General features: G+C 72.8%; 48 protein-coding genes (1 of these 48 only partly in view). 22 read left to right on the plus strand and 26 right to left on the minus strand.

Features of this window, described 5'->3' with window-relative positions; translation table 11 throughout:
* Positions 1-1086: the 3' portion of a N,N-dimethylformamidase beta subunit family domain-containing protein gene (locus ACZ6YG_RS10390; protein WP_466017765.1), read on the plus strand. Its footprint begins 294 nt before the window's first position; only the last 1086 of its 1380 coding nucleotides appear in the window; the start codon falls outside the window, past its left edge; the stop codon is at positions 1084-1086.
* A 12-nt stretch (positions 1087-1098) separates the two neighbouring features.
* Here the strand turns inward: ACZ6YG_RS10390 and ACZ6YG_RS10395 are convergent, their stop codons facing one another.
* The gene (locus ACZ6YG_RS10395; RefSeq protein ID WP_397197972.1) at positions 1099-1506 is read right to left on the minus strand and encodes a PPOX class F420-dependent oxidoreductase; all 408 of its coding nucleotides are present in this window, start codon (positions 1504-1506) and stop codon (positions 1099-1101) included.
* Between the two features lie 52 nt (positions 1507-1558).
* Here ACZ6YG_RS10395 and ACZ6YG_RS10400 point away from each other — a divergent pair, with 52 nt between their 5' ends.
* On the plus strand, positions 1559-3997 hold the full coding sequence (locus ACZ6YG_RS10400; RefSeq protein WP_466017766.1) for a glycoside hydrolase family 95 protein: 2439 nt from the start codon (positions 1559-1561) through the stop codon (positions 3995-3997).
* Here ACZ6YG_RS10400 and ACZ6YG_RS10405 read toward each other — a convergent pair.
* Positions 3984-5150 (minus strand): cytochrome P450, encoded by a 1167-nt coding sequence (locus ACZ6YG_RS10405; RefSeq protein ID WP_466017810.1) that lies wholly within the window; start codon positions 5148-5150, stop codon positions 3984-3986. The two genes, ACZ6YG_RS10400 and ACZ6YG_RS10405, sit on opposite strands and share 14 nt — an antisense overlap.
* 103 nt (positions 5151-5253) lie before the next feature.
* Positions 5254-6300, minus strand: a complete 1047-nt coding sequence (locus ACZ6YG_RS10410; RefSeq protein ID WP_364228675.1) for an NAD(P)-dependent alcohol dehydrogenase — start codon at positions 6298-6300, stop codon at positions 5254-5256.
* A 313-nt stretch (positions 6301-6613) separates the two neighbouring features.
* Here ACZ6YG_RS10410 and ACZ6YG_RS10415 point away from each other — a divergent pair, with 313 nt between their 5' ends.
* On the plus strand, positions 6614-7606 hold the full coding sequence (locus ACZ6YG_RS10415; protein ID WP_466017767.1) for a LacI family DNA-binding transcriptional regulator: 993 nt from the start codon (positions 6614-6616) through the stop codon (positions 7604-7606).
* Here the strand turns inward: ACZ6YG_RS10415 and ACZ6YG_RS10420 are convergent, their stop codons facing one another.
* Entirely contained in the window at positions 7607-8599 is a 993-nt protein-coding gene (locus ACZ6YG_RS10420) for an SDR family NAD(P)-dependent oxidoreductase (protein ID WP_466017768.1), read from the minus strand.
* A gap of 64 nt (positions 8600-8663) precedes the next feature.
* On the opposite strand from ACZ6YG_RS10420, the gene ACZ6YG_RS10425 reads away from it, so the two are divergent.
* Positions 8664-9221, plus strand: coding sequence for a TetR/AcrR family transcriptional regulator (locus ACZ6YG_RS10425; RefSeq protein ID WP_466017769.1), 558 nt, complete (start codon positions 8664-8666; stop codon positions 9219-9221).
* 3 nt (positions 9222-9224) lie between these two features.
* Here ACZ6YG_RS10425 and ACZ6YG_RS10430 read toward each other — a convergent pair whose 3' ends face one another.
* Entirely contained in the window at positions 9225-9908 is a 684-nt protein-coding gene (locus tag ACZ6YG_RS10430; RefSeq protein WP_466017770.1) for an FAD-binding protein, read from the minus strand.
* A gap of 138 nt (positions 9909-10046) precedes the next feature.
* Between ACZ6YG_RS10430 and ACZ6YG_RS10435 the strand changes: the two genes are divergently transcribed.
* Positions 10047-11195 carry an SGNH/GDSL hydrolase family protein gene (locus ACZ6YG_RS10435; RefSeq protein ID WP_466017771.1) on the plus strand — a complete coding sequence of 383 codons (1149 nt, stop codon included), beginning with the start codon at positions 10047-10049 and terminating at the stop codon, positions 11193-11195.
* Positions 11196-11373: 178 nt separating this feature from the next.
* The gene (locus tag ACZ6YG_RS10440) at positions 11374-12642 is read left to right on the plus strand and encodes an aKG-HExxH-type peptide beta-hydroxylase (protein WP_466017772.1); all 1269 of its coding nucleotides are present in this window, start codon (positions 11374-11376) and stop codon (positions 12640-12642) included.
* 9 nt (positions 12643-12651) lie between these two features.
* Here the strand turns inward: ACZ6YG_RS10440 and fxsT are convergent, their stop codons facing one another.
* A complete protein-coding gene (gene fxsT / locus ACZ6YG_RS10445) occupies positions 12652-15156 on the minus strand; it encodes an FxSxx-COOH system tetratricopeptide repeat protein (RefSeq protein WP_148033203.1) in 2505 nt (834 codons plus the stop codon).
* Positions 15157-15291: 135 nt separating this feature from the next.
* Here fxsT and ACZ6YG_RS10450 point away from each other — a divergent pair, with 135 nt between their 5' ends.
* Positions 15292-15480 carry a hypothetical protein gene (locus tag ACZ6YG_RS10450; RefSeq protein ID WP_148033202.1) on the plus strand — a complete coding sequence of 63 codons (189 nt, stop codon included), beginning with the start codon at positions 15292-15294 and terminating at the stop codon, positions 15478-15480.
* 165 nt (positions 15481-15645) lie between these two features.
* Positions 15646-17259 (plus strand): nSTAND1 domain-containing NTPase, encoded by a 1614-nt coding sequence (locus tag ACZ6YG_RS10455; RefSeq protein WP_466017773.1) that lies wholly within the window; start codon positions 15646-15648, stop codon positions 17257-17259.
* A gap of 131 nt (positions 17260-17390) precedes the next feature.
* Here the strand turns inward: ACZ6YG_RS10455 and ACZ6YG_RS10460 are convergent, their stop codons facing one another.
* Both ACZ6YG_RS10460 and ACZ6YG_RS10465 read right to left on the minus strand, forming a co-directional pair.
* Positions 17391-18731 carry a pentapeptide repeat-containing protein gene (locus ACZ6YG_RS10460; RefSeq protein WP_466017774.1) on the minus strand — a complete coding sequence of 447 codons (1341 nt, stop codon included), beginning with the start codon at positions 18729-18731 and terminating at the stop codon, positions 17391-17393.
* A gap of 55 nt (positions 18732-18786) precedes the next feature.
* Positions 18787-19635 (minus strand): aldo/keto reductase, encoded by an 849-nt coding sequence (locus ACZ6YG_RS10465; protein WP_148033199.1) that lies wholly within the window; start codon positions 19633-19635, stop codon positions 18787-18789.
* Positions 19636-19762: 127 nt separating this feature from the next.
* On the opposite strand from ACZ6YG_RS10465, the gene ACZ6YG_RS10470 reads away from it, so the two are divergent.
* A complete protein-coding gene (locus ACZ6YG_RS10470) occupies positions 19763-20830 on the plus strand; it encodes a C45 family autoproteolytic acyltransferase/hydolase (RefSeq protein WP_466017775.1) in 1068 nt (355 codons plus the stop codon).
* 6 nt (positions 20831-20836) lie between these two features.
* On the opposite strand, the gene ACZ6YG_RS10475 is transcribed toward ACZ6YG_RS10470, so the two are convergent.
* Complete coding sequence (locus ACZ6YG_RS10475; protein ID WP_466017776.1) at positions 20837-22000, minus strand: acyl-CoA dehydrogenase family protein; 1164 nt, start codon at positions 21998-22000, stop codon at positions 20837-20839.
* A 121-nt stretch (positions 22001-22121) separates the two neighbouring features.
* On the opposite strand from ACZ6YG_RS10475, the gene ACZ6YG_RS10480 reads away from it, so the two are divergent.
* The 5 genes from ACZ6YG_RS10480 (at position 22122) to ACZ6YG_RS10500 (ending at position 29086) form a co-directional block, all read left to right on the plus strand.
* Positions 22122-23249, plus strand: coding sequence for a CaiB/BaiF CoA transferase family protein (locus ACZ6YG_RS10480; RefSeq protein ID WP_466017777.1), 1128 nt, complete (start codon positions 22122-22124; stop codon positions 23247-23249).
* On the plus strand, positions 23246-23905 hold the full coding sequence (locus ACZ6YG_RS10485) for a GntR family transcriptional regulator (protein ID WP_219545256.1): 660 nt from the start codon (positions 23246-23248) through the stop codon (positions 23903-23905). The genes ACZ6YG_RS10480 and ACZ6YG_RS10485 overlap by 4 nt, the downstream gene beginning before the upstream one ends.
* Before the next feature lie 79 nt (positions 23906-23984).
* Positions 23985-25592 (plus strand): serine/threonine-protein kinase, encoded by a 1608-nt coding sequence (locus ACZ6YG_RS10490; protein ID WP_466017778.1) that lies wholly within the window; start codon positions 23985-23987, stop codon positions 25590-25592.
* Positions 25593-25704: 112 nt separating this feature from the next.
* Positions 25705-26412 carry a thermonuclease family protein gene (locus tag ACZ6YG_RS10495; protein ID WP_466017779.1) on the plus strand — a complete coding sequence of 236 codons (708 nt, stop codon included), beginning with the start codon at positions 25705-25707 and terminating at the stop codon, positions 26410-26412.
* Between the two features lie 64 nt (positions 26413-26476).
* Positions 26477-29086 (plus strand): DUF7824 domain-containing protein, encoded by a 2610-nt coding sequence (locus tag ACZ6YG_RS10500; protein WP_466017780.1) that lies wholly within the window; start codon positions 26477-26479, stop codon positions 29084-29086.
* A gap of 154 nt (positions 29087-29240) precedes the next feature.
* On the opposite strand, the gene ACZ6YG_RS10505 is transcribed toward ACZ6YG_RS10500, so the two are convergent.
* From ACZ6YG_RS10505 to ACZ6YG_RS10535, 7 genes are all read right to left on the minus strand, one after another.
* Entirely contained in the window at positions 29241-30425 is a 1185-nt protein-coding gene (locus ACZ6YG_RS10505) for a PAS domain-containing sensor histidine kinase (RefSeq protein ID WP_466017781.1), read from the minus strand.
* Between the two features lie 64 nt (positions 30426-30489).
* Positions 30490-31692, minus strand: a complete 1203-nt coding sequence (locus ACZ6YG_RS10510) for a cytochrome P450 (protein WP_466017811.1) — start codon at positions 31690-31692, stop codon at positions 30490-30492.
* A gap of 47 nt (positions 31693-31739) precedes the next feature.
* A complete protein-coding gene (locus ACZ6YG_RS10515) occupies positions 31740-32444 on the minus strand; it encodes an ABC transporter ATP-binding protein (protein WP_466017782.1) in 705 nt (234 codons plus the stop codon).
* Positions 32441-33217 (minus strand): ABC transporter ATP-binding protein, encoded by a 777-nt coding sequence (locus ACZ6YG_RS10520; RefSeq protein ID WP_466017783.1) that lies wholly within the window; start codon positions 33215-33217, stop codon positions 32441-32443. The genes ACZ6YG_RS10515 and ACZ6YG_RS10520 overlap by 4 nt, the downstream gene beginning before the upstream one ends.
* On the minus strand, positions 33214-34206 hold the full coding sequence (locus ACZ6YG_RS10525) for a branched-chain amino acid ABC transporter permease (RefSeq protein WP_466017784.1): 993 nt from the start codon (positions 34204-34206) through the stop codon (positions 33214-33216). The genes ACZ6YG_RS10520 and ACZ6YG_RS10525 overlap by 4 nt, the downstream gene beginning before the upstream one ends.
* Positions 34203-35075: a branched-chain amino acid ABC transporter permease gene (locus tag ACZ6YG_RS10530; protein WP_466017785.1), complete on the minus strand. Its 873-nt coding sequence runs from the start codon at positions 35073-35075 to the stop codon at positions 34203-34205. Before ACZ6YG_RS10530 ends, ACZ6YG_RS10525 begins: the two co-directional genes overlap by 4 nt.
* Positions 35075-36262 (minus strand): ABC transporter substrate-binding protein, encoded by a 1188-nt coding sequence (locus ACZ6YG_RS10535; RefSeq protein WP_466017786.1) that lies wholly within the window; start codon positions 36260-36262, stop codon positions 35075-35077. The genes ACZ6YG_RS10530 and ACZ6YG_RS10535 overlap by 1 nt, the downstream gene beginning before the upstream one ends.
* Positions 36263-36477: 215 nt before the next feature.
* On the opposite strand from ACZ6YG_RS10535, the gene boxB reads away from it, so the two are divergent.
* Positions 36478-37956: a benzoyl-CoA 2,3-epoxidase subunit BoxB gene (boxB, locus tag ACZ6YG_RS10540; protein WP_466017787.1), complete on the plus strand. Its 1479-nt coding sequence runs from the start codon at positions 36478-36480 to the stop codon at positions 37954-37956.
* Position 37957: 1 nt separating this feature from the next.
* Here boxB and ACZ6YG_RS10545 read toward each other — a convergent pair whose 3' ends face one another.
* Positions 37958-38824, minus strand: a complete 867-nt coding sequence (locus ACZ6YG_RS10545) for a PaaX family transcriptional regulator (RefSeq protein ID WP_466017788.1) — start codon at positions 38822-38824, stop codon at positions 37958-37960.
* Between the two features lie 127 nt (positions 38825-38951).
* On the opposite strand from ACZ6YG_RS10545, the gene boxC reads away from it, so the two are divergent.
* Both boxC and ACZ6YG_RS10555 read left to right on the plus strand, forming a co-directional pair.
* Positions 38952-40625 carry a 2,3-epoxybenzoyl-CoA dihydrolase gene (gene boxC, locus ACZ6YG_RS10550; RefSeq protein ID WP_466017789.1) on the plus strand — a complete coding sequence of 558 codons (1674 nt, stop codon included), beginning with the start codon at positions 38952-38954 and terminating at the stop codon, positions 40623-40625.
* 18 nt (positions 40626-40643) lie between these two features.
* Entirely contained in the window at positions 40644-41486 is an 843-nt protein-coding gene (locus tag ACZ6YG_RS10555) for an amidohydrolase family protein (protein ID WP_466017790.1), read from the plus strand.
* On the opposite strand, the gene ACZ6YG_RS10560 is transcribed toward ACZ6YG_RS10555, so the two are convergent.
* The 4 genes from ACZ6YG_RS10560 to ACZ6YG_RS10575 form a co-directional block, all read right to left on the minus strand.
* Positions 41483-43027: a benzoate-CoA ligase family protein gene (locus tag ACZ6YG_RS10560; RefSeq protein WP_466017791.1), complete on the minus strand. Its 1545-nt coding sequence runs from the start codon at positions 43025-43027 to the stop codon at positions 41483-41485. The genes ACZ6YG_RS10555 and ACZ6YG_RS10560 overlap by 4 nt on opposite strands.
* 88 nt (positions 43028-43115) lie before the next feature.
* On the minus strand, positions 43116-43313 hold the full coding sequence (locus ACZ6YG_RS10565) for a ferredoxin (RefSeq protein WP_148033191.1): 198 nt from the start codon (positions 43311-43313) through the stop codon (positions 43116-43118).
* A 24-nt stretch (positions 43314-43337) separates the two neighbouring features.
* Positions 43338-44543 carry a cytochrome P450 gene (locus ACZ6YG_RS10570; protein WP_466017792.1) on the minus strand — a complete coding sequence of 402 codons (1206 nt, stop codon included), beginning with the start codon at positions 44541-44543 and terminating at the stop codon, positions 43338-43340.
* Between the two features lie 45 nt (positions 44544-44588).
* A complete protein-coding gene (locus tag ACZ6YG_RS10575; protein ID WP_466017793.1) occupies positions 44589-45851 on the minus strand; it encodes an NAD(P)/FAD-dependent oxidoreductase in 1263 nt (420 codons plus the stop codon).
* Between the two features lie 95 nt (positions 45852-45946).
* Here ACZ6YG_RS10575 and ACZ6YG_RS10580 point away from each other — a divergent pair, with 95 nt between their 5' ends.
* A complete protein-coding gene (locus ACZ6YG_RS10580; protein ID WP_466017794.1) occupies positions 45947-46606 on the plus strand; it encodes a TetR/AcrR family transcriptional regulator in 660 nt (219 codons plus the stop codon).
* On the opposite strand, the gene ACZ6YG_RS10585 is transcribed toward ACZ6YG_RS10580, so the two are convergent.
* From ACZ6YG_RS10585 to ACZ6YG_RS10600, 4 genes are all read right to left on the minus strand, one after another.
* On the minus strand, positions 46573-48651 hold the full coding sequence (locus ACZ6YG_RS10585; RefSeq protein WP_466017795.1) for an iron ABC transporter permease: 2079 nt from the start codon (positions 48649-48651) through the stop codon (positions 46573-46575). The genes ACZ6YG_RS10580 and ACZ6YG_RS10585 overlap by 34 nt on opposite strands.
* Entirely contained in the window at positions 48648-49625 is a 978-nt protein-coding gene (locus ACZ6YG_RS10590) for an ABC transporter substrate-binding protein (protein ID WP_466017796.1), read from the minus strand. The genes ACZ6YG_RS10585 and ACZ6YG_RS10590 overlap by 4 nt, the downstream gene beginning before the upstream one ends.
* An 11-nt stretch (positions 49626-49636) precedes the next feature.
* On the minus strand, positions 49637-50455 hold the full coding sequence (locus tag ACZ6YG_RS10595) for an ABC transporter ATP-binding protein (RefSeq protein WP_466017797.1): 819 nt from the start codon (positions 50453-50455) through the stop codon (positions 49637-49639).
* A gap of 109 nt (positions 50456-50564) precedes the next feature.
* Positions 50565-50999: a hypothetical protein gene (locus tag ACZ6YG_RS10600; protein WP_364228723.1), complete on the minus strand. Its 435-nt coding sequence runs from the start codon at positions 50997-50999 to the stop codon at positions 50565-50567.
* A 223-nt stretch (positions 51000-51222) separates the two neighbouring features.
* Here ACZ6YG_RS10600 and ACZ6YG_RS10605 point away from each other — a divergent pair, with 223 nt between their 5' ends.
* The 4 genes from ACZ6YG_RS10605 to ACZ6YG_RS10620 all read left to right on the plus strand — a co-directional run bounded on the left by ACZ6YG_RS10605 (position 51223) and on the right by ACZ6YG_RS10620 (position 54375).
* On the plus strand, positions 51223-52626 hold the full coding sequence (locus ACZ6YG_RS10605; RefSeq protein ID WP_466017798.1) for a S1 family peptidase: 1404 nt from the start codon (positions 51223-51225) through the stop codon (positions 52624-52626).
* A gap of 36 nt (positions 52627-52662) precedes the next feature.
* Positions 52663-53121: a hypothetical protein gene (locus ACZ6YG_RS10610; protein WP_466017799.1), complete on the plus strand. Its 459-nt coding sequence runs from the start codon at positions 52663-52665 to the stop codon at positions 53119-53121.
* A gap of 100 nt (positions 53122-53221) precedes the next feature.
* Positions 53222-53794 (plus strand): hypothetical protein, encoded by a 573-nt coding sequence (locus ACZ6YG_RS10615; RefSeq protein ID WP_466017800.1) that lies wholly within the window; start codon positions 53222-53224, stop codon positions 53792-53794.
* A gap of 47 nt (positions 53795-53841) precedes the next feature.
* Positions 53842-54375: an IS1096 element passenger TnpR family protein gene (locus ACZ6YG_RS10620; protein WP_466017801.1), complete on the plus strand. Its 534-nt coding sequence runs from the start codon at positions 53842-53844 to the stop codon at positions 54373-54375.
* Positions 54376-54396: 21 nt separating this feature from the next.
* Here the strand turns inward: ACZ6YG_RS10620 and ACZ6YG_RS10625 are convergent, their stop codons facing one another.
* On the minus strand, positions 54397-56106 hold the full coding sequence (locus ACZ6YG_RS10625) for a tetratricopeptide repeat protein (RefSeq protein WP_466017802.1): 1710 nt from the start codon (positions 56104-56106) through the stop codon (positions 54397-54399).
* Positions 56107-56453 lie beyond the last annotated feature (347 nt).

Consider the following 56453-nt stretch of genomic DNA (forward strand, 5'->3'; position numbering starts at 1 on the left):
GTCTGGCGTTCCACGCCGGTCGCCGGGACCCGGCAGCCGCCGCCGCGGACCGTCGAGGGCATGGTGACCGCCGCTCACTGGAAGCCCTCGCTCACCGTCGACACCACCGGCTGGGCCGAGGGCGCCTATTTGGTGCGGCTGGACGCCTCGACGGGCGGCCAGCGCTACGTGCCGATCACCGTGCGGTCGGCCTCGGCCGAGGGCCGGGTGGTGATCGTCAACGCCGTGACCACCTGGCAGGCGTACAACCTGTGGGGAGGACGCAGCCTCTACAGCGGCCCCGGCGGATTCGACGACCGGTCACGCAAGGTCACCTTCGATCGTCCCTACGACGGCTCGGGCGCCCGGCTCTTCCTCGACTTCGAGTGGAACGCCATCCGGCTGGCCGAGCAGAGCGGGGTGCCGCTGGCCTACCTGACCAGCCTCGACCTGCGGCCCGGCGCGCTGGGCGGCGCGCGGGCCGTGGTGTCGCTGGGACACGACGAGTACTGGTCGCCGACGATGCGGAAGGTCGTCACGCAGGCCCGTGACGCGGGCGCGAACCTGGCCTTCCTCGGGGCCAACGCCGTCTACTGGCGGATCGGGCTGCACGGCAGGACGGTCATGTGCGACAAGGAGACCCGGTGCCCGCTCTGGCGGGGGTCGGAGCCGGAGAGCGGGCTGGTCGGGCAGATGTACGACTGTTTCCCGGCCGAGGCGACCTACCGGGTGAGCAAGCCGGGCCACTGGATCTTCGAGGGGACCCGGGGCAGGAGCTTCCCCGGGCTGGCCGGCGTGGAGACCGACAAGGTGTCGCCAGGCTCACCGGACGACATCGAGGTGCTGGCCGAGTCGCCCGTCGACTGCGGCGGCCGGGCCACGGTGAGCCACACCACCTACTACGTCGCCCCCAGCGGCGCCGGGGTGTTCGCCTCCGGCACGATGCGCTGGGTGTGCGGCATGAAGGGCGCGGCCTGCGGCCACGGCGTGACCCGGGCGGCCTCCGCCTTCACCCGCCGCGCCACGCTCAACCTGCTGACCAGGTTCGCCAAGGGGCCGGCGGGGGACTGCTCGAACCCGTCGTCCGGGTGCTCCGGCCGGGCGTGAGACGCCGGGGCGTCACGCCGCGTTCCCCACCACCCGCTCCGGCGTGATGCGGATCGTCACGCGCACCTTTTCCGGGGGCAGCCGGAGGTACTCCTCGCCGGCTCCTTCGCCCTCGTACTCCTCCGCCAGCCGCACCGCCAGCCGCCTTCCCTCGTCCTCGGTGACCGTCGCGACCCCTCGGACCTCGACGTACCTGTCGGGGTCCGCAAGGTCGAACACGCTGAGGCTGACCCGTGGGTCCCGCTCCAGGTTCACCACCTTGCGCCTGCCGGCCTGGGAGGAGATGACCACGTCGTCGCCGTCGGTGCCGACCCAGACGACCGAGGTCTGCGGACTGCCATCGGGGTTGAGGGTGGCGAGAACGCCGAGGTTGGGGGCGCTGAGGATGCTCCGGGCAGCGTCGCTGAGAGAGATGCTCATGATCGGCAGCATAGAGGGCCATATCCGGTGAGATCGCGGGACAATGGCCGCCATGCCCGACGAACTGACGCTCTGGTACGAGGAGCCCGCCGTCGACTGGGAGACCCAGGCGCTGCCCATCGGCAACGGCCCGCTGGGCGCCATGGTCTTCGGTGGCGTGGCCACCGAGCGGATCCAGTTCAACGAGAAGACGCTGTGGACCGGGGGTCCCGGCCACGACGGCTACGACTTCGGCGACTGGAGGACGCCGCGTCCGGACGCCGTGGCGGAGGTCCGGCGGCGGATCGACCGGGAGGGCAGGGTGCCGGCCGAGGACGTGGCGGCCGTGCTGGGGCAGCCCAAGACCGGGTTCGGGGCGTACCAGACCTTCGGCGATCTCCACCTGGACTTCGGCGCGCCCGGCGGCGCCGGAGGTTACCGCCGTGAGCTCAGCCTCAGTGAGGCCGTGGCGCGGGTGCGCTACACCGCCGGGGGCGTCACGCACACCCGCGAGTACTTCGCCGCCAACCCCGGCAACGTGATCGCCGGGCGCATCGCCGCCGACCGGGGTGGCGCGGTCTCGTTCACGCTGCGCCACACCTCGCCCCGGGACGACAAGACCGTCACCGCCGAGGGCGGCCGGCTCACCGTCCGGGGACGGCTCGCGGACAACGGGCTGGTCTTCGAGGCCCAGGTCCAGGTCATCGTCGCGGGCGGCACCCGTACGGACACGGGGGAGACGATCACGGTCACCGGGGCCGACAGCGCGGTCTTCGTCCTGTCGGCGGGGACCGACTACGCCGACACCTACCCGCGCTACCGGGGCGAGGACCCGCACGCCCGGGTCACCGCCGCCGTGGACGCGGCCGCCGCGCTGGGCTACGACGCGCTCAGGGCCGCCCACGTGGCCGACCACCGCGCGCTGTTCGACCGGGTGCGGCTCGACCTCGGGCAGTCCGCGCCGGAGAGCGGTCCAGGAAAGGGTGAGACCGGCGGGTCCGCTGGTCTGGAACGGGGTGGTCCCGGAAGGGGGCCCGCTGGTCCGGTGCCCACTGACCGGTTGTTGCGGGGTTACACGGGCGGCGACGGTCCGGACGAGCGCGCGGTGGAGGCGCTGATGTTCGCCTACGGCCGCTATCTGCTGATCGCGTGCTCGCGGGAGAACGACATCCTCCCCGCGAACCTGCAGGGCGTGTGGAACGCGTCGACCAGCCCGCCCTGGTCGGGCGACTACCACGTCAACATCAACCTGCAGATGAACTACTGGCCCGCCGGACCGGCCAACCTGCACGAGACGGCCGTCCCGTACGACAGGTTCGTCCGGGCCCTGGTGGAGCCGGGGCGCAGGACGGCGAGGGAGATGTACGGCGCCCGAGGCTGGGTGGTGGGCAACGAGACGAACCCGTTCGGCTTCACCGGGGTGCACGACTGGCCGACCGCCTTCTGGTTCCCCGAGGCGGCGGCGTGGACGGCGCGGCACATCTACGACGGCTACCGGTTCACCGGGGACCTGGAGTATCTGCGGGAGACCGCCTATCCGGTGATCAAGGGGGCGGCCGAGTTCTGGCTGGACTTCCTGCACACCGACCCGCGCGACGGCCTGCTCGTCGTCTCGCCCAGCTACTCGCCCGAGCACGGCGACTTCTCCGCCGGGGCCGCGATGTCGCAGCAGATCGTACGGGAGGTGCTCGAAAGCGCGCTGGCCGCGGCGGCGGCGCTCGGCGTGGACGAGGAGTTCCGGGCGGCGGCGGAGGCGGCGCTCGGCAGGCTCGACCCGGGGATCCGGATCGGGTCCTGGGGGCAGCTGCAGGAGTGGAAGGAGGACCTGGACTCCAGGACCGACACCCACCGGCACGTCTCCCATCTGTACGCGCTGCACCCCGGCGACCGGATCGCGGCCGGCACGCCGGAGGCGGAGGCGGCGGCGGTGTCGCTGGAGGCGCGCGGCGACGGCGGCACCGGCTGGAGCAAGGCCTGGAAGATCAGCTTCTGGGCGCGGCTGCTGGACGGCGACCGTGCCCACCGGATGCTCGCCGAGCAGCTGAGGACCTCGACGCTGGACAACCTGTGGGACACCCATCCGCCGTTCCAGATCGACGGCAACTTCGGCGCGACCGCCGGCATCGCCGAGATGCTGGTGCAGAGCCACCGCGGCGAGGTGCACGTGCTGCCCGCGCTGCCCGCCGTGTGGAAGGACGGCTCGGTGTCGGGGCTGCGCGCCCGGGGCGACGTGACCGTGGACGTCTCGTGGCGTGACGGCGTCGCCGAGACCATCACCCTGCGCCCGGGCCGCACCGGCCCCCTCACCGTCAGGACATCCATCGCGAACCACTGCCACCTCCACGACGACGGAGAGGGAAAGGCCGCGCCGCGCCGGCTCCGCGACCACGGAGGTGGGGAGGCCGCGTCGCGCCGGCTCCGCGACGATCGGGGGATCGCGCCGCGCCGCGCCGGGGACACCCTCACCTGGGAGGGCGTCGCGGGGCGGAGTTATGTGATCAGCCGGTGGTGACGGTGAGGCCGCGGATCTCGTAGCCGCCGATCTCGTCCTTGAAGCCGACCCTGGGCGCCGTCGCCATCCGGATCCCCGGCAGCGCGAAGAGCCGGGTGAGGAACATGTCGGTCTCCAGGATGGCGATGCCCGCGCCGGGACACCGGTGCGGGCCGTCGCCGAAGGAGAGCACCGCCGGCCCGGCGCCCGCGTCGAGAGCCCGCCCTGGGCACGCGGACAGCGGCTCGGAGCCCACCGCCCGGGGGTCCGCGTTCACCTCGTCGACGAGCAGCTCGACCACCTCGCCCGCGGGAACGGTGACCTGCCCGGGGAGTTCGAGGTCCGCCGTGGTGCGCCGCCGCAGCCGCGCCACCGCGGGGTCGAGCCGCAGCAGCTCGTGCAGCACGGCCAGCCGCTCCGGCTCCTCGGCCTTCAGGTACCGGTCGAGCAGCGCCTCGTCGGTGAACAGCTGCCACGCGGCGACGCAGATGAACTCCCGCGTCGTCACCATCCCCGCCGCCGCGAACGTCAGGCACTCGCCGAGGATCTCGGCGTCGGTGCACCCTTCGGCGATCAGGTGGGAGATGAGGTCGTCGCGCGGCTCCCGGCGGCGCGGCCGGACCGCGGGGCGGACGTCGGCCAGGTAGATGCTGCCCCAGCTGTAGATCTGCCGTCCCATCCAGTAGATCCCGCTCAGGCTGGTGAAGCCGGGCCTGCCGAACTTCTCCGGGAAGAAGCGCTCCAGCCTGCGGCGGATGCCCGGCCTGCTCTCGGTGAGGCCGATGACCGCGCTGGCCACGCCGATCGCCATGCCGAAGCTCAGGTCGGACAGCTGCGCCGAGCCGTCCGTACGCAACCGGGCGAGCGCGCGGTCGGCCATGTCCGCGATCAGCTCGCGGTAGTGCTCGTCCACGCGGCGCGGCGTGAAGTAGCGCGCGGTCTGCCGCCGGTGCTCGCGATGTTCGGGGCCGTCGCGGTAGAGGACGGGCCGGCGGATCCCGGCGGGGGCCTTGTCCACCGTCTCGACGCCCAGCCCGGCCTGCACGGTGGTGTCGGCGCGCAGCACGGCCCGCGCCTCGGCGTATCCGCGCACCTGCCAGGTGCCGTCGGCGGCCCGGGTGACCGGGCAGGTCCCGGAGGCGTCGGTGCGCCTGATCTTGCGGGCGTCGTCCATCACCTGACTCGGCTCCTGTCTCGGCGTCTGAGCACACGGATATCACCGCACCGGGATCGTGAGCAAGGGTCATCTCACCCACGGCGGCGGCAGGCCGTGACGCTCAGGCGGGGGTGATGACGGCGCGGCCGGAGATCTCGCCGTTCTCCAGCCGGTGATACGCCTCGACGGCGCGCTCCAGCGGGAACGTGGTCACCTCCGCGGTGATCAGCCCGCGGGCCGCGAGGTCCAGCACCTCGATCAGCTCCGGCCTGGTGCCCCAGTACGTCGACTGCACCGACACCTCGTACGGCGGCGAGCCGAACGTCACCGGCAGCGCGCCCCCGGCGATGCCGACGATGGTCACATCACCGAGCATCCGCGCGACCGCGCCCGCCAGGGCCAGCGTCTCCTGCGCGCCCACGCAGTCGACGACCACGTCCGCGCCCCGGCCGCCGGTGGCCTCGCGGATCTCCGCCGCCGCCCGCTCACCCGGCGCGACCGCCTGGTCGGCGCCGTGCCGCAGCGCGCTGGCGCGGGCCTGCTCGCGGGTGTCGACGGCGATCACCCGGGCGGCCGTCGTCGCCTTGAGGATCTGCACCGCCATGTGGCCGAGGCCGCCGACCCCGATCACCACGGCCGTGCTGCCCGGCGGCAGCTTCGCCCACGACCGGCGCACCGCGTGGTACGGCGTCAGCGCGGCGTCGGTCAGCGGTGCCGCCGCCACCGGGTCGAGCCCGTCGGGCAGCGGCACCAGGAGCCGGGCGTCGGGCACGAGCAACAGGTCGGCCATGCCGCCGTCGAGCCCGAGCCCGCCGCCGCCCCCGGGCACCGGCGCGCCCGCCGGGTTCTCGCAGTAGTTCTCGACGCCGAGCCGGCAGCGGTCGCAGACCCCGCAGCCCCACGGCCCGTAGACGGCCACCGGCAGTCCCGGCTCCACGCCGGTGACGCCCGCGCCGACCGCGTGCACCCAGCCCGCGTTCTCGTGGCCGAGAGTGAAGGGCGGCTCCCAGGGCAGGCCGCCCGTGAAGTCGCGCATCAGGTGCAGGTCGGAGTGGCAGGCGCCGGCTCCGCCCACCTTGACCACCACCTGCCCCGGCCCCGGCACGGGATCGGGCACCTCCACCAGTTCGGGCTCGGACTTCCAGGCCGGCAACCGCAACGCGCGCATCCACGCCACCTCCCGGCCCTGTCGTACCCATGACAGAGCCGGGCATCTCACCCGTATGCCATCGAAAGCGTCAGCGGCGTTCGCTGTACGGGGCGATGGTGATCTTGTCGATGATCTTGGCGTGGCGGGAGCGCAGCGGGAGTAACCCGGCCCTCATGAGGGTCGGCACAGGGGTCCTTATTTGTGTGAGCGCTGACATCTCAAGTCGGGAATCGTTCGCCGGGCGACGGAAGTTTCGCGTAGATTACGTAGCCGCGCGCTGCGCGTCAATGGGTCGGCAGAGAATCGAACCGGTTCGATTATGGAGACGAGAATGGCGACGATCGGTGACGTGGCGGCCGCGGCCGGAGTCAGCCGCAGCACGGCCTCCTACGCCCTGTCCGGCAAGCGGTCCATCTCCGAAGGGGCGCGCAGGCGGGTGCTGGAGGCCGCCGAGGCGCTCGGCTACACGCCCAACGCCGGCGCCCGCGCGCTCGCCACCTCCCAGACGATGGTGCTCGGCCTGCTCGCCCGGTTCCACGCCGACGAGTTCGCGCCCGCGATGACGCAGTACATCCTCGGCGTCACCGACACCGCCCGCGACCTCGGCTACGACACCCTGCTGGTCACCGAGCCCGACGGGGCCGGGGCGCTGCGGCGGATCACCGACTCGCGGATGGTCGACGGCGTGGTGCTGCTGAACGTCGCGCACGACGACCCCCGGCTCCCGGTCCTGCGGGCCGCGCCGCAGCCCGGCGCGCTGGTCGGGCTGCCCGGCGACTGTTCCGGCGTGGACGTGTTCGACCTGGACTTCGAGCAGGCCGGGCGGGTCATGGTCGACCGTCTGCACGGCCTCGGGCACCGCGAGCTGATCCTGGTCTCGCAGCCGGAGCACGTGGTCGAGCGCGGCGGCGCCTACGTGTGGCGGCTGCGCGACGCCGCGCTGGAGCGGGCGCGCCGGCTCGGCGTCCGGCTGCACGCGGTGTACGGGGAGTCGCGCAGGCCCGCCGCGGAGCGGATGCTCGGCGCCCTGCTCGACGCCCGTCCCGGGGCGACCGGGCTGCTGCTCGACAACGAGGCGGCCGCCGCCGCGCTGCCCTCCGTCACGCGGGCGCGCGGGCTGGAGGGCCTGTCGGTCGTCGGGCGCTACTCCGCGGAGTTCGCCGAGACCTTCGCGCTGCCGTACGCGTACGTCGAGAGCGCGCCGGACCGGCTCGGCGAGATGGCGGTCCGGCAGCTGGTGCGCCGGATCGAATCCGCGCGGGCCCGGGCGGAGCCGTTCGTGGTGCGGCTCGTCCCCGCCGAGCTGACGTCGCCGGGCGCCTGATCAGCCGGCGGACCAGCCGCCGTCCACCGGCACGATCGCGCCGTTGACGAACGAGGCCGCGTCCGAGGCGAGGAAGAGCGCGGCGTCGGCCATCTGCTCCGGCCGGGCGAGCTGGTCGCCGAGCGCGAGCACGGGGCTCAGGCGGGCGGCGCCGGTCGGGTCGAAGGTGGCGCCGTCGGCGATGCCGGTCAGGGTGGCGCCGGGCAGGATGGCGTTGCAGCGGATGCCGTCCTTGGCGTACGCCCAGGCCACGCTGCGGGTCATGCCGACGACGCCGTGCTTGGACGCGGTGTAGGCGGCCCCCGCCGCGCCGCCGCGCACGCCGGCCTCCGACGCGGTGTTGACGATCGCGCCGCGGCCCGCGCGCAGCATGTGCGGCAGCACCGCGCGGGTCACCAGGAAGGTGCCGGTCAGGTTGACCCGCAGCACCCGGTCCCACAGCTCCGGTGAGATGTCGGCGGGCAGCGCCATGTCGTCGATGATCCCGGCGTTGTTGAAGAGCGCGTCGATCCGCCCGTACGCGCTGATCGCGCTCTCCACGAGCGCGGCGACCGCCCTCTCGTCACCAACATCGGCCGCCACCGCCACCGCGACCCCACCGCCGCCCCCGCCGTTCGCCCCGCCGACCGCTCCACCGTTCGGCCCGCCGACCGCTCCACCGTTCGGCCCGCCGACCGGCCCGCTGACCGCCCCGCCGTTCGGCTCGCCGACCCCGCCGTTCGGCCCGGCGACCGCCCCGCCGACCGCCTCGCCGTTCGCCCCGTTGTCGGGTGTCGCGTCCGGTGCGCCGGTCTTTCCGGACGACCGGTCGCCGGTATTCGAGGGGGTGCCGCTCGCGGCGTGGATCTCCGCGGCCGTCCGGGCGGCGCGGTCCTCGTCGATGTCGCAGACGACGACGCGGCCTCCGGCGGCGGCGAAGGCCAGGGCCATCGCCCTGCCGATTCCTGAGCCCGCGCCGGTGACGAGGGCGACGCGGTCGTCGAAGGTGGTCACAGGGGTCGTCCTCTCGCCGGGCGGGCAGACCGGACAATGTTGTCCGGTTGCTACGATAGCCGCCATGCCTGCCGAGCGTCGACCGAATCGCGGACCGAGCGCCGCGGCGGAGAACCGCGCGGCGCTCATCGCGGCGGCCCGCGAGGTCTTCGCCGGAGCCGGCTACGACGCGCCGCTGAGCATGGTCGCCCGCGCGGCCGGTGTCGGGCAGGGCAGCCTCTACCGCCACTTCCCCGACCGGGTCAGCCTCGCGCTGGCCGTGTTCGAAGACAGCGTGGCCGAGCTCGAGTCGCTCGCCGCCCGCCCCGGCGCCACGCTCGACGACCTGCTCGCCCTGATCACCGAGCAGGCCATCGCCTCCACCGCGTTCGTCGCCATGGTGACCATGCCGCCGCAGCCCGACGAGCGCATCCTGGAGCTGCGCGAGCGCGTCGCCGAGCTGCTCGCGGCCCGGCTCCCGGCGGCGCGGGAGGCCGGCCGGGTCCGCGACGGCGTGACGGCCGGCGACCTGATCCTGGTCGTCGGCATGCTCGCCCTGCTGCTCTCCAAGGTCCCGGCGCCGGAGCGGCCCGCGACGGCCGAGCGGATGTGGGCCCTGCTGCGCCGGGGCGTCGAGCCCTGAGCGTCACCGCGTGGCGGCGTGCCGCGACGCGAGATAGCCGAAGACGACGGCAGGCCCGATGGTCGAGCCGGGCCCCGGATACGTGCGCCCCATGACCGACGCCGTCGTGTTGCCCGCCGCGTACAGGCCCGTGACGACCGAGCCGTCCTCGCGCAGCACGCGCGCGTGCTCGTCGGTGAGCAGCCCGCCCTTGGTGCCCAGGTCGCCGGGATGCACCCGGACGGCCCGGAACGGCCCCTTCTCCAGCGGCCCCAGGTTCGGGTTCGGCCTGACCCGGGGGTCGCCGTAGTAGTTGTCGTAGACGGTCCGGCCGCGCCCGAAGTCCTCGTCCACGCCGGTGCGGGCGAAGCCGTTGAACCGCTCGACGGTCGCGAGCAGCCGCTCCGGCGCCACGTCGATCTTCCTGGCCAGCGTCTCCAGCGACGCGGCTTCGAAGAGGATGCCGGCCCGCGTCCACTCCATCTTGTGGCCGAGCAGGGAGGTGTTCAGGTAGCGCCGCGCGTGGCGGGCCTCGGTGATCAGCCACATCGGTCCAGGCATGTCGTGCCGGAGCATGTGGTGCCCGAGGTCGACGTACGACTCCGACTCGTTGGCGAAGCGGTCACCGCGCGCGTCCACCATGAGCCCGAAGGGCATGGACCGCTCGGCGACGAGGACGTCCACGAGGTAGTCCCACTGGTCGCTCATCCAGCTCTCCTCCGGATCCGCAATACCGGACAATACTGTCCGGTACGGGCCAGTCTGCGTGATCGCCGAGCGTGGAGTCAAACGCCTGCCGTAGGCTGAAAAATCATCATTCGGCGGGCGAAACTTTCGGGGGAGCGCGTGGGGCGCTGGGTGCACACGTGGACGTCGGCGCCGCAGCTCACCGAACCGGAGAACTTGCCGCCCGCCCCGTACGCCGGGCGCGGCCCGGTCATGGCCCGCAGCACCCTGCGGCAGACCGTGCGGGTGTCGATCGGCGGCGAGCGGCTGCGGCTGCGGTTCTCCAACGCGTTCGGCGGGACGCCGCTGCCCCTCACCCGGGTCACGGTCGCGCTGCCCGCGGGCGGGCGGGCAGGGGAGAGCGCGGTCGTGCCGGAGACGATCCGGGCGGTGACGTTCCACGGCCGGCCCTCGGCGGTGGTGCCCGCCGGGGCGCAGGTGGTGTCCGACCCGGTGGACCTCCCCCTGGTCGCGGGCGCGGTGCTGACGGTGAGCCTCCACCTCGCCGACGGCCGGGCGCCGGAGGACGTCACCTCGCATCCCGGCTCCCGTACCACCTCCCACCTGGCCGGAGGCGACCAGACCGGGAGCGCGGACCTGGCCGGCGCGACGCCGGTGGAGCACTGGTACTTCCTGAGCGGCGTCGAGGCGGAGGCGCCGGCGCCGCTGCTCGCCCTCCTCGGCGACTCGCTCACCGACGGCAGAGGGTCGACGACCGACCACAACGACCGCTGGCCCGACCAGCTCTTCGACCGGCTGGGCGGCTTCGCGATCGCCAACCAGGCAGCCGGGGGCAACCGGGTGCTCAACGACGGACTCGGCCCGAGCGCGCTGGCCCGGCTGGACCGCGACGTGCTCGCGCTGGGCGGGGTCAGGTGGCTGATCGTGTTCGAGGGGGTCAACGACCTCGGGACCGCCGACGTCGACGCCCAGGAGAGCGTCGCCGCCGACCTGGTCGCCGCCTACGAGCAGATCGCCGTGCGCGCGCACGCGCACGACATCCTCGTGTACGGCGCCACGCTCACGCCTCTGGGCGGCCATCCCTACGACGATTCGCGGGGCCGCCGCGAGGCCGCCAGGCAGGCGGTCAACGCGTGGATCCGCACCGGTGACGTGTTCGACGCGGTGATCGACTTCGACCGGGCGGTGCGCGACCCGGCCCACCCGCGCAGGCTGCTCCGGGCCTGCGACGCCGGCGACCACCTGCACCTCTCCCCGGCGGGCTACCGGACCCTGGCCCACGCCGTGCCCGCGAGCCTGCTGGCCTGAGACCCGGATCCGCGCGCTTTTCCCGCCACAGTCGTGACTGTTGAGATCATTGTTAGGCGTGGTTCCGATTTCCGACGGCCGCCTCATGAATGGCGCTCTTTCCCATGGCATAGTTGTCCACGGACAGTTTCCGGGGCGATCCTTTTTCCACGCGCACGATCGAACGGGGCAGATATTCGTGAATCGTCTCGTGATTCCGCACCACATGTTCGAGTCCCTCGCCGCCGGTCACGGGGGTGCCGCGGCCGGCCGGTTTCTGGCCGACGCGGCCCGCGACCGCAATCTCGTGCTCGTCAAGGCAGCGGCCGGCGCCGAGGCGACCGGCGGCGCTTTCGAAGCGCTGGCCCGCATGCACGAGACGGCTCCCCGGCAGGTCGATCGCCTGCTGCGTTACCCCGCCGTCGGCGCGTGGGCGCTGGCCGCATCACGCGCCTTACGCGACCGCGACCACATTCCGCAGCCCAGCCGGCCGGCCGTTCTGGCGGCCGTCGCGGCGCTCCGGGCGCGGGTGCCCTTCGAGACCCGCGTGACCGCGCGCTCGGGCGAGCTCATGTTCCCCTCGCTGGGCCGCGCCTCGATCGGCGGCGCGGATTGCTCGATCGAGATCACCCCGGAGGGCGGCGCGATCACCTCCGCCCGGTCCCGGGTCGAGATCCCCGCCGACCCCGCCCGCGACGGCGGGGGATGGCTCGGGCTGCGGCGCCTCACCGCGCGCCACCCGCTGGGCGACCTCCATCTCGTGCTGGACGACCTCGACCCCTACCGGTTTCCGCGGGAGGGCCGGCTGGCCGGGCGGCTCACCGCGGCCGAGGTCGCCGCCTGGCGCGAGGTGCTCCAGGAGGCCTGGGAGATCCTGCGGGCGGGCCACGCGCGGTCCGCCGACGAGATCGGCACGATGATCTCGGTCATGGCGCCGATCGCGGGAGGGGGATGGCCGGCCAGCGGCACGTCGCGCACGACCTTCGGCTGCGTCGCGCTGGCCCGTCCGTCGAGCGCGCCCAACCTGGCCGCGACACTGGTGCACGAGGTGCAGCACGCCAAGCTCACCATGCTTCTCCATCTGGTCGACCTGATCGCGGTGGATCCCGGCGCGCGCTACTACGCGCCGTGGCGCCACGACCCGCGGCCGATCAGCGGTCTGCTGCACGGCACGTACGCCCATCTCGGCGTCGCGGGCTTCTGGCGGCGGCAGCGGCAGGTGGACGACAGCCTCACCGCGCACGCCGAGTTCGCCCGCTGGCGCGCGGCCGCCGCCTCGACCGCGCGGGTGATCTACGACAGCTCGGCGCTGACCCCGGTCGGGCGCCGGTTCATGGAAGGCATGATGGCGACCCTCCGCGCCTTCGATGACGAGGAGGTGCCCGCCCGCGCCGCCGAGCTCGCGCGCCAGGCCGCCGACCGGCACCGGCGGGACTTCGGCCGGGCCGGCGGCGAGGCGCGGGTCTGACCCCGTTCGCTAGATCGGCGGCGGGTCGAAGTCGAAGTCGAGCCGTCCGCCGTTCACGACCGCCTGGTGCGCGGGGTGCCCGTCGCCCAGCCGTCGCCGGATCCCCTCCAGCGCCTCGGCGCGCATGGCTCGCGCGTCGTCGGCCCTGCCCAGGTCCGACAGGTCGAGCGCGAGGTTGGCCATGCAGCCCAGCGTCATCGGGTGGTCCGGGCCGAGCAACCGCCGCAGTTCGTCGAGCGCCCGCTCTCCGGTGTCCACGGCCCGGTCCAGCTTGCCCAGCGCCGCGCGGTCGCCGGCCAGGCCGAGCACGGCGGTCAGCGTGTAGTGGTGGGTGGGGCCGAGCAGCTCGCTCAGCCGGGTGACGATGAACTCGTGCAGGTCGTGGGCCTTGGCATGCTCGCCCGCCAGCCGCATCAGCAGCGCCAGGTTGCCCCGGCAGCCGTGGGCGTAGGGATGGTCGGTGCCGTAGACGTGCGCGTAGGCCAGCGTGGTCAGCTCGGCGATCGGCATGGCCTCGTCGATCCGCCGGGCCTCACGGTAGGCGTTGACGAGGGCCATCTCGGCGGCGAGCTTGTCGGGATGGCGGTCGCCCATGAGACGCCGGTAGCGATGGACCAGATCCTCGGCGTAGTGCAGGACCTCGGGACTGCCCGACTCCGCCTTGCGCATGGCCACGGCGAGGTCGCTGGCGGCCCGCAGCGTCGTCGGGTGGTCGGCGCCCAGGGTGCTCACGCCCACCGCGTAGACGTCCTCGCCGAGCTCGCGCGCCTCGGCGTAGTCGCCGCGGAGCCTGATGACGCGTACGAGGTTGTTCATGACGATCTGGGCGGTCGGGTGGTTGGGCGTGCCGTAGAGGTCGCGCAGCGCGCCGTAGACATGCTTGAGCAGGCGCTCGGCCTCTTCGTACTGGCTGGTGAGCGTCAGGTCGAGGGCCAGGCTGGTGTGCATCCTGAGGGTGCGTTCGTTGTCGTCGCCGAACACGTCGCGGTGGCGCTGCGCGGCGGAGGTGGCGAGCGCGAACGACTCCGAGAAGCGCCCCATGGCGCGCAGGTCCGTGCAGTGGTTGTTGGTCAGCCGCAGCGTCTCCTCGTCGTCGGCGCCGAGGGCGGTCTCGGCGTCCTGGAGCGCCTGCGAGCCCACCCTGAAGGCCTCTTCGTACTCGCCCACGAAGCGGAGCGAGACACTCAGGTGCCGCTTCATCGTGCACAGGTCGCGCGCGTCGGACGAGGGGTCGGCCTCCCACGCCTCCAGGCACGCCTTGGCCAGGGAGAGCGCTCCGGGGGCGTTTCCCGACTGGTAGAGGTAGCGGACCATGTCGTGCATCGGCCGCCGGACGGCCGGATCGGCGGACCGGGCGATCTCCGACGGCTCCAGGTGGGGCATCAGCCGCGCGAAGGTCGGCCAGGTGGCGGTGTCGTCAGGCGGGCCGGGCACCGCCGCCGCCAGGAGCCGCTGGACGTTCAGCCTGAACCGGTCGCGCTCGCTCTCGCTGACGTCCTCCCTGAGCAGCGCCTGCACGAGGCGGTGCACCAGCAGGGTCTGGTTCTCCCTGTCGATCTGCACGAGCGCGTAGCGGCCCAGCGCACCCACGCCCCTGCTGAACCTGAGCGGGTCGTCGAGAATGCCGGACAGCGGGGGTTCGACGGTGCCGCGGCTGGTGCTGAAGACGTCTCGCGGGATCGGGTCGGAGCCGAAGAAGGCCAGCAGGTGGAGCAACTCCACCGCGTCCGGCTGCTCCTCGCGCAGGGTGGTCACCGACAGGGCCCACGTCGCCGTCAGCGGGACGTCGTACTCCATCGGCCTGCCCTCGGCGAGCAGCTTGCCGGTCTGGTCGCGCAGCAGCGTCAGGTATTCGCGCACCGGCATGCCCGTCTCGGACTGCATGGCGCCCGCCTGGTCGAGCGCGAGCGGCAGGTCGCCGAGCGCCTCGGCCAGCGCGTCCGCCTCGGTGCCGCCGATGCCGGGCACGCGCCGGTCGAGGAACCGCCGGCTCTCCTCGCGGGAGAACACGTCGACGGTGAGGGTGCTGACGACGCCGTCCCAGGCGAAGTTGCGCGAGGTGATCAGGATGCCCCCGGGCCCGTCGGGGACGTACTGCATGATCGACTCCGGCGCGTGGGCGTTGTCGAAGATGAGCAGCCACCGGTCGTAGGGCTCGCCCCTGCGCAGCGCCTCGACGACCGCCTCGGCCGACTCGGCGACGCCGATCTCGTTGGCCTTGGGCAGGTCGAGGTGGGGCGCGAGCCGGGCGATCGAGGAGGCGATCAGCATCGGCTGGTCGGACGGCACCCACCAGACGAGGTCATAGTCCGATTTATACCTATGCGCATATTCTGCGGCGATTTGCGTCTTCCCTACTCCACCGAGCCCGTGGAGCGCGGTCGGCAGCACCGCCGTGACGCTGCCGCTGACGCCCTGGCGTAGCCGCTCAAGAAGATCCTCGCGGCCGGTGAAGTCCTTGTTGCGGGGAGGAATCCGGCCCCACACCTGAGGTCTGCGCCGCATCTCGGTCATGACCGCTCCATAAAACTCAGCACACGGCCATCGTAGACATGAAAGCCAAGGTTTTTGAGCAGGGAAGAGAGTAGCCACGGCTGCGGTCGTCGGTGATGATGTTCGACGGGTCGAACGGAAGGGGAAAGGGCCGCGATGGCGCAATTTTCGCGCGACGTCGAGACCGAAATCATCGATCTGACCGATGCCAGTTTGTCCAATACCGATGCACTTGACCCTTCTTGTCTCAATCAGATGGTGGCGCGCATCCTCGCGGCGGACGCCGATCCCGCGGAGCCCCTCTTCGGAGGCGACCCTCCCCGGCCTGGGGATGAGTCACCGTGAGACGCGGAAGACGGCGGGCGCGCCTCGCGGGCGAGGCGATCACCTGGATGTGCGCGCCATGCCGATGGGGTCCTCTATCGTTGCTGCAGTGTCCCTCCTCGCAAGGCGCTGACCATGGCCGCGAATAGCGTCACGGCATTTAGCGAACTATGTCCGTTTCCTGGCATGCGTCCTTACCGGCCGGCCGAAGAGTTGCTGTTCACGGGGCGCGACCAGGAGTCGGCGCGCGTCTCCGAACTGTGGCGCAGCAGAAACTTGACAATTCTGTACGGACCAGCAGGTATAGGAAAAACTTCACTTCTCCATGGTGGAGTTATGCCCTATTTGTGGAGACTCGGGGCGAATGTCCTGCCGGTGGGTCGAGTTTTGGGTGGGCCGATTTTCCCGGAGGCCGCGGTCCCGTCGCCCAACTCGCTCGTGCGCACCCTGCTGCGCACCTGGGTGCCCGAAACCTCCCTGCCGCCGACCGGAATCCGGCGCATCCTGCGCCTCGCCGAACGCGGGCCGAAGCCCCTGCTCGTCGCCGTCGACCAGATCGAGGACATGTACCTCGGCGACCACGACGACGAGCGGCGCGAGCTCCTCGCCGCGCTGGCCTCCGCCCGCAACGTGCACCTGCTGCTGTGCGTCCGCGACGACCGGCTCGACGCGCTGCTCGACGAGGCCGGCGACGGCTTCCCCGACGTCGCCCTGTTCGGGCTCGGCGGGCTGACGCCCCGTGCGGCGGCCGAGGCGATCGGGCAGCCCGTGCGGGAGGCCACCGGCCGCGCCGTGCCCCCCGCCGTGGCCGAGGCTCTGGTGGAAGAGCTTCTGACCGTACGGATCGTCGACGACTCCGGGACCCAGCGCGCACGGGAGCGCGCCCCGGCCGTCAATCCGCTGCATCTGCAGGCCGTGTGCCGGTGGATGTGGCGGACATGGCCGGAAGGTGAGAGTTCGCTGTCCGGCGACTGGCCGGTCAGCGTGGACGAGGCACTCCGGGACGCGCTGTGGACGGCCATCGGCGAGGTGGCGGCGGCCTTCGAGCGCGACCCGGTCCGCCTGTGCTCCTGGGCCGCCACGCGGTTCGTGGCGCCCGACGGCGAGGCGCAGGTCCAGCCGCAGGGCCCGGCCGAGACGGCCGGGCTGCCGAACGCGGTGCTCAGGGCGCTGAGCGGCCGCGGCGTCCTGCGGGTGCTGCGGGCCGGCGACGGGCCGGCCTACCAGGTGGCCGACCGGCGCCTGCTCGAACCCCTCGGGCAACTGGCCCATCGGGCCGGCTCGCTCGCCCCTCCGGTCACCCGGCCCGCCGACCGGCTGCGGGCCGCCGCCGACGCCCTGGCGGACGGCGACCCGGCCAGGGCCGAGAGGCAGGCACGCCTGGCCGCCTCCGCGGCGGCCCATGACATCCGCGTGCAGATCGACGCGCACACCGTCCTGGGCAACCTCGCCTTTGCCCGCCGCGACCTGGAGCAGGCCCAGGAGGCCTACCGGCGGGTGCTCGTCCTGCTGGAGACCCAGCAGGACGAGGCGGCCGTGGGGGTGATGCTCGCGGCCATCGGCCGGCTCTCGCTCGCGCGCGGCGACGTCGCGGCGGCTCAGGGGCTGCTGCGTGCCGCCGCCGGGCGGCTGCCGGCGGACCCGTTCATCAGGATCGAGCTGGCGCGGGCGCTGGCGGAGGCCGGCCAGCGGGCCGCGGCCGTCGCCATCCTGCGCTCGGTGATGACCGCGGCCGAGGACGACGAGGCACGCATCCTGCACGGCCGCCTCATGGCCGAGATGAGCGGCCGCCCGGCCTGAAGCGGCGTCAGGCGAGGCGGCGTCAGGCGAGGCGGCGTCAGGCGAGGTGGGGTCAGGCAAGGCGGGGCGAGGCCGCGAGGCCGCGTCAGGCGAGGCGGCGTCAGGCGAGGCGACGGTCAGGCGAGGCGGCGTCAGGCGAGGCGGCGGATCAGCCTGCCGTCCGCCTCGCGCCGCCAGCCGGACGGCAGCCGCGCTCCGTCTGCCGCCAGGGCGCCGGTGAGATCCAGCCCGACGAGCTTCACCACGGTCAGGTCCACCCCGTCCAGCCGGGCGCCGGCGAGCCGGGCTCCCGACAGGTTGGCGTCGGTGAGCCGGCACCCGGTCAGGTCCGCCCGGCACAGGGAGGCGTCGCTGGCGACGGCGTCACTGAGCACGGCCCCCGACATGACGGCCCCGTCGGCGCGGGCCCCGGGCAGCGCCGCCCGCGCCAGCACGGCGCCCGTCAGATCGGCGTCCTCCATGACCGCGCCGCTGAGGTCGGCCCCAGAGAAATCGGCGCCGGTCAGGTCGGCCCCCGACAGATCCGCGGCCGCCAGGCACGCCCCGCGGGCGACGGCCTGCGCGCAGCGGGCCCGGCGCAGGCGAGCGCCGCCCAGGTCGGCGTCCACGAGCTCGGCGTGCGGCAGCCCGGCATCGGTGAGGTCGGCCGTACGCAGCGACGCGCGCGCCAGCTTCGCCCCGTCGAGGCGCGCTCCGCCGAGCCTGGCCCCGCCCAGGTCGGCTCCGGCCAGGTCCGCGCACGCCAGATCGGCTCGCCGGAGGTCGGCTCCGGTGAGGGTGACGCCGGTCAGATCGGCCCCCGCCAGGTTCGCGTCCGCGAGGTCCAGGCGGTCGAGCCGCGCGCCGGACAGCTTCACAGGCCCTCTGTCGGCGTCGGCCTTCCTGCGCACCAGCACCGTCACCGCCGCCTGCAGGTCCTGGGGCGGCTCGCCGGAACACGCCTGTGAGGCGCGCCGGACGAAGGCCGCCAGCGCCTCCATGACGGCCGGGTGGTCGCGGGCGGAGTCCTGGGCGATGCGCTCCAGTGAGTGGATGCCACCGAGGCGGATGTCGACGGCGTCGCTGCCGAGCTGGTCGATCGCGCGCATGAACCGATCGGTCATCTGCGCGCTCTCGCTCTGTTCGAGCGTCCGCCTGGTGGTCTCCGTCTGCTCCCGGGCCTGCAGGGTGGCCAGTTCCAGGGTGCGCCGGTTGAGCTCGCTCTGCTGCCGGGCCAGGGTGAAGTTGCGGGCGGTGTAGACGAAGCCGCCGACGGCCAGGAGGCCGAGCACGACCTGGATGATCCGGCCCCTGGCCGCGTCTCTGGCCAGGCGTAACTCCTTGGCCCGGTCCGCCTCCGCGACACCCTGCACGTCATGCTCGGCGATCATGTCGGTGAGCGGCCAGAACAGGAACACCGAAACGGCGATGACGGCCGAGCACCCGAGCACGATCGCGATGCCACCCCATACGGCGCGCTTGCGATAGTCCACGATCTGTACGGTAGATGCTCGCCCCCGCGCAGCGCGGGAACAGGACGCCGCGGGTTCAGCCCAGGCGGGCCAGTTCCTCCGCGGTCAGCTCCAGCGTCGCGGCGGCGGCGGAGTCGCGGATGGACTCCGGACGGCTCGCGCCGGGGATCGGGATGACGACCGGGCTGCGGGCCAGTTCCCAGGCGAGGCAGACCCGCTGCGGGGAGACGCCGCGTGCCTCTCCGATCTCCGCGAAGGCGTCGCGCAGCTCGCCGGTGCGGCCGATGCCGCCGAGCGGCGACCAGGGCAGGAAGGCGAGGCCGAGCTCGGCGCACACGTCGATCTCCGGCTCGCTGGAGCGGAAGCGCGGCGAGTACTGATTCTGCACGCTCGCCAGGCGGTCGCCCAGGATGGCGTGGGCGAGCCTGATCTGCTCCGGGTTCGCGTTCGAGATCCCGGCCAGCTCGATCTTGCCGGCGTCGTGCAGGTCCTTCAGCGCGCCGATCGTGTCCTCGTACGGGACCTTCGGGTCGGGCCGGTGGTGCTGGTAGAGCCCGATGCTCTCCACGCCCAGGGCCTTCAGCGACCGGTCGCAGGCCCGCTTGAGGTACTCGGGGCGGCCGTCGACGTCCCAGCCGCCGCCGGGCGTGCGCACGTGGCCGCCCTTGGTCGCCACCAGCACGTCGCCGGCGTCGCCGGACCACAGCGACAGGGCGCGGGCGACCAGCCGCTCGTTGTGGCCGGGATCGTCGTGCGAGGGCGTGTAGGCGTCGGCTGTGTCGATCAGCGTCAGCCCGGCGTCCAGCGCGGCGAGCAGCGTGCGGACCGACTGGTCCTCGTCGGGCATGTGCCCGGCCACCGACATGGGCATCGCGCCGAGCCCGATGGCGCTCACCCGGCGGTTTCCGATGGTACGTGTCTGCATGGGACCAGCTTGTCGCCTGGAGCGCGCTCCAGGTCAACCGGGGGGTGGCCCCGGGTGGTGGCCTTCCGTGCGCGGGTGCGTACGGTACAGACATGTGCAAGCCGATCCAGGGCGCGACAGACCGGTCATGACCTTTCCCTCCTTCACCTCCACCGAGACCGAGCCGCGCGCCCGTGGCGCGGAGCTCGGCGCCCGCCTGCGCGGCGCCGTCGCCGCCAACCTCGCCGGCTACAACGCCCTGTTCGCGGCCGCCGGAGCCACCGACGAGCAGGTGCGCGCCTGGGGCGAGCGGGCGCTGGAGCGCGCCGCCGGCTGGGCGCCCCACCTGGCCGACGAGATCGGCGGCGTCGCGGCCGGCGCGGGGCTGGAGCCGTGGCAGGTCGCCGTGGTCAACGCCCGCACCGAGATCCTGGCCGCGCTCGACGTGGCCGGCCGGGGGGAGTGCTCGACCTCGGTCGTGCTGCCCGGCGACGGCCTGCCCCCGCGCACGGTGCAGACCTGGGACTGGCTCGGCCACCTGCGCGACGCGCCCGTGCTGTGGGCGTACGAGGCCCGCCCCGGGCACGGCGTGCGCACGTTCACCGAGGCGGGGGCGCTGGCCAAGATCGGGGTGAACACGGCGGGCCTGGGCGTCCACTTCAACATCCTGCGCCACGGCGCCGACGGGGCCGATCCCGGCGTGCCCGTCCACCTGATCGCCCGCCGCATCCTGGACGAGGCCGCCACCGTCGAGGAGGCCGCCGACCTCGCCCGCTCCGCCACGGTCTCGGCCTCGACCGTCATCACGGCCGTGACCGCGGGCGGGGCCGGGGCGATCGAGATCTCCCCGGCGGGCGTGGCCGTGGTGCCGCCCGGCCCCGGCGGGGTGCTGCTGCACTGCAACCACTTCCTCGACCCCGCGCTGGCGGAGGGGGAACGGCTAGGCGCCGAGGAGCCCGGCACGTACGCCCGTCTGCGTCATCTGCGCGACCACGCCGCGGAGCTGGGCGGCGAGGACGTCACCGGGCGGGCGCTGGCCATGATGAGCCACGCGCCCGGCGGGGCGCCCGTGTGCGCCCACCCGGACCCGGCGCTGCCGCTCGGCGAGCGGTGGGAGACGCTCGCGACCATCGGGCTGGACGTGACCGCCGGGCGGCTGCTGGTGCACCAGGGCGGGCCCTGCCAGGTCACCGGGACGACCTGGCAGGTCTTCTGACGGTTGTCAGGCGAACGCGGCGATCCCGGTGAGCGCCTTGCCCAGCACCAGCGTGTGGATCTCCGAGGTGCCCTCGTAGGTCAGCACCGACTCCAGGTTCACCGAGTGCCTGATCACCGGGTACTCCAGGGTGACGCCGCTCGCGCCGAGCAGCGTGCGGCACTTCCTGGCGATGTCGATGGCCTCGCGGACGTTGTTCAGCTTGCCGGCGCTCACCTGCTCGGGGGTCAGCGTGCCGGCCTCCTTCAGCCGCCCGAGATGCACCGCGAGGAGCAGGCCCTTGCCCAGCTCCAGGGCCATGTCGGCGAGCTTCTCCTGGGTGAGCTGGAACGACGAGAGTGGCCTGGCGAACACCTCGCGCTCGGCGGCGTACGCGATCGCCGTCTCCAGGCAGTCGAGCGCCGCGCCCATCGAGCCGAAGATGATCCCGAAGCGCGCCTCGTTCAGGCAGCCGAGCGGCCCGCGCAACCCCCTGGCCTCGGGGAGCATCGCGTCGGCGGGCAGCCGGACGCCGTCGAGCACCAGCTCGCTGGTCACGCTGGCGCGCAGCGAGATCTTGTGCTTGACGTCGTTGACCGTGAAGCCGGGCGTGCCCGCCGGGACCAGGAAGCCGCGGATGCCGTCGTCCGTCTGGGCCCAGACGACCGCCACGTCGGCGACCGATCCGTTGGTGATCCACAGCTTGGTGCCGTTCAGCACCCAGTCGCCGCCGTCGCGCTTGGCGTTGGTGCGCATCCGCGCCGGGTCGGAGCCGAAGTCCGGCTCGGTGAGGCCGAAGCAGCCGATGAGCTCGCCGGCCGCCATGCCGGGCAGCCACCGCTGCTTCTGCTCCTCGCTGCCGTACTTCCAGATCGCGTACATGGCCAGCGAGCCCTGCACCGACACCAGGCTGCGCAGCCCGGAGTCGGCGCCCTCCAGCTCCAGACAGGCCAGCCCGTACGAGACCGCGCCCATGCCCGCGCAGCCGTAGCCGTCGAGGTGCATGCCGAGGACGCCGGTCCCGCCGAGCGTGCGGGCCAGCTCCCTGACGGGCAGCTCCCCGGCCTCGAACCAGTCCGCGACGTGCGGCCGGATCTCCCGGTCGCACACGCGCCTGACCGTGTTCCTGATCTCGCGCTCCTCCTCGGTCAGCAGCGTGTCGAGGGCGAACAGGGCGGTGGGGGAGATCATCCTTCGAGCCTCCGTATTTTGGATCCAATATTGAAAATCCAATATGCCACAGTTAGGGTGCTTTGCCTATGGACGTTCTGAATCTCACCCGGACGGTGACGGTCTACCTGGGAGCGCCGGCGTGACCGCGCTGGACGGGCTGCTCGTCGCCGACTTCAGCCGGGTGCTGGCCGGGCCGTACGCCACCATGCTGCTCGCCGACCTCGGGGCCGAGGTGGTCAAGGTTGAACGGCCCGGCGCGGGCGACGACACCCGCCACTGGGGCCCGCCCTACGCCCCCGGCGGCGAGGCCACGTACTATCTCGCGGTCAACCGCAACAAGCGGTCGATCGCGCTCGACCTGCGCGACGAGGCGGACCTGGAGGTCGCGCGGGCGCTGGCGGCCCGCGCCGACGTGGTCGTGGACAACTTCAAGCCGGGCACCATGGAGCGGCTCGGCCTCGGCCACGAGGCGCTGCGGGCGCTCAACCCCGGCCTGGTCTCCTGCTCGGTCACCGGGTTCGGGTCGGGCGAGGGGGCCGCGCTGCCCGGCTACGACCTGATCGCGCAGGCCGTCGGCGGGCTGATGAGCGTCACCGGCGAGCCCGGCGGCGAGGGCACGAAGGCGGGCGTGGCCGTGGTCGACGTGATCACCGGCCTGCACGCCGCGCTCGGCATCCTCGCGGCCCTGCGCCACCGCGACCGCACCGGCGAGGGCCAGCACGTCGAGGTCTCGCTGCTGTCCTCGGTGCTGTCGGCGCTGGCCAACCACTCCTCCGCGTACGCCGCCGCCGGGGTCGTGCCGCGGGCCATGGGCAACCGGCATCCGAGCGTCGTCCCGTACGAGGTGTTCCAGGCCGCCGACCGGCCGATCGTCATCGCGGCCGGGAACGACCGGCAGTTCGTGGCGCTCTGTGAGGTGCTGGAGCGGCCCGACCTCGCCGGGGACGCCGGATACGCCACCAACGCCGGCCGGGTCGCCGCCCGCGACCGGCTCGTGGACGAGCTGAACAAGGCGCTCGCGGCGCGCACCGCCGACGAGTGGTTCGAGCTGCTGACCGCCACCGGGGTGCCGTGCGGGCCGATCAACGACCTGGCCGCCGCGTTCGCCCTCGCTGGCGAACTCGGCCTGGAGCCCAAGGTGGAGATCGACGGCGTGGGCCAGGTCGCCAACCCCATCCGCCTCGGCGTCACCCCGCCCGCCTACCGCCTGCCGCCCCCTGCGCTCGGACAGGACGGGGATTGGGTTCGTGGGATATTGGAGGGATGAGTGCGGATGAGGCGCGGCGCAGGCCGCCGACGGCCCAGCAGTTCGTGCTGGGCGAGCTGCGCCGTGCCATCACCACCGGCCGCCTGCGCCCCGGCGCCCCGATCAGGCAGGACGCGCTGGCCGAGGAGCTCCAGGTCAGCCGCGTCCCGCTGCGCGAGGCGCTGAAGACGCTCCAGGGCGAGGGCCTGGTCCGCTACGAGGCCCACCGGGGCTACTCGGTCGAGACGCTCTCGCTCGACGACCTGCGCGAGGTCTACCGCATCCGCGAGCTGCTGGAGGAGGAGGCCGTGCGCCGCGCGGTGGCCCGGCTCGCCGACGCCGACCTCGACCGGCTGCGGGCCGCGCAGGACGACGTCGAGCGGGCCGCCGACGCGGGCGACGTGCTCGCCATGGCCACCGCCAACCGGCTCTTCCACATGACGTTGTTCGACTGCGCGGGCATGCCCCGGCTGTCCCGCCTGATCAGGACGTTGTGGGACACCACCGACGCCTACCGGTCGATGTACTACGGCGGCCCGGCCAACCGCGAGCGGGTCGTCAAGGAGCACCGCGCCACCCTCGACGCGCTCCGCCGCCGCGACGCCGACGAGGCCGTGGCCACCCTGACGGTCCACCGCGCGCACGCGGTCGCCGAGCTGGAGTCCCTGCTGTCCTGACCTGCGAAGGGACGCGCGCGCACCGTTCTTCGCTTACTGTGCATCTCGGACAGCTCGACACGGAGGATGACGTCGGTCAATGAGCACGCAGGCGCAGGAGCAACTCGGCCCGTACCGGGTGATCGAGAAGATCGGCGAGGGCGGCATGGGCGTCGTGCACCTCGGCCTCGACGGGGCGGGCCACAAGGTCGCGATCAAGGTGCTGCACCCGCACGTGGCCGCCGATCTCAAGGCCCGCGACCGGCTCTTCCGCGAGGTCGACGCGATGCGGCGGGTGCGCAGCCGGTACGTCGCCGAGGTGGTCGGCGCGGAGCTCACGAGCGGGCAGCCGTTCGTGGTGACCCGGTTCGTCCCCGGCCGCACGCTGGAGGAGACCGTGCTGACCCAGGGGCCGCTGGAGGCCCGCGAGGTCATCAGGCTCGCCCTCGGGCTGTGCCGGGCGCTGGTCGACATCCACGCGGCCGGCGTGATCCACCGCGACCTCAAGCCCTCCAACGTCATGCTGTCCGGCGGCGAGCCGCTGGTCATCGACTTCGGCATCGCGCACCTGGTGGACGCGGTCAGGCTGACGCGGACGGGCATGTTCGTCGGCACGCCCGGCTACCTGGCCCCGGAGATCATCCGCGGCACGCAGATCACCCAGGCGGCCGACGTGCACGCGCTGGCCTCGACGGTGTTCTTCGCCGCCACGGGGCTGCCGCCGTTCGGGACGGGGACGTTCGAGGCGGTCTGCTACAACACGATGGAAGGGCGGGCGCAGCTCGACCGGGCCCCGGCCTGGCTGCGCGGCTGGCTGAGCCGGGCGCTGGAGATCGACCCGGTGGCCCGGCCCCGCGCGGGGGAGCTGCTGCGGATGGCCGAGGCGCTCGATCCGTCGGGCGGCACGGACCGCACCCGAGTCATGGACCCCGCCTCCGCGCCGGGCCACTCCTCTGCGGCCTCGGCGGTCCCCGCCTCCACTGCCAGGCTCGCCTCTTCGTCGGGCCCCGTCTCCTCGTCCGGCCCTGCCTCCTCGTCTGGGCCTGCCTCCTCGTCTGGGCCCCTCTCCTCGTCCGGCCCCGCCGCCCGGGCGGGCATCGGTCCGTACGGGAAGACCGTGTCCGATCTGCTGCCGCCTGTCGAGTACGCGGCGAGCGCGCCGGAGGAGAGCGGCCCGCGCAAATGGCCGCGTCTCCGGTCCGCGGAGCGCCGCCCATCCCCGCCGCCGTCCCCGTCTCAGCCTTTCGAGCTCCGGAGGTTCCTGGCCGGCAGCGACTTCGTCGGCGTGCTCATCCTCGTGACGCTGGTGTCGATGACCGTCATCATGCCGGTCGCCGTGGGCCTGGCGATGGCGGCGCTCGCGCTGGCGCTGCGCGCCGGCGACCACTTCCTCGACGAGCACCGGCAGCCGCTGGTCAGGGCCGCGCTCGTGGCGCTCGGCCACACGCTCCTGGCGCTGGCGTTCGGCATGGCCGCCGCGGTCTTCCTGCACTGGGCCGGCCCGCTGAGCGCCGGCCACGTGGACTCCCTGGCCGCGGGCGCGTTCACGCTGGGCCTGTTCGTGCTGCCGGGCGCGGGCGCGGTGCGGCGGGCCGCCTCGCGGATCCTCGCCCGTCTGCTGCCCGGTCACCGCGCGACCGTGATGTCGGCGGCCGTGATGGGACCGATCGCGCTGATCTCGCTCATCGCCCTCGTGATCCCGGGGTAGCCACCGCTGACCGGCCAGGTCAATATGAGTCAAGCGCGCATTTCTGTACACCCTCCGCTTTCCATATGCGTCTATATCCCGTTCAGTCCTGCTGTTCACGGGAGACGCATCGATGCACATCCGTTCCCTCGCCGGGGCCGTCACCGCCGTGGCCGCGATCCTGTCCGTGGGCGCCGCCGCACCGGCGGCCGCCGCCGACCGGCCGTCAGGCCTGCCCAAGGGCGCCATCGCCACGAAGGTGGTCAAGATCGTCGACGGGGACACGATCGACGTCATGCGCAAGGGGAAGAAGATCCGGGTCCGGCTCCTGGAGGTCGACACCCCCGAACGGGGCCAGTGCTGGTTCCAGACGGCGACCGACCGGACCGCCGCGCTGCTGCCGCTCGGAAAGACCGCCTACCTCGTACGCGACAAGGACCCGAAGGACCGGTACGGCCGCTGGCTCTACTACGTGTGGAACGCCAAGGGCGTGCACGTCAACCGCAACCTGGTCCGCTACGGCTACGGCAAGGCGGTGCTGTACAAGCCGAACGACCGCTACATCAAAATCATGCGCGCCGAGCAGCGCAAGGCCCAGAAGCAGCGGCTGCGCATCTGGTCGGGCAAGTGCGACAAGGGCGCCGCGCCCACGTCCACGCCGGCCCCGAAGGCCACCAAGACCCCGAAGCCGACGAAGACCCCGAAGCCCGGCACCGACCCGCGCTTCCGCACCTGCGGCGACGCGAACGCCGCCGGCTACGGCCCGTACCAGCGGGGCCGCGACCCCGAGTACGCCTGGTACCAGGACCGCGACGGCGACGGCCTCGTCTGCGAGCGCTGACCCCGCGGGCGAGCCGACCCGGGGCCACCGGGTTCTGTCGGAGACGATCTCTACGGTGTGCGGCATGACGACACACCTCCCCGGCGACGGGGCGTGGCCCCGCGTGCGCAGGGCCATCACCACCGGCGACCCCGCCCTGGTCGCGGACGCCGTGCTGTCCCTCGACGAGGCCGGGCGCCGCGAGGTGGCCGACGGGCTGCCCGGCCACATCGGCGTCGCCAGGAAGGCGGTGACCGAACGCGACCGGCGCCGGGGCGTGTGGACCGACGGCGAGGAATGGATCGAGCCCATGCGGGTCGCCGGCGCGGGCGTGCTCGGCGGTGCGGCGGCCGTCGCGACCTGGCTCTACCGCCGCGACTTCACCCGCTGGCGGCGCCCGCTCGACTCCGGGCCGCTGCTGCGGGTGATCGCCGCACGGCCGCCGCGCTGGCAGGCCGATCTCGCCGCGCGGCTGGCTCTGCGGCTGCGCGGCAGCCGCGCCCAGGCTCGCGACGACAGCGTGCCGCTGGCCCTGGAGCTGCTGCGCCGCTCCGGCGCCGTGCCGCCCCACCACGACCCCCTCACGGTCGCCTGGGTGTCCCAGCCGCCGGACCTGGAGCACGACCCGCTGGCCGGCCACCTCGTGCCCCGGTTGTTCGAGGCCGAGGGCGTGGGCCGGGCGCTGCGCGAGGACAACGTCGACCCGCCCTCCTGGGATTCCAGCCGCCGCACCTGGCTCGGCGCGCTGCGCGACGCGGTCGCGGCCGGCCGGCTCGACCCGGAGCCGCTGGTCGACGGCTGCTTGAGCCGGTTCCTGCGCGGCGCTGACGCCACCGACCTGCGATTCTTCGCCCGTCTGCACGAGATGTTGGCCCCCGCGCCGAGCGAGCGGCGCGTCCCCGACTACCTGCGGCTGCTGCCCGCCTCGCCGGGCGCGGTGGCGGAGCTGGCGCTGCGGCAGCTCCGCGGCGTCGGCGGGCTGAGCGGCGCGGATCTCGGCGAGGCGGTGGCGGCGCTGCTGTTCCGCCCCGAGGGCAAGTTCGTGCGCGCCGGGTTGACCCTGCTCGACCGGGCCGCCCGAGATGCGGCCGGCGACCTCGACGACCTCGCCCCCGCGCTCGCCTCGGCGTTCCTGTGCGAGTCGTACGAGGTGCGCGAGCGGGCGGTGCGCCTGGCCGTCAAGCACGCGGCGCGGTTCACGCCCGCCGCGGCCGAGGCCGTGCGCGAGGCCGCGGGCGTGCTGCCCGCTGAGCTGGCGGCGCGGCTGCCGGAGGCGTACGGCGCGGTGGCGGCCGAGCCGGAGCCGGCCGACGACTTCGAGCCCGTGCCGCTGCCGCCGTTCGAGTCGCCGGCCCGTGAGCCGTTCCCGCCGCCGCTCGGCGACCTGACCGCCGCCTACGACAAGGTCGGCGACGGCATCGTCTTCGAACGGTGGCTCGACGGCTTCGTCCGAGACCCGTCCAAGCGGCCCCGCCCCGGCCGGGGCCGGATCTACGAGCGGCCCCACTGGTGCCACTTGTCCGAGTGGACCGAGGCGCTGCTGCGCGAGGCCGCCGACCCCGGGGCGGAACCCCCGGCGCGCCCTCGCGCCGGCCACGCCGGTGAGTGCGACACGGACACCGGCTCCGACCGGCTGCCGGCCCCGGGTCACGTCTCGGCACCCCACTACGCCATGCTGATGCGCTGCGCCGAGATCCACGCGGCGCTGAAGGCCGGCACGTTGCCGCCGTACCTGCTGGCCACCCCCACCCTGACCTCCGGCCACCTCGACCCCGCCGAGCTGGTGGCCCGTGTCGAAGGGTACGAACGGGCCGGTGCCGAGGCCCTTCCCGCCGACCTGGGGCAGGCGCTCCTGCGGCTGCCGCGCGAGGTGGACCCGGAGGTGATCGACCGCGCCGGGAAGCTCACCTCGGAAGCGGGCGCGACGCTGGCGCGCCGGCTGGCCGCCCGCCCGGAGCCGGAGCTGCGCGTGGACTGGTCCCACGCCAACGGTGACTACACGCACGACCGGCAGCAGGGTGAGCACAGCCCGCGGCTGCGCCCGCGCATCCGGGTCGAGCCGACCGGGCTGGCCCTGGTCGACACGCTGCTGTCCGATCCGCGCCCCTGGACGTTCGAGGACCACGGCCGCTACATGGAGTCCTGGCGGCTGACGCTGCCCTCGGACCGGGAGGCGGTGGCCATGCACCTTCTGCCGCACCTGCTCAACATCTGGGAGCGGCCCGGCTACTTCCACCGCTACGTGGCCGCGCTGTTCTCCCAGGACGGGCCGGTGGGTGAGGCGACCGCGCTGCTGATCGCCGCCCAGGTGGCCGAGCGTGGCCGGGACCTGCTGCTGAGCGCCGCCGCCGCCGGGCTCCTGCCCGCCGTGGAGTGCGGCCGGCAGCTCGGGCTGTGCCTGCGCAGGGACGTGGCCAGAATGAGCGACGTGCGCGCGATCCTGGAGGAGTGCGCCGAACGGGGCGCCCACCGGGAGGTGTGGCAGATCATGACCGGGCTGCTGGCGGTCTATCTGCCGGGGCCGGACGAGCGGCCGCACGCCTCACACACCCAGGCGCTCTCGTTCGCGATCGACGCCGCCCGCCGGGCGGGGGCGCGCGGCCCGCTCCCCGCCGCCGAGGAGGCGGCGGCGCGCAAGGGGGCGAGCCGCTTCGTACGGACCGCCCGCGCCCTGCACGCCCAACTCGGCGGATGATCGGCTCAGCCCCGGGCCTGTGCCAGCGGGAGGCGAGGTGACCTGATCGGCTCACTCCTGGGTCTAGGCCAGGAGGAGGTTGAGCACCAGGGCAGTGATCTGATCGGCTCAGCCCCGGGCCTGGGCCGGGGGGAGGCGAGGTGATCTGATCGGCTCAGCTCTGGGCCTGGGCCAGGGGGAGGCGTAGCACCAGGCGGGCGCCGCCGGGGTGGTCGGCGACGTAGAGGTCGCCGCCGTAGGCCTGGGCGATCTCGCGGCCGATCGCCAGGCCGAAGCCGGACCCGCGCGGGTCCTTCGCGCGCGCGTCGGCGCGGCGGTACATGCGGTGGAACACCTTCTCGCGATCCGCCGGCGGGATGCCGGGACCGTCGTCGATGACCTCCAGGAAGGCGGACGGCGGGTCGGCGGTCACGACGATCTCGATCTTGCTCGTGGTGTGCCGCTCGGCATTGGCGACCAGGTTGGACAGGACTCTGGCCAGCCGGACCCGCGAGGCCCGGACCACCACGCCCGGGTCGAGCCGGGTGATCACCTCGCCGCTCGGCGGGTGCTCCTCCAGCTCCTGCACGACCAGCCGGCCCAGGTCGACGCGGTCGGTCGCGGGCGGCGTCGCCGTGTAGAGGCGGGCCAGGGCCAGCAGGTCGCCGACGATGGCGTCGAGCCGCTCGACGTCCCGGTGCAGTTTGCGCAGGGTCGGGTGCATGCCGGCGTCCGACTCGGTGAGCGCGACCTCCAGCTCGGTCATCAGCCCGGTGATCGGGTTGCGCAGGTCGTGGGTGGCGTCGAACAGGAACCGCTGCTGGTGCTCGATGGCCTCGTGCAGCGCCGACACGGTCTGCTGCTCCTGCCGGTACGCCTGTTTCAGCCGGGAGCTGAGCTCCACCAGGTCGCGGGCGCGGCGGTGGATGTGCGGCTCCAGCTCGTCGCCGTCGTCGCGGGCGTCCGGCGCGGCCCTCAGCAGGGGCGTGATGTCCTCGGCCCAGCACATGATCCAGCTCAGCCGCCTGTCCCGGTCGAAGACCGGCACGTGCACCAGGTTCCAGTGGTGCTCCTCCAGCTCGCCCCGCCGCTCGGCCTCGACGTCGTGCCGGACCAGGGGGATGACGTCCACTTCTCCCGTGCTCGTCACCTGCTCCAGCGAGGTGCGCAGGGCTTCCACGAACCCCGGAGGGCTGGCGAACGCGGTCAGGATGGACCGCCCGACGACCTCCTCCCGGGTGCGGCGGGTCGCCCTCAGGCAGGCGTCGTTGACGGCCACGATGACCAGATCCGGCGTCACCACCGTGCACGGCGTCGGAATCGCGTCGAACACCGCCGCGTAGTCGAGCTTGGCCCCCATCGCACATCCCCCTCGACCCCTCCTACCCCGAAAAGGCCGTTGAGGTGCGAAAACAGGGCAACCATCACCAGTGGACCGGCACCCGCTCCAGCCCGCCGACGATCAGGCCCTCGCGGCGCTCCAGCTCCCCGGGCGGCACGGCCAGCGCCAGCGACGGCAGCCGCTCCAGCAGCACCTTGAGCACGGTCTGCAGCTCGACGCGGGCCAGCGCCTGGCCCAGGCAGGAGTGCGGGCCGACGCCGAAGGTGACGTGCGCGTTCGGCGCGCGGTCCAGCCGCATCTCGCCGGCCTGTTCGAAGCGCCGCTCGTCGCGGTTGGCCGCGGCCAGGCTGCACACCACGGTGGTGCCCTTCGGCAGGGTCTCGCCCGCGACCTCGACCTCCTCGCTGAGGTAGCGCGGCATCCCGAAGCCCGGGTTGGCGTCGAAGCGCAGGACCTCCTCCACGGCCGGCGGGATCAGCGACGGGTCGGCCAGCAGCGCCTCCCAGCGGGAGCGGTCGGCCAGCAGCATCGACGCCATCTTGCCGATCATGTTGGCGGTGGTCTCGTGCCCGGCGACGAGCAGGCCCTTGGCCGTGCTCAGCATGAGCCGCTCGGTCAGGCGGCCGTCCAGCCCTTCGACCATCGCGAGCAGCTCGCTGATCAGGTCGTCGCCCGGCCCCGCCCGCTTGGCCTCGACGAGCGCGACGAGATAGGCGTCGAACTCGGCCTGGGCGGCGTCGATCTCGGCGGCGCCGTACCGGGTCATGCTGAGCAAGGTGTCGGACCAGTACGAGAACCGGTCGCGGTCGGTGTCGGGCACGCCGAGCAGGTCGCAGATCGCCCAGACCGGCAGCGGGAACCCGACGCCCGAGACGAGGTCGGCCGGCTGCCCCCGCGCGGCCATCTCCTCGACCAGGTGCCCGGCCATGGCCTCGATCCTGGGCCGCATCGCGGTCACCCGCCTGGCGGTGAACGCCCGGCCGACGAGCTGCCGCCAGGCCCGGTGCTCGTCACCGGTCATGGAGCGGCCGAGCGAGCCGAACACGCCGCCGGACTCCTGGGCGGTGGCCCGGGCGGCGTCGGGGGCGTCGAGCTGCCGGGTGAAGCGCGGGTCGGACAGGACCTGCCTGACGTCGTCGTACCGGGTCAGCAGCAGCGCCCGGTCACCGCTCGCCAGCCTGATGGGCGCCACCGGGCAGCTCCGCCGCAGCTCGGCCCACTCCGGCGGCGGCTCCAGCGCGCTGGGATTGCGGAACGGGTAGGCGGGTGGCTCATTCACGTCGATCTCCCTCGGACGACGACTCACCACCCAGGGTCTACCCCGAACACGGGTCAGCCGACGCCCAGCAGGGCGTGCGCGCGGGCGCGGTCCGTGCGGAAGTCCTGGGTCGAGCCGCGGTGCACGATGCGGCCCTTCCGCATCACCGCCACCTCGTCCGCCAGCCGGAAGGCCAGGTGCAGGTCCTGTTCGACGAGCACCACGGCGATGCCCTCGGCGCGCAGCCCGTCGAGCAGCCCGGCCACGTGGTCCACGACCGCCGGGGCGAGCCCGTCGGACGGCTCGTCCAGGAGCAGCAGCCGCGGGTCGCGCAGCAGCGCCCGGCCGATGGCCAGCATCTGCTGCTCGCCGCCGGACAGCTGGTCGCCCCGGTGGTGGCGGCGCTCGGCGAGCTGCGGCATCAGCTCGTAGACGCGCTCGGGCGTCCAGCCGCCCCGGTCGCGGCCCGCCGCGATGCGCAGGTTCTCCGCCACCGTGAGCGGCGCGAAGACGCGCCGGCCCTGCGGGACGATCGCGATGCCGCACCGGGCGACGGTGTGCGCGGGCGCCCCGGCGAGCTCGCGGCCGCCGAGCCGGACGCTGCCCGAGTACGGCTTGAGCAGACCCATGACGGCGTGCACGAAGGTGGTCTTGCCCGCCCCGTTGCGGCCGAGCAGCGCCACCACGCCGCCCGCGGGCACGGCCAGGTCGACGCCGTCGAGCACGGTGGTGCCCGCGTAGCCCGCGCGCAGCTCTCGTACGGTGAGCACGTCGGTCACAGCGGGCCTCCGGTGAAGAGCTCGTCGGTCCTGGCCGTGCCGAGATAGGCGCGGCGCACCTCCTCGTCGGCGCGGATCTCCTCAGGCGTGCCGGAGGCCAGCACCCGCCCCAGATGCAGTACGGTCACGCGGCGGGCCAGCCGGAACACCACGTCCAGGTCGTGCTCGACGATGAGCAGGGCCAGGCTGTCCGGCAGCCGCTCCACCAGGTCGGCGAAGCGCGCCGTCTCAGCGGCGGACATGCCCGCGGTGGGCTCGTCGAACATGACCAGGGAGGGCCGCGCGGCGAGCACCATCGCGACCTCCAGCTGCCTGCGCTCGCCGTGCGACAGCGCCGAGGCCCGCTCGCCGGCCCGCCCGGCCAGCCCGACCGACTCCAGGTGGTCGCGCGCCTCGGCCTCGGTGCGGCGGAAGCGCCGCGCCGCCCGGTCGAACCGGTGCGCGACCCCGTGCACGCGCTGCACGGCGAGGGCGACGTTGTCGAGCACGGAACAGTCCAGGAAGAGGCTGGAATGCTGGTACGTGCGGAGCAGGCCGCGCCTGGCCCGCTCGGACTCGGGCAGGGCGGTGACGTCCCGGCCGTCGAAGAGCACGCTGCCGCCGGTGGCCTTCAGCGTCCCCGCGACGGTGGCGAACAGGGTGGACTTGCCGGCGCCGTTCGGGCCGATCAGGGCGTGCCGCTCGCCCGGCGGCACCGCCAGGTCGACGCCGTCGACGGCGGTGAGCGAGCCGTAGGAGCGGGTGAGCCCGCGCAGTTCGAGCAGGGCGGTCACGAGGGCCTGTCCTTTCTCAGCCGGAACCCGGCGACGCCGCGAGGCAGCAGGAAGACCACGGCGACGAACACCAGGCCGAGCACGAGCGGGCCGTGCCCGCCGATGGAGGCGGACAGGTTGTCGCGGACGAACAGCACCAGGGCCGCGCCCAGGCACGGCCCCCACAGGCTGCCCGCCCCGCCGATCACGACGCTGAGCAGGGCCAGCGCGGCGACCTCGAACCCCAGGTCGCCGGGGGAGACGAAGCGGGCCTGCGCCGCCCACAGCGCGCCGCCCGTTCCCGCGACCGCCCCGGCCAGGCAGAACACCCCGTACCTGGCGAGCGCGGGACGGTAGCCCAGCGCCCGCATCCTGGCCTCGTTGTCGCGGATGCCGCGCAACGTCCTGCCGTAGGGGGAGCGGGCGACCAGCGCCACCACCGCGAACACGCTGACCGCGGCCGCCAGCACCCACCAGTAGACGAACCCGGCGGCGAGCAGGGGAGGGCCGCCGAGCAGGCTGACCGGCGGCATCCCGGCCAGGCCGTTGCTGGCGCCGATCAGCGTCCAGGTGCCCGCCACCTGGTGCATCGTCTCGCCGATGGCGAGCGTGAGCATCAGGAAGACGATGCCCCGGGCGCGGACCGCGACCCATCCGGTGAGGGCGGCGGCGACGAGGCCCGCCACCAGCCCGGCGAGCGCCTGCACCAGCGCGTCGGAGGTGACGTGGATGCCGACGAGCACGGCGGTGTAGGCGCCCACGCCGAAGTAGGCCGCCTGGCCCAGCGTGGGCAGGCCGGTGACGCCGGTCAGCAGGTCGACGCTGAGCACCAGCACCGCGAAGGCCAGCATCCGCGTCATCGTCGTCACCGGGTAGGCGCCCAGCACCAGCGGCGTCGCCACCAGCAGCGCGAGCACCGCCACGGCCGTCGCGGCCTTCCCGGCCCCGGACCGGGCCGCGCCGCCGGGTGCGCCGGTCGCCGGCCGCGTCCTGCCCATGGTCCCGGTCATGCCCGCACCGCCGTACGGGCCGGAAGCAGGCCGGCCGGGCGCAGCAGGAGCACCAGGGCCATCGCGGCGAAGACCAGGAACGAGGCGTACTCCGGCAGCAGCGACGTGCCCAGCGCCTGCACCTGCCCGATCAGGACGGCCCCGAGCAGCGCGCCCCGCACCGAGCCGAGGCCGCCGATCACCACGACCACCAGGGCGAGCAGCAGCACCTTCTCGTCCAGTCCCGGCTGCGCGCCGAGGATCGGCCCGGCCAGCACGCCGCCGACGGCGGCCAGCGCGGCGCCCGCGGCGAAGACCCCGACCAGCACCCGCCCGGTGTTGATGCCGAGCGCCGACACCATGCCCCGGTCGGCGACGGTCGCCCGGATCACCACCCCGAACGAGCTCCGCTCGATGAGCGCGTAGACCGCCACCGCCAGCACCACCCCGAACCCGATGACCAGCAGCCGGTACAGCGGATAAGTCTCGCCGAACACGGACACGCTCCCGGCGACGGGCGCGGGCGCGGCGATGGAGTGCACGTCGTTGCCGAACACGATCGAGAGCGTCTCGGCGACCACGAGCGAGACGCCGAGCGTGAGCAGCGCCTGGTCGAGGTGGCGCGGCGTGGCCCGGGTGAGGCTCGCGAGCACGCCGCCGAGCAGGGCCCCGGCCACGGCGGCGGCCAGCACCGCCAGCACGAACGCCGCCAGGCCCGCCCCGTCGGCGGCGAACGCCACCGCGAGGTAGGCGCCGACCAGGTAGACGGCGCCGTGGGCGAGGTTGAGCACGTCCATCATGCCGAACACCAGGGACAGCCCCAGCGCGATGGCGAACAGCAACGAGCCCATCGCGAGCCCGTTGAGCACGCTCACCACGTAGGCGACCATCAGCTCAGCTCGCTGACGACCGCGTTCACCATGCCGTCCCCGCCGGACCTGACCTCACGCAGGTAGTACTTCTGCTCGGCGTCGTGATCGGCGCCGAAGCGCCACGTCCCCCGCGGGCTGTCGATCTCACCGACCGCGCCGAACGCTTTGACCAGCTCCTCGCCGCCGCCCGGCGCGCTCGCCAGCGCCTTGTCGAGCACCGCCGCGGCGTCGTACGCCTGCACGGTGTAGACCGTCGGCGGCTCGTCGTACGCCTTGGTGTAGGCGTCCACGTACTCCTTGTTTCGCGGGGTGTCCAGCTCGGTGGAGTAGTGCAGCGACGTCTTCACCCCCGACGCGGCCTCGCCCTGCGCGTCGAGCACCCCGCCCTCGGTGAGGAACCCGGTGCCGTAGAGCGGCATGTCGCCGGCCAGCCCGAACTGCTTGTACTGCTTGACGAAGCTCACGGCCTCGGCGCCGGCGTAGAAGCTGTAGACGGCCTTGGCGCCGGTGCCGCGGATCGCCGACAGGAAGGGCTGGAAGTCCTGGGTCGTGCCGAACGGGGTGTACTCCTCGCCGGCGACCTTGCCGCCCGCCGCCTCGAACGTCTCGCGGAACCCGGCGACCATCTCCTTGCCTGCGGCGTAGTCGGCGGCGATGAGGTAGACGGGCCCGTCCACCTCCTCGGCCACGGCGGCGCCGAGCGCGGCCGCGACCTTGCCGTTGGAGAAGCTGGTCCGCCACACGTAATCGGAGCCGCGCGCGCCGGTGATGTCGTCGGCGCCGGCGTTGGCGATCAGCAGCGGCTTCTCGGACTCGTGGAAGAAGTCGCGCAGGCCGAGCGCGGTGGCGGAGTTGACGACCCCGACCACGGCGGTGACCTGGTCCTGCGTCACCAACTTCTGCGCGGCGGGCACCCCCGTCTGCGGGCTCTCGCCCTCGTCGGCGCTCACCAGCTCGACCGTGCGCCCGCCGAGCTTGCCCCCGTGCTGGTCGAGGTAGAGCTGGAAGCCGTTGCGCATGTCCTCCCCGAGCGGCGCGTAGACACCCGAGAGCGGCACCAGTAACCCGATCTTCACCGGCCCGTCCGCCTGCTCGCCGCCCGACTGGTCGAGGCTCGATCCCGCGCAACCCGACAGCATAAGGACGCCTGCGGCGAAGGCCATGCTTGTTCGTGACCTGCGGAGGACGACGGAGAGAACACCCATGGGGCCTCCTGGGGGATGTACGGCGGCGCCTCGTTCTTACAGTGGGCTCAGAATCTACAGACCGTTGTTGTGGCGTCAATAGCTTGTAATGAATCGAGACCTGAGGTGCCGGATCCGACGGAACCCCGCCCGCTACATTTGCTACATCAATCTTCCGTACCGCGATGAAAGTGTGGCACATTCAGAAGGTGGCCCCCGGAGACAGGAGAGCAGCCATGAGCACGGACCCCCGCACCGGCGCCGCGCCCGCGCCCACCGGCCCGCTCAGCCCGGTCGACTACAGCGAGCGCATCCCCAACAACGTCGACCTGGCCGGCGACCGCCGCCTGCAGCGCGCGCTCGAAGGCTGGCAGCCGAAGTTCCTCGACTGGTGGAAGCAGCTCGGCCCGTCACTGCCCACCAGGGACGTCTACCTGCGCACCGCCATCGCCGTCGGCCGCGACGGCTGGGCGCACTTCGCGCACGTGCCGATGGACGAGTACCGCTGGGGCATCTTCCTGGCCGAGCGCGATCCCGGCCGCCGGATCGGCTTCGGCAAGCACAAGGGCGAGCCCGCCTGGCAGGAGGTGCCCGGCGAGCACCGGGCCGACCTGATGCGCCTGATCGTCGTCCAGGGCGACACCGAGCCGGCCAGCGTCGAGCAGCAGCGCGTCCTCGGCCACACCGCGCCCAGCATCTACGACCTGCGCAACCTCTTCCAGGTCAACGTGGAGGAAGGCCGCCACCTGTGGGCGATGGTCTACCTGCTGCACGCCTACTTCGGCAGGGAGGGCCGCGAGGAGGCCGAGCAGCTGCTCAAGCGCAACTCCGGCGACCTCGACGCGCCGCGCATCCTCGGCGCGTTCAACGAGGAGACCACCGACTGGCTGCAGTTCTTCATGTTCACCTACTTCACCGACCGCGACGGCAAGTATCAGCTCGGCACGCTCAAGGAGTCGGCGTTCGACCCGCTCGCGCGCACCTGCGAGTTCATGCTCAAGGAGGAGGCCCACCACATGTTCGTGGGCACCACCGGCGTGCAGCGCACCCTGGAGCGCACCGCGCAGCTGATGAGGGAGCACGGCACCGCCGACATCCTGCCCCACGGCGGCATCCCGCTCGACATCATCCAGAAGTACCTGAACTTCCAGTACTCGGTGTCGATGGACCTGTTCGGCTCCGAGCAGTCGACCAACGCCGGCAACTACTACACCTCCGGGCTCAAGGGCCGCTGGATGGAGGGCCGCCGCAAGGACGACCACGTGCTCCTGGAGGCCACCCGCGAGCTGCGCCACGTCGAGGACGGCGAGATCAGGACACGGACCGTGCCCGCGCTCAGCGCGCTCAACCTCGACCTGCGCGACGAGTACGCCGCCGACTGCTCCCACGGCGTGCGCCGCTGGAACAAGGCGCTGGAGGACGCCGGCCTGGAAGAGCGCCTCTACCTGCCGCACGAGGGCTTCAACCGCAAGGTCGGCGTCTACGCGGGCCACCACGTGACCCCGGACGGCGAGGTGGTCGGCGAGGCGGCCTGGCGGGCGCGGGCCGACGAGTGGCTGCCCACGCCGGAGGACCGCGAGAAGGTGGCCTCGCTCATGGTCCCCGAGTACGAGTACGGGAAGTTCGCCGGCTGGATCGCCCCGCCGCGCACCGGCATCAACGACCAGCCGGTCGAGTTCGACTACGTGCACCTGGCCGAGGAGGGGCTGCTCTGAGTCAGTGGCGGGCGGCGGCTTCCTCGTCCATGCGGTCCCAGCCGGCCTGGGCCCGCCGGTGCCACCGGTTGTGCAGGTCATGGAAGACGGCCGCGGCCCTGGGCCCCGGCCAGTCGTGGTCGAGCAGCTCGGCCGGCAGATGGGGGTCGAGGAACGGGAAATGGCGCCAATCCTGGACGAGCAGCACCTGACTGACGAAGGCGTCGCGGTCGGAGGCGGCCGTGACGCCCTCGAAGCGCTCGATGAAGCTGAGATAGCGCTTCTCCACGTCGTCGAGGTCCCACGCGGCCGTGATCAGCGTGGCGGTGTCGCCGATGCCCGCCGAAGGACCGGTCCAGGCGTAGGCGCGGTCGTCGAGGTCGAGCTCGCGGATGACCTCGCGGACCGCCGCCTCCTTCGACGCGTCGGGGATCACCCACAGGGCAGGGGCGGGGGAGCCGAGGCCGAGCCAGGTGAGCTTGGTGCGCAGCCGGTGGCGGAGCCGGCGCTGGGTCTCCGGCACCCCGGCGGTCACGACGAGCCACCGGCCGTCCCACCGGTGCGGCTTGCGCATGAAGCCGTAGATGCGCTCGGTGCCCTCGCGTAGCAGCCGGTCGCCGGCCGCGGTGAGGTTCCAGCGCACCCTGCGGCCGTGCCGCTCCGACTCCAGCAGGCCCTCGGCCGCGGTGCGCGACAGGGCCTGGCGCGCCGACTTCTCCTCGACGCCGAGGGCGCCCAGCGCGTCGACGAGCGTGCCCGTCCAGACCTGTCCGTCGCGGGGCAGGACGAACTCGCCGAGCACGGTCAGCAGCATCGAACGCGCGCTGGCCGGCGCCTTCTCGCGCTGGCGTTCCGCAGGCTCCGCCACGTCAGCACCCCTGTCATCCATCGAGCGCATTCTGCCAGCCCGGTGATGCGGGGACGTCACCGCGTCACCCTGCGGCAAATACTACAAATACTTGACGTTCTATCCAATAATCGTCGAACATTGAAGCCCTCACGCAACGGAGCGCGCCTTGACTGACACCGCTGAGACCGCGCCGGTGGTCCGCTTCGCGACCTCGCCCGACCGCTACCGTCACTGGAGTCTCGACGTGGACGGGCCGGTGGCCACCGTCACGCTCCGCGTCGACGAGCACGGCGGCCTGGTCCCCGGTTACGAGCTCAAGATGAACTCCTACGACCTCGGCGTCGACATCGAGCTGTACGACCTCGTCCAGCGGCTCCGCTTCGAGCACCCGGGGGTCAAGGCGGTCGTGCTCACCGGCGGGCTCGACCGGATGTTCTGCGCCGGGGCCAACATCCGGATGCTGGCCCGGTCCACGCACGCGTGGAAGGTCAACTTCTGCAAGTTCACCAACGAGACCCGCAACGGCATCGAGGACGCCACCGAGCACTCCGGCCAGACCTGGATCGCCGCGCTCAACGGCACGGCCGCGGGCGGCGGCTACGAGCTGGCGCTCGCCTGCGACCAGATCGTCCTGGTCGACGACGGCTCCTCGGCCGTCTCCCTGCCGGAGGTGCCGCTGCTGGGCGTGCTGCCCGGCACCGGCGGCCTGACCCGGGTCGTGGACAAGCGGCACGTGCGAAAGGACCGCGCCGACCTGTTCGCCACCAAGCCCGAGGGCTTCCGCGGCCGCACCGCCGTCGAGTGGGGCCTGGCCGACGCGACCGTCCCGCGCGGGGCCTTCGCCGAGGAGGTGGCCAGGCGGGCCGCCGAGGCCGTGAGCCGCTCCCGGCGGCCCTCGGACGCCCGCGGCGTGACCCTGACCCCGCTCGACCGCAAGGACGACGGCGACGTCATCACCTACCCCTACCTGTCCGCGCGCCTCGACCGGGCCCGCCGCCTCGCCGAGATCACCGTCGAGGCGCCGCACGACACCCCGCCCGGCGACCCGGCCGCCCGGGGCGCCGACTACTGGCCGCTCGCCGTGACCCGCGCCCTCGACGACCTGATCCTGCACCTGCGCACCAACGAGCTCGACCTCGGCATCTGGGTGCTGCGCGCGACCGGCGACCCCGAGCGGGTGCTGGCCTACGACGCCCAGCTGCGCGAGCTGTCCGGCGACTGGTTCGCCGACGAGGTGCGCCACTACTACAAGCGCACGCTCAAGCGCCTCGACGTCACCAGCCGCAGCCTCGTCGCCGTCATCGAGCCCGGCACCGCCTTCGCCGGCCTGCTCGCCGAGCTCGCCCTGGCCGCCGACCGCCAGTACATGCTGGAAGGCGTCTACGAGGACCGCGACGACGACGCCGGGCCCGCCACCCTCACGCTCACCCCGGCCAACGACGGCGACTACCCGATGGGCAACGGCCTGTCCCGCCTCCGGTCCCGCTTCTGGGGCCACGACGGCGCACTCGAAGCCGTACGGGCCAGGCTCGGCGAGCCGCTCGACGCCGCCGCGGCCGACGGGCTCGGCCTGGTCACCATGGCGCTCGACGACCTCGACTTCGAGGAGGAGCTGCGCATCGCGCTGGAGGAGCGGGCCTCGCTGTCACCCGACGCGCTGACCGGCATGGAGGCCAACCACCGCTTCACCGGCCCTGAGACCGTCGAGACGAAGATCTTCGGCCGGCTCGCCGCCTGGCAGAACTGGATCTTCATCAGGCCGAACGCCTCCGGCCCCGATGGCGCCCTGCGCCGCTACGGCACCGGCCGCAAGGGCGACTACGACTTCGAGCGGGTCTGATCAGCCATGATCGACGGCATGCCCCTGGTCGACGCGCACGTGCACGCGCCGCTGCTGCCCACGCTCAAGCCGGCCTGGCTGGGCTGGGCCCACGAGTTCGGCGCCGACGGCGTCGTCGACCACGTCTGGGACGCCGCGGGCCGGCCGCGCCCCGACCGGCTCGACGAGCTCTTCGCCGCCCAGGGCGTCGACGTCGCGCTGCTGTTCTGCGAGTACAGCCCCAAGGCCACCGGCACGCAGCCCTTCGAGGACCTGCTGCCGATCGTGGAGCACAACCCGGCCCGCTTCCGCCCGGTCGCCAACGTCAACCCGCACCTGCACTTCCCCATCGCCGAGGAGGTGCGGCGGCAGCTCGGCCTGGGCGCCGCCGCGCTCAAGCTGCACCCCGTGCACGGCGGGTTCCGCTGCGACGACGCCGCCCTCTACCCCGCCTACCACGTGCTGGAGGAGAGCGGCGTGCCGCTGGTCGTGCACTGCGGCACCAGCTCGTTCCCCGGTGCGGCCAACGAGAACGCCGACCCCGCCTTCCTCATCCCCGTCATCCGCGACTTCCCCGGGCTCGACATCGTGCTCGCGCACGGCGGGCGCGGCTGGTGGTACGACGCCGCGGCCTTCCTCGCCCTCACCAACGACACCGTGTGGCTGGAGCTGTCCGGCCTGCCGCCCAAGCGGCTGCCCGAGTACTACGCCAGGCACGACCTCACCCGGCTCGCCCGTAAGTGGATCTTCGGCACCGACTGGCCCGGCGTCCCCGGCACCGCCGCCAACGCCCGCGCCGTCGCCGGGCTGCTCCCCGCCGACGTGGCCACGGCCGTGCTTGGCGGCAACGCGCTCCAGGTGTACGCGGGACTCCAGGACTAGGACAGCACGCCCGAGGCGTGGGCCCGCAGCTCCACCCGCCGGATCTTGCCGGTGGCGGTCGTCGGCATCGCCTCGACGAACACCACCCGGCGGGGCCGCTTGAACGACGGCAGCCCTTCCTTGCAGAACGCGATCAGCTCGTCCTCGTCCACGTCGGCGGCCGTGACCACGTACGCGACCGGCTTCTCCAGCCCGTCGCCGTCGGTCGCGGCCACCACCACGGCCTGGGCGACCGCCGGATGCTCCATCAGCCGGGTCTCCACCTCCGCCGGCGACACCCAGATGCCGCCCGCCTTCAGCATGTCGCCGGTGCGGCCCAGGCAGCTGTAGTAGCCGTCGGCGTCCCTGACGTAGGTGTCGCCGGTGCGCAGCCACTCGCCCTGGAACACCTGGCGCGAGGCGGCGTACCGCGACCAGTAGCCGGTCGCCGCCGAGTCGCCCCGCACGTACAGGGTCCCCGGCGTGCCGGGGCCGACCTCCTGCCCGGCCTCGTCCAGGATGCGCAGGTCGTAACCGGGCACCGGGACCCCGGTGGTGCCCGGCCGCACCCGGCCCTCCTGGTTGGACAGGAAGATGTGCAGCATCTCGGTCATGCCGATGCCGTCGAGGATGTCGACCCCGAAGTGGCCGGTCCACCGGTGGTAGAGCGTGGCGGGCAGCGCCTCGCCCGCCGAGGCCGCCAGCCGCACCCCGCCGAGCGCCTTCGGGGGCAGGCCGGCCCGCAGCATGGCGGCGAAGAACGACGGCCCCGCGAAGAACAGCGTCGCCCCGTACTCGGCCGCGCGCTCCGCCAGCAGATCCGGCCGCGACGGGGCCGGCTCCAGGATCGCCGCCGCGCCCGCCGCGAGCGGGAACAGCACCGAGTTGCCCAGCCCGTAGGCGAAGAACGCCTTGGCCGCCGACAGGCACCGGTCGCCGGGCAGGACGCCCAGCACCCGAGCCCCGTACGTCTCGCACACCACCTGGATGGCCCCGTGCCGATGCATGGCGGCCTTGGGCGTGCCGGTGGTCCCCGAGGTGTAGAGCCAGAACGCGGGCGAGTCGGCCGACGTCGCATACGGCTCGCCCGCGGCCTCGGCGGTCCCCGCGAGCTCCGCCACCGCGTGCACCGGCAGCGACGTCTCGACCTCGGCCCCTTCGCCCGCCAGCACCCCGGCGACCGAGGGCGCGTCGGCCAGCGCCCCGGCCGCCGTGCCCGCGTACTCGGAACTGACCGCCAGCAGCGTCGCGCGCGAGTCGCGGAGCAGCTCGGCCAGCCCGTCGGCGTGCAGCATCGTCGAGACGGGCACCGGGATCGCGCCGATCCGCAACGCGGCCAGGAACAGCGTGACCAGGTCGGGCGAGTCGGCCATGAACAGCAGCAGCCGCTGCTCGGGCAGCAGCCCGATCCGGCGCAGCCCGGCCGCGGTGCGCATGACCCGGTCGTGCAGCCCGGCGTAGGTGAGGTCACCGGCCGGGCCGGTCAGCGCCAGGCGGTCACCGTCGCCGGCGGCGAGGTGGCGGTCGAGCAGGTAGACGGAGGCGTTGAAGGATGTGCTCATGTGCGGCCGTCCGAGTCGGTGGGGGGAGCCGTGCCGGTGACCGCACTCTACAGATCACTGTGCCAACGTCAATAGTTTGTAGCCCTTCCTAGCCCTCCTCGACCTCGATCGCGGCCCCCGGGCACACGGCCGCGGCCTCGCGCACCGCGGCGTGCCGCTCCTCGCCCGGCTCGGAGTCCAGCAGGACGACGATGCCGTCCTCGTCACGCTGGTCGAACACCTCCGGCGCGAGCAGCACGCACTGACCGGCGCCGCAGCAGCTGTCCTCGTCGACGACGACCTTCATGGGATTCCCCTCTCGATTCTCGGATCACCAGCGGACCGGGACCGTGCGCAGACCGCCGACGGCCAGCCCTTCCACCCGCTCCAGCTCCGCCGCGGGCACGGCCAGCTCCAGCGACGGCAGCTTGCGCAGCAGCACCTCCAGCACGACCTGCAGCTCGGTGCGGGCCAGCGCCTGGCCCAGGCAGGAGTGCGCGCCGGCGCCGAACGCCAGGTGCGGGTTCGGCGTGCGGCCCAGGTCCATCTCGCCGGCCGCGTCGAAGGCGCTCTCGTCGCGGTTGGCCGCCGCCATGCTGCACACCACGGTGGTCCCCTTGGGCAGGTGGACGCCGCTGACCTCGGTCTCGTCGCGCAGGTAGCGCGGCAGGCCGAAGCCGGAGTTGGCGTCCATCCGCAGCGTCTCCTCCACCGCGGTACGGATCAGCGACGGGTCGGCCAGCAGCCGCTCCCACCGCGTCCGGTCGTCCAGCAGCATGGCGACCATCTTGCCGATCATGTTGGCGGTGGTCTCGTGCCCGGCGACCAGCAGCCCCATCCCGGTGACCAGCACCTGGAGATCGGTCAGCCCGCCCTCCTCAGGGCCGCCCGCCGCGAGCAGCTCGCTCAGCACGTCGTCGCCCGGCTCGGCCCGCTTCGCCGCGAGATGGTCGGACATGTACTGGAAGAACTCGCCCTGGGCGGCGTCGATCTCGGCCTTGTCGTAGCGGGTCAGGTTGAGCAGCGTGTCGGACCAGTACGCGAACCGCTCCCGGTCCTCCGCGGGCACGCCCAGGATGTCGCAGATCACGTACACCGGCAGCGGGAACCCCAGCGCGGCCCGCAGGTCGCCGGGCGCGCCGTGCTTCACCATGTCGTCGATGAGCTCCTCGGCCATCGCCGCCATCGACGGCCGCAGGGCGGCCATCCGCTTGGCGGTGAACCACCGGCCGACCAGGCGCCGCCAGTGCAGGTGCTCCTCGCCGCCGTCGGGGATGATCTGCGCCATCTCGCTGTTGAACAGCCCGCCGTCGTCGGTGGCCGACAGCCGGGCCGCGTCGGGCGCGGTGAGCAGGCGGGTGAAGCGCGGGTCGGCGAGCACCTGCTTGACGTCCGCGTACCTGGTCAGCAACGTCGCCTGGTCGCCGCTGGGCAGCTTCACGTGGGCCACCGGGCACTCGCCGCGCAGCTCGGCCCACTCGGCGGGCGGCTCCAGCGCCGCCTCGCTGGGGATGGGGTAGCTCAGGTCCTGCTTCATTCGTCATCTCCTCCGTACGGATGATTCATCAGGACGAGCCGGTCGTCAGGCGAGCGCGCGCTGCCTCAGCAGACGCGCCTGCTTGGCCATGTTCCAGCCGAGCACCCCCGTGACCCGCCCGCCCTCGCGGTAGAGGGCGGCGAAGCGGCGCTCCGACGGGTCGCCTTCGGCGACGCTCAGCTCGGCCTCCGGCGACGGCAGCCCGTGCGTCTGGATCTTGACGTCGTACTGGTCGGTCCAGAAGTACGGGATCGGCACGTACGGGCGATCGGCGCCGAGCAGGTTGGCCGCGACGACCTGGGCCTGCTCGGTGGCGTTGGTCCGGTTCTCCAGCCGCAGCCTCCTGTGGAGCCCTTCGTGCCAGAAGGAGGCCACGTCGCCCACGGCGTAGACCCCGTCGGCGGCGCGGCACCGCGCGTCGCACGCCACCCCGTCACCCAGCACCAGCCCACTGCCCTCCAGCCACCCGGTGGCCGGCCGGCACCCGACGGCCACCACGACCGCCTCGGCGGGCAGCACCTCCCCGGTCATCAGCCGCACCCCGCTGACCCGCCCGCCGTCCACCGGCCCGCCGGTCGTCGGCCCGCCGTCCGCCGGCCTGCCACGTACCGGCTCGCCAGTCGCCGGCTTGTCGTTCACCGGCCCGCTGGTCGCTGGTTTGTCGCTCGCGAAGCCGGTGACCTCGGCGCCGAGTCGGAGGCGGACGCCGCGTTCGGCGTGCAGCCGGGTGAGCATGCCGCCGACCTCGGCGCCGACCTGCTCGCCCAGCAGGGTGTGCCCCATCCCGGCGAGAGTGACGTCCAGGCCCAGGCCGCGGGCGGTGGCGGCGACCTCGGCCCCCAGCACCCCTTCGCCCACGACCACCAGCCGAGGGCCTTCCGCCAGGTGCGCGCGCAGGGCGACGGCGTCGTCCATCCCGCGCAGCACGTGCACGCCCGAGAGCCCGTCCTGGCCGGGCAGCCGGGCGGGGGCCAGGCCGGTGGCGATCACCACGGCGTCCGCGCGACGCACACGCCCGGACCCGTCGGTGACGGCCCGCGCCTCCGCGTCGAACGCGACGGCGGGCTCGCCCAGGATCAGCTCGGCGTCCAGGGCCTCCAGCTTCGCCACGTCACGCAGCTGGGCCCGGGACGGCTCCCACTCGCCGGCCAGGACCTGCTTCGACAGCGGCGGCCGGTCGTAGGGGAGCCGGGCCTCGGCGTCCAGCAGCGTCAGCCGCCCTCCGTAGCCGAGCCGCCGCAGCGCCTCCGCCGTGCTCAGCCCGGCAGCCGACGCGCCGACGATCAGGATGCTCCGGGGGGTGGTCACGGGACACACGTCCGCATATGGCGATCCTTCCGCTCGTCCTGCTTCGACGTTACCCTACACGTGTAGGAAATCGTGCACCTTGTAAAGTGATGGGCGTGGCAATACCCCTGAGCAGCGCCTCCGGCGACCGGCGCGTGCGCCGGACCCAGGCCGCCCTCGCCCGTGCCCTGATCCAGCTCGTCGCGGAGCGCGACCTGCCCCGTGTCACCGTCGCCGACGTGGCCGTGCGCGCCGGAGTGAGCCGCTCGACCTTCTACGACCATTACCGGGACGTGCACGAGCTGGCCGAGGCCGCATGCACCGCGATGATCGACACCCTGATCGAGTCCCTGCCCAGCCCGCACCCCGGCACGGCCGACCCCGGGCCGGAGGCGATCCGGTCACTGGAGGAGTTCTTCACCAGCCTCGCCGAGCACGCCGGCCTCTACCGCGCCCTGCTCGGCCCGCAGGGCAGCGCCCGCGTCTGCGACCACATCCGCCGCCGCATCATCACGGCCATCCAGAGGCACCTCCACCCGCCCGCGCCACCGGGCGAGGACCGCACTCAAGACCGCGCCGACGACCGCGTGGACGTCGCCGCGGCCTTCACCGCCGGGGCGCTCATCGGCGTGGCCACCGACTGGCTCCAGCGCGGCTGCCACCGCACCCCCGCCGACATGGCCGCCCTGACCTGGCCGCTGGTCGGCGCCCTCCAGCCGCTGTACGTCCCGGAGGGCGCCGATCAGGTGGAGGGCCGGGCCCGCCACAGCAGGTAGACGAAGTACGGCGTGCCGATCAACGCCGTCACCAGCCCCGCCGGCACCTGCGCCGGCGCGATCACCGTACGGCCGAGCGTGTCGGCCAGGCTGACCAGCAGCGCGCCGAGCAGCGCGGCGACCGGCAGCACCCGGTTGTGGTGCGCCCCCACCAGGGCGCGCGCCGCGTGCGGGGCGACCAGCCCGACGAAGCCGACGACCCCCACCGCCGACACGGCCGTGGACGTGAGCAGCACCGCGCAGGCGAGCGCGGTCAGCCGCACCGGCTCCAGCGGCACGCCCAGGACCCGCGGCGTGTCCTCGTCCAGCGACAGCAGGTCGAGGTCCCGGCGCAGCCAGGCCAGCAGCGGCACCGTGACCACGAGCGCCAGCGCCACCGGGATGAGCTGCGCCGGCACGCGCCCGTACGTGGAGCCGGAAAGCCAGGTCAGCGCCTTGGCCGTGTTCCACGGGTCGGACAGCACGATGATCAGGACGATGATGGACGTGCACGCGTACTGCACGCCCACCCCGATCAGCACCAGCCGGTCCGAGCTCAGCCCGCCACGCCACGACAGCCCGTAGACCACGGTGAAGGCGATCAGCGCGCCCGCGCCCGCCGCCGCCGACATCGTCCAGATCCCGGCCATCGGCACCACGGTGAGCAGCGTGATCGCGCCGACCCCCGCCCCGGCCGTCACGCCCAGCACCCCGGGCTCGGCCAGCGGGTTGCGGCACACGGCCTGCACCGCGGCCCCCGCCACGGCCAGCGCGACCCCGGCCAGCGCGGCGGCCGCGACCCGGGGCCACCGCTGGTCGAGCACGAACGTCAGCGCCCGCCCGCTGCGCCCCTGCAGCCAGTTGACCACGTCGCCGGTCAGCAGCCACCGGTCACCACCGAGCAGCCCCAGCACCAGCGCCCCCACCAGGAGCACCACACCGGTCGCGACCACGGCCAGGAAGGCCCCCCGCGACCGCGCCGCGCCCGTGCGCGCCTCCGGGGGACGGCGGGTCGGCCCCGCGTCACGGTAGCGACGCGCCAGCCAGATCATCACCGCCGCGCCGAACACGGTGGTCACCACGCCCGGCGGCACCTCCACCCCCGCCTGCGCGCCCAGCACGGCCCGCAGCGCGATGTCGGACCCCAGCACGACCAGCACGGCGACCAGCCCCGCCAGCGGCAGCATCGTCCGGCTCCTGTGCAGGCCGGGGATCGACCGGGGGAGCAGCCGCACGATCACCGGCGCGCACAGCCCGACGAACCCGATCGGCCCCGCGATCGTCACCGCCGCCGCCGCCAGCAGCACCGCCAGCATGGTCAGCCACAGGCGCAGCCGCGGCACGTTCACGCCGAGCACGGTGGCGGTGTCGTCGCCCAGGCCGAGGATGTCCAGCCGCGGCCCGGCCAGCACCGCCACGACCAGCCCCACCGCGATCACCGGCCCGAGCTGCGTGACCGCGACCAGGTCGGTCTGGACGAGCGAGCCGCTGCCCCACGCGAACAGCCCGGTCGTCTCCTGCTCGAACAGGATCATGAGCAGGTTCGTCAGCGAGCTGAACGCCAGCGCGGTGGCCGTCCCGGCCAGGATCAGCCGCGTCGTCCCCGTACGCCCGCCCGACGACAGCGCCAGCACCAGCGCGGCGGCGGCCAGGCCGCCGATCAGCGCCAGCGCGCCGGAGACCGGCACCGGCAGCGCCAGCCCGAGCACGCTGCCCGCGACGACCGCCAGGTAGGCGCCCGCGCTGACGGCCAGCGTGTCCGGCGAGGCCATCGCGTTGCGCGCGATCGCCTGCAGCAGCGCGCCCGCCACGCCCAGCGCGACGCCCACGCAGACCCCGGCCAGCAGCCGCGGCAGCCGCGAGGCCAGCAGCACCCGGGCCGCCTCGTCGCTGCCGCCGAACGGCAGCGCCAGCAGGTCGAGCGCGCCGACCGAGGAGGTGCCCTGCGTCACGTGCACGGCGGCCACCAGGACGACGGCCGCCAAGGTCAGGAGAAAGACCCCGGCGGTGCCCAGCCGCCGCAGCGGCGTGTCGGGCACCGACGGGGTCAGGACTTCGGTGCTCAACCGGTGAACGCCTTGACCAGCGCGTCGGCGTACTGCTGGGCGGAGAGCGGCCCGCCGAACGTCCAGATGCCGTCGGGCATCCGGGTGACCTGCTGCTTCTCCACGAACGGCAGCGACTTCCAGATGGCGTTCTCGGCCAGCCCGTCGGCGAAGACGTCCTCGCCGTCGGAGGCGTTGTAGAAGAAGCGGGTGTCGGGGTCCTTGAGCACGGTCAGGCCCTCGACGTCGGTGGTGCCCAGGCCCCACTGCTTGTCGACCTCGCCCGTCCAGGCGTTCTCCAGCCCGAGCCGGCCGCCGATCTCGGACACCAGCGAGCCCTTGCCGAACAGGCGGATCGAGATCGAGCTGCCCTGCTTCCACCCGTCGGCCATCACGAACGGCTTGCCGGCGCCGCCCGCGGCCTCGATCTTCGCCTTGCCGCCGGCCAGCGCCGCGTCGAAGTCGCTCAGCAGCTTGGCGCCCTCGTCGCTCTTGCCGACCGCCGCCGCGATCATGGTGACGTCCTCGCGCATCCGCTCCAGGTTGCGCGTGGCGTCGCTGCCCTTGGCCACCAGCACCGGCACGAACTTCTCCAGCTGGGCGGCCAGCTCGACGTCGTCGGACTCCATGACCACCAGGTCGGGGTCGAGCGCGCTGATCGAGTCGACGCTGGGCTCCTGCCGCATGCCGACGTCCTGCACCGAGGGGTCGAGCTTGACGGCGGTGTTCCAGACGGCGAACCCCTTCACGTCGGCCGCGCCCACCGGCATGACGCCCAGGCCGGCCAGGATCTCGGTCTCGGCCCACTCCAGGCTCACGACCCGGGTCGCCGGCTGGTCGAGCTTGACCTCCTTGCCCCGGCTGTCGGTCACGGTCACGGGGGCCGCCGACGGCTCCGCGCTCGCCGACGCCGCCTGCTCGGGTACGGGTGCTTCGGTCGTGCCGCAGGCGGCGAGAAGGGCGATGGCCGCGATGGCCGTCAGGGCACTGCGCATGGTGGTTCCTGTCATGTCGTTGCGATGACGCTCTTGCTGTGCCGGCCGATCGGCCGGGTGGTCACGGTCCCGTTCACCGGGTCATGGCTGACCTCGATGCGGATCCCGTACGTGTCACTGAGCAGGTCCTCGGTGAGGACCCGCGCGGGCGGCCCGTCGGCGCGGACCCGCCCCTGATGGAGCAGGACGACGTGGTCGGCGATCTCGGCGGCCTGGTTGAGGTCGTGCAGCACGACCCCGATCGCCACGCCGTGCTCGTCGGCCAGGTCGCGCATCAGCTCCAGCAGCTCCACCTGATAGCGGAGGTCGAGGAAGGTGGTGGGCTCGTCCAGCAGCAGGACGCCGGTGTCCTGTGCCAGGCAGGTGGCGAGCCAGACGCGCTGCAGCTCGCCGCCGGACAGCTCGTCGACCGGCCGCTCGGCCATCGCCGTCACGCCGGTCAGCTCCATCGCCCGCGCCACAGCGGCGGCCCCGTCAGGATCCGCCGCCTTCCAGCGCTTCCGGTACGGGTGCCGCCCGTACCCGACGACGTCCGACACCCGCACGCCGCCGGGCGTGGGCCGGCTCTGCGCCAGCAGCGTCACCCGGCAGGCGAAGTCGCGCGCCGACAGCCCCAGCGCGTCGGCGCCGTCGCCCAGCGTCACCGCGCCGCTGTCGGGCCGGTGCAGCCGGGCGAGCGCGCGCAGCAGCGTGGACTTGCCGCTGCCGTTGGGGCCCACCAGCGCGGTCACACGGCCCGGCCGCAGGGCGATCCGGCCGTCGTGCACCACGGTGGCGCCGTGATAGCTGAGGCACAGCTCCGCCCCGCGGAGAGAGATCTCCTCGGTCATGGGGATAAGGTTAGGCTAACCTTGCTGATCGCGCTACGGCGGGGGCCGCCGGGAATCGAAAACGCCCCCCGGCAGGCCGGGGGGCGTCACTCTGACCTCGTTCAGAGGGTCACACGAGCCAGGAGCCGGTGCACGTGGCCGGGCTCCCGCCGAGGATGGACGCCTTCGCGCACGCCTTGTAGAGGCGGCCGGCGATGGCCCGGTGCGCGGGGGAGTAGGTCGTGTTCTTGATCCCTGTGCCCTGGCTGTCCCACTTCCCCGTCTTGGGGTTGTAGACCTGCAGGATGATGCGGTGGCTGTCCGCGTCGGAGTCCTTGGGCGCGCGAGCCCAGAGATAGCTGTACGACCCCCACTTGCCCGAGCGAAGCTGGATCGTGAAGCTGCCCCCGTTGCCGATCCGGACCGACTTCGTCTTCAGGGTCCCCACCTTCGTCGCGTACTTCGGCGCCGACGAGCTCCAGTAGCTCGCCGCCGACGCGGGCGTCGTGCTCAACAGGGTGACCCCCGCCACGGCCGCGGCCACGGTTATACGTGCCAGTCGCATGTTGCCCCTTCATGGTGTTCGACTCGCTGTCGTCGAAGACCCTAGAGACCGGCGGTATGGAGGCAGTATGTCCACGCGTACCGGCCTCCGGACACCGCATCGGACCAGACCGGCTCGGCATACCGGCACCATCACGGCCTCCGCGGGATGAACCTGGGCACTCATCGAACCCGTACTCCTCGCTGACCGATCGCGGCGGCGAGGACCGTACGAGGAGGCTTGCATGCCACGACCCACCATGGCGTTACGCGCCACCATCGCGCTGGCCCTCATACCCGCCGCCGTCGCTTCCGCGGCCCTCACCTCCGACGCCGCGTCGAGGTCGGCCAGGATCCATCTGAGCGCGGACACCCAACCCAAGCCGGAACGGCCGGCGCTCGACAAGCTGGTGGCCCTCGCGGAACAGCGTGGGATCACCCTGGCCCAGGCGATAGACGAGCACGTGACCGAGGTGACAGGGCACGGCACCGACGCCGCCACGCTGCCCTACGTCAAGATCGACGACCTGCCGCTCGCCGAGCTCGTCGACCTCGAAGACGTGGCCGAGGCCGAAGGCATCACGCACAAGCAGGCGATCGACAGGTACGGGTGGCAGCCCATCTTCAGGAAGGTGACCGACACGCTGCGGCAGGCGTACCCGGACGAGGTCACCGCGACCTCCATGTCCCAGGACGGACGCGGCGCGCGCCTCGCCTTCAAAGGCCCGATCCCGCCGCGGGCGATCACGCTGGCCAGAACGCTGCCGGTCGCGGTGGACCTCGTCGGTGAGACCGGCTTCTCCGAGCGGGAGGTGGAGGCGGCGCGTACCAAGGCGTTGAAGGCCCTGACCGGGCGGCCGGGGGCAGGCGACGTGGGCGCGTCGTTCGACGCGGAGAAGGGCACCGTCAGCATCGAGGTCGAGGCGGAGACGACCACCACACAGGAGGTCAGGCAGGATCTCGGCGAGGTGGCCAGGTCCACGCTTCCGGCAGACAGCGAGATCCGGATCGACGTCAAGGTCGTGGACGAACTGGGCATCGAGCCGCAGGACAAGTACATCCGCGGGGGTGGCCTGCTCGACTCGGGGTGCACGGTGGGCTTCGTGGTCAACTACCACGCCACGGCCAAACGTGCGATCTCCACGGCCGGGCACTGCACCGTGCGGCCGACCTACACGTACTACAACCACAGCCAGGATGGCGGCTCCACCGTGGTCCGCACCGTGATCAAGCATGAGGGCGGCAGAGGCGACATCGCGCTGTACACCCGCGGATCGATGACCGCGACGCGCACGTTCTACTACGCACCGAACCGCAAACGATACGTCGACGACAGCTCCGGCTTCGCCCCCGGCGTCGGCAGCCAGATCTGTCATTTCGGCAGAGCCACCGGGAAGCACTGCGGCCAGGTCTCCGACCGCGACTACTCGTACTACAACGCGGAACGCAAGGTGAGGTACGAGCATCTCGTCATGGCGAACGGAGAGCGAAGCTTCTCCGCCAAAGGCGACAGCGGCGGCCCTTGGTACTACGGGAACACGGCGTACGGCATCCATCACGGCGGGTCGCTCAATCCGCCGAAGACGTGGGGCACGTTCACGCCGGTCCATCAGCTGCGTATGTTCGGCGTGTTCGTCTATCAGCGTTGAGGAGGCGAACGGCACGTGAAGATTGCCTTGGGTCCGGTGCTCGTCCTGCTGGCCGTCACGGCCTGCGGTGGAGGCCCGGACGAGATCACGCTTGTCGGCCCGGATCCGCAGATCATCGTCAACACGCCGAGGGACATCAGCCTTGAGATGAGCATCCCCGGAATCCTCGGCTACGACGCCCAGAGCAAGTGCCTCACCATGACCTTGGAGAGCGGCTACCAAGGGGAAGTCGCGGCCCCGGTGTGGCCCGCCGACAGCAAGCCGGTGATGAAGCAGGGGAAGCGCGGTGTCGAGGTGCCCTACGCCGGCACGATCCTCGAAGGCGAGCGTCTGTACGGGGACTCGTACGCTCCCCACACCACCGACGGCTTCGACCACCTCAACCTGCCTGATGAATGCGTTCCGCCGAACCGCGGCTACGTCTTCATCACCCCGGACCAGCGGCCCCTGCCCCCGGAAGACCGCTGGGCCTCTGAATCCGCGACGGCTGAGTGACCTCGGTGGGATCACCAGGCGCCCTGGGCTCGGGACGGCTCGACGCAGTATGTTCACGCGTACGAGAGCATCAGCTGAGGTGCCTTGACGGGGGAGCGCCATGAAGAAGGCACTGTTGCTGGTCGCGGTCCTCGCCGTGTCCGCCTGCGGTGCGCAAGGCGTGCTCAGCCAGGCCGCGATCGACCAGGCCCTTGGCCAGGGCACCGCTCCGGAGCTGATCTACGTCGTGGATCTGCCGGGTTACGAGCTGCAGGAGCAGTCCGTCGGTGCGGTCGGTGAGGAGGGGTTCGGAGCCTTCTATGTCTCATCGGACGGCAAGCAGGTGCAGCTCCGCGTCGATCGTGGCGCTTTCGACGACGCGGTCTGCGGGGAGCGGCCGGTCACCGACGCCGAGCCGGTCGATGCTCCCGTACGGTGCGCGCGTGACGAGGTCGGCTGGTATCGGGAGGCGGCCGGGCGTCATGAGTACGTCGCGGTCAGAGGTGACGCCTTTCTCCTCCTGGCTGGGAAGCTCACCGATGTGAACCGGGAGACGCTGAAGACGGCGATAGCCGGCGCCCGCCAGGCAGCCGTGACCGCATCGCCGTCACCTTGGCGTAGTCCGGTCGAGCGCGGGGACCTGCCGACCACCGGGGACGGGGCTCCGAACAACGAGGTGGGCCCAGGCGGATGACCGCGCTGGGCGGGCGAGAGGGCCGCTCCTCCTGAAAGATGGAGGCCATGGCGAGAACACATCTGTCGATCAGGGTGGAACTGGTGAGTGGCATGCACGCGCCGGACCTCTGGCCTCGGCCCGGCCGGGTCTTCGCGGCGGCCCGCGCGACCACCTTCCGCGACCTGGCGACCGCGATCGACGACGCCTTCGCCCGCTGGGACCGCAGTCATCTGCACATGTTCACCCTCGCCGACGGGACCACGATCAGCCCGCTCAAGTGGTGGGGCGGAAACGAACCTGAGGGGACGCTCGACGGCGACCGGGTGAAGCTGAGCAGGTTGAAGCCGGGTGAGCAGTTCGCCTACGTCTTCGACCTGGGTGACGACTGGCAGCACCTGTGCACTGTCGAGGAGAAGCGGGTGGATCCGGAGGAGGTCCTGGGAGTCGTCCCAACGCGACCGGCGCCGTACTGGGGATGGGGGTCGATCCCCGACCAGTACGGCAGGCGGTGGGACGGTGACGACGGCGAGAGCCTGGTCCCACCGGCCCCGCGACGGCTGAGCGACCTGCCGCCGATTCTGCCTTGGTGGGGTCAGTAGGCGCCGAGCCGCTTCTCCCGGCTACAGCAAGACCGACCCTCGGCGCACCTCGTCAGCTGCGCGGCGGAAGGCGACGTGGCGGCGGTACGAGTCCAGCACGCCGTCGAGATAGCCGCTCTCCCCATCGGTGGTGATCTCGGCCTCGGTGAGCGCCGCCGCCAGCCGGGCGGCGTCACCGTACCGGGCCTGCTGCTTGTCACCGATGATCGCGCGCACCCAGCGGTCGACGGCCGCACGCGCGGCAGCTCGCCAAGCGGCACGCTCGGCGGCAGTGCCGCTCCGCTCGCGGAGTGCCTGTTCCAGCAGAGGAGTGAGGTCACCGTCGTCGGTGTCCGGCTCGTCATCGTAGAAAACCGCCCGATCGGCATCCACGGTCCCGTCCAGCAGCGCCCGCAACACCGTCCGCTCCCAGTCACGATGGGCGACCGCGCCGCTGGAGGCCGCGAGCACGTACGGCAGCACGGTCAAGGTCGGATCCGCGGATCCGCTGGCCAGGTCGTGCGAGTCGGGCAGCAGCTTCAACGCGTCATCCACCCGGCCCGCCAGTAGCAACGCCTGGGCCTGGAAGGACACCAGATAGTAATGGGCGAACCCGGGAGAACCAGCGGCCACGCGGTCGGCCGCTTCTCCGGCCGCCTCCCGACCCGAGCCGGGCCGGTGCGCCTCGGCCGCTCGATGAAGCGTCACGAGGCGGCGCGTGGAGGTGGACAAGGCGAAAGCCTGGAGCCGGAATTCGACCGATTCCTCCACCTCGGCCAGCTCGGCCGCCTTATCGGCGAGTGGCGCCCACTGGTAAGCGGTCCATCCGCCTCGATCCCCACCGGCGGCGAGGCCGAGCCCTTCACGGCATCTGTCCAGAGCGGCCACGGCATCACCGCGTTCGTGCAGGGCGTTGACCAGGTCGAGATAGGCATCCGGCTGCCCCGGCCCCTCCCTGCCGGCCGCCTCCACCAACGCTTCCGCGTCCCCGGCCTCACGCAGCAGGGTACGTGGCAGCACGTCATGACCGCCGGAGCGCTCCATCAAGGCTCGGGTCCAGTATGGCCGGAAGGCGTCGAGGCTAGCGAAGTCCGTTGGCAGCGCCTCCCGCACGGCGAGCAGCGAATCGGGCCGTGACCCGTAAGGAAGACCCGTCAGCCAGGCCTCGACCATGCTCTCCGCCGCCTCGGTCGGATCGGTGGCTATCTCGTACAGTGATCGCAGCCAGCGGGCCCCGGCCTCGGCCAGGTCAGTTGTCAGCGACTCCGCCGGTGAGGATTCGTAGCTGTAGAACGAGCCCTCGTCGCCCTCAAGAGCCAGCGCGTGGAACAACAGCTCGTGGGCCGCGGAGGAGAGCTCGTGCCGACCCGCGAGAAACGCGGTCGCCGCCCGGGTGAACAGGGCGTCCATCCGCGGCACCCACGACTGGTCGCCCCAGGCGCGCTCACGGCGAAGGTCAGAATCCCAGCCCCAGTCGTCGTAGTACTTCCCGGTCCGTAGGTCCGCGATGAAGGACTCGATGTCGGCGATGAGGTCTCCGTCCTCGCGTCGACTGGCTGGGACGGGCGCGCACAGGTCGCGCAGTCCCTTGAGGAAACCCGCGCGGGCACCAGCGGGCAGGCTCTTGGCGTAGCCGGTCAGTACGGACCTGAGCTGGTCTTCGTTCAGCGGGGAGAGCACGGAGTCCAGCTTGGCGAGGTACGCCTTCAGGGTTGGTGCGGTGGGCATGCCGGGCACGATATCGACAATCATGGACCTCGGCGGAACGCTCAGTTAATGCCCAAGGACGCGCTCGCGATCTCACCGTGGTTCCTCACCGGACGACGCCGACGCGCCTGCGTCTGCTCCACAGGGTTTCTGCGCTGGGCAACTGACGACCACGAGTTGGCTGTTATATCTTTGTTATCAAGTCAGCACCCCAAACCTGAGGATGTCTGTGACGTGGGTAAATATGAGTTCATAGTTGTGCTTTCTGGCTGTCTGGGGTAATGGGTGTCTAAGTTCCGGTTGTGCTCATAGGGTGCCGTCGTTAAGGTTTCCTGCACAGGCCTGAGGGGTGTTGAGCACGGACACAGGACGGCCTCCTGTTGTGAAGTTGT

It is taken from the genome of Nonomuraea sp. NPDC054003, from assembly GCF_055585125.1.

Coding starts and splice junctions, on each gene's coding strand:
- ACZ6YG_RS10525 (WP_466017784.1), bottom strand. CDS start 34,206: ATGACCGGGACCATGGGCAGGACGCGGCCGGCGACCGGCGCACCCGGC.
- ACZ6YG_RS10620 (WP_466017801.1), top strand. CDS start 53,842: ATGGCGAGAACACATCTGTCGATCAGGGTGGAACTGGTGAGTGGCATG.
- boxB (WP_466017787.1), top strand. CDS start 36,478: ATGAGCACGGACCCCCGCACCGGCGCCGCGCCCGCGCCCACCGGCCCG.
- ACZ6YG_RS10410 (WP_364228675.1), bottom strand. CDS start 6,300: ATGCGCGCGTTGCGGTTGCCGGCCTGGAAGTCCGAGCCCGAACTGGTG.
- ACZ6YG_RS10625 (WP_466017802.1), bottom strand. CDS start 56,106: ATGATTGTCGATATCGTGCCCGGCATGCCCACCGCACCAACCCTGAAG.
- ACZ6YG_RS10605 (WP_466017798.1), top strand. CDS start 51,223: ATGCCACGACCCACCATGGCGTTACGCGCCACCATCGCGCTGGCCCTC.
- ACZ6YG_RS10485 (WP_219545256.1), top strand. CDS start 23,246: ATGAGTGCGGATGAGGCGCGGCGCAGGCCGCCGACGGCCCAGCAGTTC.
- ACZ6YG_RS10500 (WP_466017780.1), top strand. CDS start 26,477: ATGACGACACACCTCCCCGGCGACGGGGCGTGGCCCCGCGTGCGCAGG.
- ACZ6YG_RS10475 (WP_466017776.1), bottom strand. CDS start 22,000: ATGATCTCCCCCACCGCCCTGTTCGCCCTCGACACGCTGCTGACCGAG.
- ACZ6YG_RS10505 (WP_466017781.1), bottom strand. CDS start 30,425: ATGGGGGCCAAGCTCGACTACGCGGCGGTGTTCGACGCGATTCCGACG.
- ACZ6YG_RS10450 (WP_148033202.1), top strand. CDS start 15,292: ATGGCGCAATTTTCGCGCGACGTCGAGACCGAAATCATCGATCTGACC.
- ACZ6YG_RS10600 (WP_364228723.1), bottom strand. CDS start 50,999: ATGCGACTGGCACGTATAACCGTGGCCGCGGCCGTGGCGGGGGTCACC.
- ACZ6YG_RS10570 (WP_466017792.1), bottom strand. CDS start 44,543: ATGAAGCAGGACCTGAGCTACCCCATCCCCAGCGAGGCGGCGCTGGAG.
- ACZ6YG_RS10430 (WP_466017770.1), bottom strand. CDS start 9,908: ATGAGCGACCAGTGGGACTACCTCGTGGACGTCCTCGTCGCCGAGCGG.
- ACZ6YG_RS10590 (WP_466017796.1), bottom strand. CDS start 49,625: ATGCGCAGTGCCCTGACGGCCATCGCGGCCATCGCCCTTCTCGCCGCC.
- ACZ6YG_RS10560 (WP_466017791.1), bottom strand. CDS start 43,027: ATGAGCACATCCTTCAACGCCTCCGTCTACCTGCTCGACCGCCACCTC.
- ACZ6YG_RS10400 (WP_466017766.1), top strand. CDS start 1,559: ATGCCCGACGAACTGACGCTCTGGTACGAGGAGCCCGCCGTCGACTGG.
- ACZ6YG_RS10490 (WP_466017778.1), top strand. CDS start 23,985: ATGAGCACGCAGGCGCAGGAGCAACTCGGCCCGTACCGGGTGATCGAG.
- ACZ6YG_RS10415 (WP_466017767.1), top strand. CDS start 6,614: ATGGCGACGATCGGTGACGTGGCGGCCGCGGCCGGAGTCAGCCGCAGC.
- ACZ6YG_RS10425 (WP_466017769.1), top strand. CDS start 8,664: ATGCCTGCCGAGCGTCGACCGAATCGCGGACCGAGCGCCGCGGCGGAG.
- ACZ6YG_RS10555 (WP_466017790.1), top strand. CDS start 40,644: ATGCCCCTGGTCGACGCGCACGTGCACGCGCCGCTGCTGCCCACGCTC.
- fxsT (WP_148033203.1), bottom strand. CDS start 15,156: ATGACCGAGATGCGGCGCAGACCTCAGGTGTGGGGCCGGATTCCTCCC.
- ACZ6YG_RS10465 (WP_148033199.1), bottom strand. CDS start 19,635: ATGCAGACACGTACCATCGGAAACCGCCGGGTGAGCGCCATCGGGCTC.
- ACZ6YG_RS10405 (WP_466017810.1), bottom strand. CDS start 5,150: ATGGACGACGCCCGCAAGATCAGGCGCACCGACGCCTCCGGGACCTGC.
- ACZ6YG_RS10395 (WP_397197972.1), bottom strand. CDS start 1,506: ATGAGCATCTCTCTCAGCGACGCTGCCCGGAGCATCCTCAGCGCCCCC.
- ACZ6YG_RS10455 (WP_466017773.1), top strand. CDS start 15,646: ATGCGTCCTTACCGGCCGGCCGAAGAGTTGCTGTTCACGGGGCGCGAC.
- ACZ6YG_RS10470 (WP_466017775.1), top strand. CDS start 19,763: ATGACCTTTCCCTCCTTCACCTCCACCGAGACCGAGCCGCGCGCCCGT.
- ACZ6YG_RS10545 (WP_466017788.1), bottom strand. CDS start 38,824: ATGGATGACAGGGGTGCTGACGTGGCGGAGCCTGCGGAACGCCAGCGC.
- ACZ6YG_RS10565 (WP_148033191.1), bottom strand. CDS start 43,313: ATGAAGGTCGTCGTCGACGAGGACAGCTGCTGCGGCGCCGGTCAGTGC.
- ACZ6YG_RS10530 (WP_466017785.1), bottom strand. CDS start 35,075: ATGGTCGCCTACGTGGTGAGCGTGCTCAACGGGCTCGCGATGGGCTCG.
- ACZ6YG_RS10615 (WP_466017800.1), top strand. CDS start 53,222: ATGAAGAAGGCACTGTTGCTGGTCGCGGTCCTCGCCGTGTCCGCCTGC.
- ACZ6YG_RS10595 (WP_466017797.1), bottom strand. CDS start 50,455: ATGACCGAGGAGATCTCTCTCCGCGGGGCGGAGCTGTGCCTCAGCTAT.
- ACZ6YG_RS10535 (WP_466017786.1), bottom strand. CDS start 36,262: ATGGGTGTTCTCTCCGTCGTCCTCCGCAGGTCACGAACAAGCATGGCC.
- ACZ6YG_RS10495 (WP_466017779.1), top strand. CDS start 25,705: ATGCACATCCGTTCCCTCGCCGGGGCCGTCACCGCCGTGGCCGCGATC.